Source organism: Dyella sp. (assembly GCF_035685805.1).
Classification (GTDB): Bacteria; Pseudomonadota; Gammaproteobacteria; order Xanthomonadales; family Rhodanobacteraceae; genus Dyella_A.
This window is the reverse complement of record NZ_DASSAB010000004.1, coordinates 1-43,468: the sequence shown is the minus strand read 5'-3', so window position 1 is coordinate 43,468 and position 43,468 is coordinate 1. Positions and strand designations below refer to the sequence as shown.

Annotated in this window: 41 protein-coding genes; 19 read left to right on the top strand and 22 right to left on the bottom strand. The window is 69.3% G+C overall.

Annotated features, from left to right (window positions below; genetic code table 11):
- On the bottom strand, nucleotides 1–2,431 hold a 2,431-nt coding region (locus tag VFG40_RS00685), incomplete at its 3' end, for a glycosyltransferase (protein ID WP_324893834.1).
- A gap of 281 nt (nucleotides 2,432–2,712) precedes the next feature.
- Nucleotides 2,713–3,180, bottom strand: a complete 468-nt coding sequence (locus VFG40_RS00680; RefSeq protein WP_324893832.1) for a Dps family protein — start codon at nucleotides 3,178–3,180, stop codon at nucleotides 2,713–2,715.
- 129 nt (nucleotides 3,181–3,309) lie between these two features.
- Here VFG40_RS00680 and hrpA point away from each other — a divergent pair, with 129 nt between their 5' ends.
- Complete coding sequence (hrpA, locus tag VFG40_RS00675; RefSeq protein WP_324893830.1) at nucleotides 3,310–7,425, top strand: ATP-dependent RNA helicase HrpA; 4,116 nt, start codon at nucleotides 3,310–3,312, stop codon at nucleotides 7,423–7,425.
- A 6-nt stretch (nucleotides 7,426–7,431) separates the two neighbouring features.
- On the opposite strand, the gene VFG40_RS00670 is transcribed toward hrpA, so the two are convergent.
- Entirely contained in the window at nucleotides 7,432–7,902 is a 471-nt protein-coding gene (locus tag VFG40_RS00670) for a hypothetical protein (protein ID WP_324893828.1), read from the bottom strand.
- Between the two features lie 121 nt (nucleotides 7,903–8,023).
- Between VFG40_RS00670 and VFG40_RS00665 the strand changes: the two genes are divergently transcribed.
- From VFG40_RS00665 to VFG40_RS00645, 5 genes are all read left to right on the top strand, one after another.
- A complete protein-coding gene (locus VFG40_RS00665) occupies nucleotides 8,024–10,156 on the top strand; it encodes a RelA/SpoT family protein (protein ID WP_324893826.1) in 2,133 nt (710 codons plus the stop codon).
- Nucleotides 10,157–10,248: 92 nt separating this feature from the next.
- Nucleotides 10,249–12,000 carry a tetratricopeptide repeat protein gene (locus VFG40_RS00660; RefSeq protein WP_324893824.1) on the top strand — a complete coding sequence of 584 codons (1,752 nt, stop codon included), beginning with the start codon at nucleotides 10,249–10,251 and terminating at the stop codon, nucleotides 11,998–12,000.
- Between the two features lie 4 nt (nucleotides 12,001–12,004).
- Entirely contained in the window at nucleotides 12,005–12,847 is an 843-nt protein-coding gene (locus tag VFG40_RS00655; protein ID WP_324893822.1) for an SDR family oxidoreductase, read from the top strand.
- A 164-nt stretch (nucleotides 12,848–13,011) separates the two neighbouring features.
- The gene (gene mrcB / locus VFG40_RS00650; protein ID WP_324893820.1) at nucleotides 13,012–15,333 is read left to right on the top strand and encodes a penicillin-binding protein 1B; all 2,322 of its coding nucleotides are present in this window, start codon (nucleotides 13,012–13,014) and stop codon (nucleotides 15,331–15,333) included.
- A 38-nt stretch (nucleotides 15,334–15,371) separates the two neighbouring features.
- Complete coding sequence (locus tag VFG40_RS00645) at nucleotides 15,372–15,902, top strand: tetratricopeptide repeat protein (RefSeq protein ID WP_324893818.1); 531 nt, start codon at nucleotides 15,372–15,374, stop codon at nucleotides 15,900–15,902.
- Here VFG40_RS00645 and VFG40_RS00640 read toward each other — a convergent pair.
- A complete protein-coding gene (locus VFG40_RS00640) occupies nucleotides 15,889–16,116 on the bottom strand; it encodes a DUF4166 domain-containing protein (RefSeq protein WP_324893816.1) in 228 nt (75 codons plus the stop codon). The genes VFG40_RS00645 and VFG40_RS00640 overlap by 14 nt on opposite strands.
- A gap of 121 nt (nucleotides 16,117–16,237) precedes the next feature.
- Entirely contained in the window at nucleotides 16,238–16,486 is a 249-nt protein-coding gene (locus tag VFG40_RS00635) for a hypothetical protein (protein WP_324893814.1), read from the bottom strand.
- A 282-nt stretch (nucleotides 16,487–16,768) separates the two neighbouring features.
- Between VFG40_RS00635 and yoaA the strand changes: the two genes are divergently transcribed.
- The 5 genes from yoaA (at nucleotide 16,769) to VFG40_RS00610 (ending at nucleotide 22,393) form a co-directional block, all read left to right on the top strand.
- Nucleotides 16,769–18,748: a DNA repair helicase YoaA gene (gene yoaA, locus VFG40_RS00630; RefSeq protein WP_324893812.1), complete on the top strand. Its 1,980-nt coding sequence runs from the start codon at nucleotides 16,769–16,771 to the stop codon at nucleotides 18,746–18,748.
- 12 nt (nucleotides 18,749–18,760) lie between these two features.
- Nucleotides 18,761–19,132 carry a VOC family protein gene (locus VFG40_RS00625; RefSeq protein ID WP_324893810.1) on the top strand — a complete coding sequence of 124 codons (372 nt, stop codon included), beginning with the start codon at nucleotides 18,761–18,763 and terminating at the stop codon, nucleotides 19,130–19,132.
- 121 nt (nucleotides 19,133–19,253) lie between these two features.
- Nucleotides 19,254–20,675 (top strand): sugar porter family MFS transporter, encoded by a 1,422-nt coding sequence (locus tag VFG40_RS00620; protein ID WP_324893808.1) that lies wholly within the window; start codon nucleotides 19,254–19,256, stop codon nucleotides 20,673–20,675.
- Between the two features lie 124 nt (nucleotides 20,676–20,799).
- Nucleotides 20,800–21,498, top strand: coding sequence for a tRNA (adenosine(37)-N6)-threonylcarbamoyltransferase complex dimerization subunit type 1 TsaB (gene tsaB, locus VFG40_RS00615; protein WP_324893806.1), 699 nt, complete (start codon nucleotides 20,800–20,802; stop codon nucleotides 21,496–21,498).
- Nucleotides 21,499–21,535: 37 nt separating this feature from the next.
- Nucleotides 21,536–22,393, top strand: coding sequence for a class I SAM-dependent RNA methyltransferase (locus VFG40_RS00610; protein ID WP_324893804.1), 858 nt, complete (start codon nucleotides 21,536–21,538; stop codon nucleotides 22,391–22,393).
- A gap of 11 nt (nucleotides 22,394–22,404) precedes the next feature.
- Here the strand turns inward: VFG40_RS00610 and VFG40_RS00605 are convergent, their stop codons facing one another.
- On the bottom strand, nucleotides 22,405–23,445 hold the full coding sequence (locus tag VFG40_RS00605) for a YeiH family protein (protein ID WP_324893802.1): 1,041 nt from the start codon (nucleotides 23,443–23,445) through the stop codon (nucleotides 22,405–22,407).
- 90 nt (nucleotides 23,446–23,535) lie between these two features.
- Here VFG40_RS00605 and VFG40_RS00600 point away from each other — a divergent pair, with 90 nt between their 5' ends.
- Complete coding sequence (locus VFG40_RS00600) at nucleotides 23,536–24,408, top strand: LysR substrate-binding domain-containing protein (RefSeq protein WP_324893800.1); 873 nt, start codon at nucleotides 23,536–23,538, stop codon at nucleotides 24,406–24,408.
- A 28-nt stretch (nucleotides 24,409–24,436) separates the two neighbouring features.
- On the opposite strand, the gene ptsP is transcribed toward VFG40_RS00600, so the two are convergent.
- The 12 genes from ptsP to VFG40_RS00540 form a co-directional block, all read right to left on the bottom strand.
- Nucleotides 24,437–26,179 (bottom strand): phosphoenolpyruvate--protein phosphotransferase, encoded by a 1,743-nt coding sequence (ptsP, locus tag VFG40_RS00595; RefSeq protein WP_324893798.1) that lies wholly within the window; start codon nucleotides 26,177–26,179, stop codon nucleotides 24,437–24,439.
- 21 nt (nucleotides 26,180–26,200) lie between these two features.
- Nucleotides 26,201–26,470, bottom strand: a complete 270-nt coding sequence (locus VFG40_RS00590; RefSeq protein WP_324893796.1) for an HPr family phosphocarrier protein — start codon at nucleotides 26,468–26,470, stop codon at nucleotides 26,201–26,203.
- Nucleotides 26,463–26,855, bottom strand: coding sequence for a PTS sugar transporter subunit IIA (locus VFG40_RS00585; RefSeq protein ID WP_324893794.1), 393 nt, complete (start codon nucleotides 26,853–26,855; stop codon nucleotides 26,463–26,465). Before VFG40_RS00585 ends, VFG40_RS00590 begins: the two co-directional genes overlap by 8 nt.
- Before the next feature lie 43 nt (nucleotides 26,856–26,898).
- Complete coding sequence (rapZ, locus tag VFG40_RS00580; RefSeq protein WP_324893792.1) at nucleotides 26,899–27,801, bottom strand: RNase adapter RapZ; 903 nt, start codon at nucleotides 27,799–27,801, stop codon at nucleotides 26,899–26,901.
- A gap of 3 nt (nucleotides 27,802–27,804) precedes the next feature.
- Entirely contained in the window at nucleotides 27,805–28,707 is a 903-nt protein-coding gene (gene hprK, locus VFG40_RS00575) for an HPr(Ser) kinase/phosphatase (protein ID WP_414649223.1), read from the bottom strand.
- Between the two features lie 203 nt (nucleotides 28,708–28,910).
- Nucleotides 28,911–29,240 (bottom strand): ribosome hibernation-promoting factor, HPF/YfiA family, encoded by a 330-nt coding sequence (gene hpf / locus VFG40_RS00570; RefSeq protein ID WP_324893788.1) that lies wholly within the window; start codon nucleotides 29,238–29,240, stop codon nucleotides 28,911–28,913.
- A gap of 146 nt (nucleotides 29,241–29,386) precedes the next feature.
- Nucleotides 29,387–30,853 (bottom strand): RNA polymerase factor sigma-54, encoded by a 1,467-nt coding sequence (locus VFG40_RS00565; RefSeq protein ID WP_324893786.1) that lies wholly within the window; start codon nucleotides 30,851–30,853, stop codon nucleotides 29,387–29,389.
- A gap of 105 nt (nucleotides 30,854–30,958) precedes the next feature.
- The gene (gene lptB / locus VFG40_RS00560) at nucleotides 30,959–31,678 is read right to left on the bottom strand and encodes an LPS export ABC transporter ATP-binding protein (protein WP_324893784.1); all 720 of its coding nucleotides are present in this window, start codon (nucleotides 31,676–31,678) and stop codon (nucleotides 30,959–30,961) included.
- 3 nt (nucleotides 31,679–31,681) lie between these two features.
- Nucleotides 31,682–32,275, bottom strand: a complete 594-nt coding sequence (lptA, locus tag VFG40_RS00555) for a lipopolysaccharide transport periplasmic protein LptA (protein WP_324893781.1) — start codon at nucleotides 32,273–32,275, stop codon at nucleotides 31,682–31,684.
- Nucleotides 32,238–32,834 carry an LPS export ABC transporter periplasmic protein LptC gene (lptC, locus tag VFG40_RS00550; RefSeq protein ID WP_324893779.1) on the bottom strand — a complete coding sequence of 199 codons (597 nt, stop codon included), beginning with the start codon at nucleotides 32,832–32,834 and terminating at the stop codon, nucleotides 32,238–32,240. The genes lptA and lptC overlap by 38 nt, the downstream gene beginning before the upstream one ends.
- Nucleotides 32,831–33,409, bottom strand: a complete 579-nt coding sequence (locus VFG40_RS00545) for a KdsC family phosphatase (protein ID WP_414649222.1) — start codon at nucleotides 33,407–33,409, stop codon at nucleotides 32,831–32,833. Before VFG40_RS00545 ends, lptC begins: the two co-directional genes overlap by 4 nt.
- A gap of 46 nt (nucleotides 33,410–33,455) precedes the next feature.
- Nucleotides 33,456–34,466, bottom strand: coding sequence for a KpsF/GutQ family sugar-phosphate isomerase (locus VFG40_RS00540; RefSeq protein WP_324893775.1), 1,011 nt, complete (start codon nucleotides 34,464–34,466; stop codon nucleotides 33,456–33,458).
- Nucleotides 34,467–34,679: 213 nt separating this feature from the next.
- Between VFG40_RS00540 and VFG40_RS00535 the strand changes: the two genes are divergently transcribed.
- Together VFG40_RS00535 and murA are read left to right on the top strand one after the other, a co-directional pair.
- A complete protein-coding gene (locus tag VFG40_RS00535; RefSeq protein ID WP_324893773.1) occupies nucleotides 34,680–34,919 on the top strand; it encodes a BolA family protein in 240 nt (79 codons plus the stop codon).
- Between the two features lie 47 nt (nucleotides 34,920–34,966).
- A complete protein-coding gene (murA, locus tag VFG40_RS00530) occupies nucleotides 34,967–36,226 on the top strand; it encodes a UDP-N-acetylglucosamine 1-carboxyvinyltransferase (protein WP_324893771.1) in 1,260 nt (419 codons plus the stop codon).
- A gap of 72 nt (nucleotides 36,227–36,298) precedes the next feature.
- Here murA and VFG40_RS00525 read toward each other — a convergent pair whose 3' ends face one another.
- From VFG40_RS00525 to purM, 3 genes are all read right to left on the bottom strand, one after another.
- Nucleotides 36,299–37,030 carry a DUF3108 domain-containing protein gene (locus VFG40_RS00525; RefSeq protein WP_324893769.1) on the bottom strand — a complete coding sequence of 244 codons (732 nt, stop codon included), beginning with the start codon at nucleotides 37,028–37,030 and terminating at the stop codon, nucleotides 36,299–36,301.
- 64 nt (nucleotides 37,031–37,094) lie between these two features.
- Nucleotides 37,095–37,757, bottom strand: coding sequence for a phosphoribosylglycinamide formyltransferase (purN, locus tag VFG40_RS00520; RefSeq protein WP_324893768.1), 663 nt, complete (start codon nucleotides 37,755–37,757; stop codon nucleotides 37,095–37,097).
- Between the two features lie 76 nt (nucleotides 37,758–37,833).
- On the bottom strand, nucleotides 37,834–38,883 hold the full coding sequence (gene purM, locus VFG40_RS00515; RefSeq protein ID WP_324893766.1) for a phosphoribosylformylglycinamidine cyclo-ligase: 1,050 nt from the start codon (nucleotides 38,881–38,883) through the stop codon (nucleotides 37,834–37,836).
- Between the two features lie 95 nt (nucleotides 38,884–38,978).
- Here purM and VFG40_RS00510 point away from each other — a divergent pair, with 95 nt between their 5' ends.
- From VFG40_RS00510 to VFG40_RS00490, 5 genes are all read left to right on the top strand, one after another.
- Entirely contained in the window at nucleotides 38,979–39,962 is a 984-nt protein-coding gene (locus VFG40_RS00510; protein WP_324893764.1) for a DUF8605 domain-containing protein, read from the top strand.
- Nucleotides 39,963–40,023: 61 nt separating this feature from the next.
- Nucleotides 40,024–41,220: an AI-2E family transporter gene (locus VFG40_RS00505; RefSeq protein WP_324893762.1), complete on the top strand. Its 1,197-nt coding sequence runs from the start codon at nucleotides 40,024–40,026 to the stop codon at nucleotides 41,218–41,220.
- Between the two features lie 10 nt (nucleotides 41,221–41,230).
- Nucleotides 41,231–41,938, top strand: coding sequence for a DnaA regulatory inactivator Hda (gene hda / locus VFG40_RS00500; protein ID WP_324893760.1), 708 nt, complete (start codon nucleotides 41,231–41,233; stop codon nucleotides 41,936–41,938).
- Between the two features lie 123 nt (nucleotides 41,939–42,061).
- Nucleotides 42,062–42,445: a YbjQ family protein gene (locus VFG40_RS00495; protein WP_324893758.1), complete on the top strand. Its 384-nt coding sequence runs from the start codon at nucleotides 42,062–42,064 to the stop codon at nucleotides 42,443–42,445.
- 112 nt (nucleotides 42,446–42,557) lie between these two features.
- Entirely contained in the window at nucleotides 42,558–43,250 is a 693-nt protein-coding gene (locus VFG40_RS00490; protein WP_324893756.1) for a DUF4328 domain-containing protein, read from the top strand.
- 25 nt (nucleotides 43,251–43,275) lie between these two features.
- Here the strand turns inward: VFG40_RS00490 and VFG40_RS00485 are convergent.
- Nucleotides 43,276–43,468: inositol monophosphatase family protein (locus tag VFG40_RS00485; protein ID WP_324893754.1), on the bottom strand; the 193-nt coding region annotated here is incomplete at its 5' end.

The following is a 43,468-nucleotide window of genomic DNA, read 5'->3' as shown; positions in this document are numbered from 1 at the left end:
AGTTCGCGAGGCCGAAGTTCAGCGCCATACCGAGCGCGCCGAGCACCAGGGCCACCAGCAACATCAGCTCCTCGCGGATCGCGCCGAACGCGTTCGGGCGCCGGCGCATGCGGCGGCTCTTGGCGGTGCGCGTGAACGGATGTTCCTTGGTCACGAGGCCCTTGAGGATCCCGCGCGCGATCGCGTGCGAGAGCGACATGCTGGCGATCGCCGCGCTGATGGTGTCGCGCCAGCCGCAGGGCACGCGCACCCGGTACAGCACGATGCCGAACAGCGATTTGCACACGAAGAAGCCCAGCACCGGCACGACGAACAGGTTGAGCGGCAGCGTGAACGTGCCGGGCCTGGCGAGCATGGCGACGGTCCAGGCCAGCGAGGCGAGGGTGAACACGAGGTGCAGCGCGTCCGCGAACCAGGAGAACCAGCCTGTTAGGAAGTGGAACCGCTGGCCCCAGGTGAGACGGCCGGGCTTGAGCAGCCACCCCAGGCGCGTGCGCAGGATCTGCATGGCGCCGAACGCCCAGCGGAATCGCTGCGACTTGTAGGCCGTGAAGTCCGCGGGCGTGAGGCCGCGTCCGAGCGGCTCGTCCACGTAGACCGCGGCGTGGCCGGCGTTGAACAGCCGGAGCCCGAGCTCGGCGTCCTCGCAGATGCACCACTCCGACCACGACCCCGTTTCCACCAGCGGCCCGCGCCGGATCAGCGTCATGGTGCCGTGCTGGATGATGGCGTTGCGCTCGTTGCGGTGGTGCATGCCGATGCGGAAGAAACCGTCGTACTCCCACGCGGTCATGCGGCGGAAGGTGTTGTTCTCGAACTCGCGATGTGCCTGCGGGCACTGCACCACGGCGACCTTCGGATCGTGGAAGTGGCCGGTGAGGCTGGACAGCCAGTCGTGGCGGACCTCGTAGTCGGCGTCGATCACCGCCACCACGTCGGCGCGCGGGTCGGTTTCCTTCAGGCCGAAGTTCAGCGCACCGGCCTTGAAGCCGGGCCACGGCTCCAGGTGGAAGAAGCGGAAGCGCTTGCCGAGCTGCTCGCAGTACGCCTGCACCGGCTTCCACACGTCCGGGTTCTTGGTGTTGTTGTCGATCACCAGCACTTCGAAGTTGTCGTACTCGAGCGCGGCCAGCGAATCGAGCGTGACGATCACCATCTCCGGCGGCTCGTTGTAGCAGGCCAGATGGATCGACACGAACGGTTGCTTCTCCGGGATGTCCGGCCGCAGCATGCCGGCGTGGCGCACCCAGCTGCGGCGCCACAGCACCTCGGTGAACTCGAAACCGTTGATCAGCAAAATGGCGAGGATCGCGATCTGCGCGGGGAACAGCAGCACCAGCATCGTCCAGTCCACCCAGCTCAGGTAGAAATTGAACGGCAGCGTGGCCGACCACACGATCAGCCCGCACGCCAGCTGGATCAGTGCGGCAAAGAAGAACCGGCCCATCAGCTTGAAGCGGCTGAAGCGGCGGCCGAACCACACCATCGGGATCAGCGCCAGCAGGCTCGCGGCGAACGCCTTCCACGGCCAGCCGGTGTCTTCGGTGACCGGGCCGGTGAACGGGAACTTCATCTGCCGGTCGGCGTTGAACATGCCCCAGTAGGCGCCGGTGCGGCCTTCGCCGAGGTTTTCCTTCCACGGCTGGTCGAACGCTTCGAGCAGGTAGTAGTCGATGTTTCGCGCCTTGGCCGCATTGAGCCAGTGGCGGATGAAGATCGCCTCGTTGGACACCGACGGGCGCGCGTACTTCTGGCGATCACCATTGGACGGCCAGCCAATCTCGCCGACGACGATGTGCTTGGCCGGATACATGCGCTGGATGTTGTCGTAGGCGCCGAGGGCGGCGTTCAACGCATCGTCGCGGTCGGGGTCCACGTTGGTGCCGATGCCGTTCCAGAACGGGAACAGATGGATGGTGATGAAGTCCACATGCTCGGCCAGCTCCGGATACTTGATCCAGATGTAGTCCGGCTCGGCGATAGACACCGGCTGGCGCACGTGGGCGCGCACCCGGTCGAGGTAGCGGATCATCTGCTCCGGCGAGAGGTCGCCGCGGAACAGCACCTCGTTGCCCACGATCACCCGCTCAATCGTGTCCGGGTAGCGGTTGGCCAGCGCGATCAGCTGCTCGATCTCGCGCTCGTTGTTGCGCAGGCGGGTATCGATGTTGGCGCCGGCCATCACCTGCAGTCCGTCGTGCGCGGCGAGGCGGTAGATCTGCGGGTTTTCCAGCGTCGAGTAGGTGCGGATGCGCCCGGTGTACTTGCGCAGCAGCTTCAGATCCCGGTCGATCTCGGCGTCGGACGGAAAATCCTGCTTGAGCGGATTCTGGTAACGCTGGAAGACCGAGACCGAAAAGCCGTTGATGGGGCCGTGCCACGGGTCGGGGCCACGCGGAATGTTGCCCCACCACCACAACCCGATGTTCATGGCTGCCACCACCAGTGCCAGCAGGAGAGCGATGAGCAGCGGATGCCGGCTGTCGGATGTGGTCGGTGTGGCGCGCAAGGGGATCCCCGTGGATAGCCTCCAGAAACAAGGCCGGAAAGCCGTGGGAGCTTACCGAATGCGGCGCCATGGGCCAATGCGGGGCGTTGGGCGCGGTCAGCCCGAGGTCAGTCCGCGCCCGGGCGAGCGGGCCGGCTGGCCGCAGCAGGCAAAAAAAAGCGCGGCGAGGGCGCCGCGCTTTTCCCATCAACGCCCCGCGGCGCTTATCGCAGCAGCGAGCGCAGCATCCAGGCGGTCTTCTCGTGCTCCTTCAGGCGGCCGGTGACCATGTCGGCGGTGCCCTCGTCGCCCGCGTCGGAAGCGGCCTTGATGGTGCCACGGGCGGTGTGCGCCACGATTTCATGGCCCTCCACCAGCTGGGCGACCATGTCCTTCCATTCCGGCACGCCGGCCTCTTCCTTCACCGAGCTGAGCTTGCCGAACTGGCTGTAGGAGCCCGGCGCGAACACGTCCAGCGTGCGGATGCGCTCGGCGATCTCGTCGGCCGCCAGCCACAGCTCGTTGTACTGGGTCTCGAACATCACGTGCAGGCTGTTGAACTGGGGGCCAGTCACGTTCCAGTGGAAGCTGTGGGTCTTCAGGTACAGCGAGTAGGTGTCCGCCAGCAGCTTGGACAACTGCTTGGCAACGGTCTCGCGATCCTTTTTCGCAATGCCGATGTTCATGGCCATGATCTGCTCCTTGGGATGGGTGGAAGGGACGAAAGCAATCTCGGACCCCGAGGGTAGTGCGCCGGCGTGGCTACGGGAAATGAATCCTTCCGATGCCGCTCATAGCCTGCCGCTATCATGTGCGGTCCCATGACCGATCCCTCGCCTCCATCGACCGACGTTGCTCCCGCCACCCGCCTGCGCGATCTGCGCCAGGCGCTCGACGGCGTGTCCAGCCGCGACTTCGGCCGCCTGCTCGGGCGCTGGCGCGGGCTGCAGCGCCAGCCTGATCAGGCCCGACTCGACGCGCTCGCCGCGGCGATCGACGCGTCGGCGGCCAAGCGCCGGGCGCGCGTGGCGGCCAAGCCGGCGATCCGGCTGGACGAGTCGCTGCCGATCACCGCGCGCGCCGACGAGATCGTCGAACTGATCCGCAAGCATCAGGTGGTGGTGATCGCCGGCGAAACCGGCTCGGGCAAGACCACCCAGCTGCCCAAGCTGTGCCTGGCGGCCGGGCGCGGCGAGGCCGGCATGATCGGCTGCACCCAGCCGCGCCGGCTGGCCGCACGCTCGGTGGCCAACCGCGTGGCCGAGGAGCTGGGCACCGGCATCGGTGATCAGGTGGGTTTCCAGGTGCGCTTCACCGACAAGGTGTCCGAGCGCACGCTGGTGAAGTTCATGACCGACGGCATCCTGCTGGCCGAGACGCAGGGTGATCCGTGGCTGTCCAGCTACGACACCATCATCATCGACGAGGCGCACGAGCGCAGCCTCAACATCGATTTCCTGCTTGGCTACCTGAAGCGCCTGGCAGTGAAGCGGCCGGAGCTGAAGATCATCGTCACCTCGGCGACCATCGACACCGCGCGCTTCGCCGAGCACTTCAACGACGCGCCGGTGGTCTCGGTGGAAGGTCGCGCGTACCCGGTGGAAGTGCGCTGGCGTCCGGTCGACGGCGACGTCGCCGGAAAGGGGCGCGGCGACATGCAGCAGGGCAGCGCCGAGCACATCGCCCACGTGGTCGACGAGATCATCGCCGACCGCAGCCTCGGCGGCGGGCCTGGCGACGTGCTGGTGTTCCTGCCCGGCGAGCGCGAGATCCGCGACGCGCATCTGCTGCTGTCGCGCCGGCAATACCGCGAAACCGAGATCCTGCCGCTGTACGCGCGCCTGTCCGCGGGCGACCAGGACCGCGTGTTCAAGCCCGGCCCGAAGCGCCGCGTGGTGCTGGCGACCAACGTGGCGGAGACCTCGCTCACCGTGCCGCGCATCCGCTACGTGCTCGATACCGGCACCGCGCGGGTGAAGCGTTACAGCCAGCGCAGCCAGCTCGAGCGGCTGCACGTGGAGCCGGTCTCGCAGGCCGCGGCGAACCAGCGCAAGGGGCGCTGCGGACGCATCGGACCGGGCATCTGTTATCGCTTGTACGACGAGGCCGACTTCGTCAGCCGCGCCGAATACACCGATCCGGAGCTGCTGCGCTCGTCGCTGGCCAACGTGATCCTGCGCATGCTGGCGCTGAAGCTGGGCGACGTGGATCAGTTCCCGTTCCTGGAGGCGCCCGATCCGCGGGTGGTCGCGGACGGCTATCGCCGGCTGGCCGAGATTTCGGCCATCGACGAGCGCCGCGAGTTGACGCCGATCGGTCACCAGTTGGCGCGCCTGCCGATCGACGTGCAGCTGGCACGCATGCTGGTGGAGACACAGAAGCTCGGCTGCCTGCGCGAGCTGCTCACCGTGGTGTCGTTCCTCAGCATCCAGGATCCGCGCGAGCGGCCGGCGGATGCGCGCCAGCAAGCCGATGCGGCGCATGCGGTGTTTGCCGATCCGAAGTCCGATTTCGTCGGCGTGCTGAACCTGTGGCGCGGGTATCACGACGCCAGCGAAGAGCTGACGCAATCAAAATTGCGCGACTGGTGCTCGCGGCATTTCCTGTCGTTCCTGCGCATGCGCGAATGGCGCGAGTTGCATCGGCAGCTGTTGCTGGTGGTGGGGGAACTGGGGTGGTCGCTTGATAGTGCGGCAACCGACCGCTCTGCGCCCTCTCCCCCTCGGGGAGAGGGCCGGGGTGAGGGGGCAGGCTCGCGAATAAGGCGTAGCAGGGCGAAAGCGCATCAACCGGAAAAGCGGGATATCTCACTTCGTCGCGAACACCCGCCCCTCACCCCAACCCTCTCCCCGGCGGGGAGAGGGAGCGAACGCGAAAGGCCTGTTCTCGATCCGGACGCCGCGGCATCGCGTCTTTTCGAAGCCGTCCACCGCAGTCTGCTGGCCGGCCTGCCGACCCAGGTCGGACGCAAGGACGAGAAGGGCGTCTACCGCTCCACCCGCGAGCGCAAGTTCCAGGTGTTCCCCGGTTCGGCCTTGGCGAAAGTGCCGCCGAACTGGGTGTTCGCCGCGCAGATCCTCGATATCGGCGGCAAGGTGTGGGGCATGATGTGCGCCCGCATCGAGCCGCTTTGGATCGAGCAGCAGGCGGCGCATCTGCTGCGCTCCAGCTGCAGCGGCGAGCACTGGTCGAAGAAGCGCGGCTGCGTGGTCGCCTACGAGCAGGTCAGCCTGTTCGGGCTGGCGCTGGTGGAGCGGCGGCCGGTCACGTTCCAGCTGCAGGATCCGCCGCTGGCGCACCAGATCTTCCTGCGCGAGGCGCTGGCGCGGAACGACATCGAGGCCAAGGTGGATTTCCTGCGCGCCAATGCGCGTGTGCTTGAGGATGCGCGCGGCATCGAGGCGAAGCAGCGGCGCGAGGGCCTGATTCGCCACGAGGACGAGCTCGTTGCGTTCTTCGACGGCAAGCTGCCCGGGGACATCGCCAGCAGCCGCGCGCTGGAAGCGTGGTACCGCAAGGCGCGTCCGGCCGAGCAGGCGGCGCTGCGCTGGTCGCTCGATGACGTGATGGTGGGCGGCGCGGGGCTGGATCCGAAGGCGTTTCCGGCGGCCATGGAGCTCGGGCCGCAACGCTATCGGCTGGAATACCGCTTCGTCCCCGGCGACGACGCCGACGGCGTCACCCTGCACTTGCCGCTGGCCATGCTCAATGCACTGCCTGCCGCGCGCTGCCAGTGGCTGGTGCCCGGCCTGCTCGCCGAGAAGGTCGCAGAGCTGATCCGCGGCCTGCCCAAGGCGCAGCGACGCAACTTCGTGCCGGCACCGGATTTCGCCCGTGCGTTCGTGGAGGCCGAGGCGCCGCGCGACGAGCCGCTGGCCAGCGCGCTGGCCGGTTTTCTCAAGCGCACCACCGGGGTCGAGGTGACCGCGGCCGAATTCGCTGCCGTCGAACTCCCGCCGCATTTCTCCATGCGCTACCGCCTGCACGACGACGGCGGCCGCACGCTGGCTGCCGGTCGCGACCTCGCCGCGTTGCGGGCGCAGTGGGAGGGGCAGGCGCGCGAGGCGTTCTCGCGCAAGACCGACGTGGAGCTGACCCGCGAGGACGTGGCCACGTGGGATTTCGAGGAAATTCCCGCGCAGGTGCGATCCAGTGGTGGACTGCTCGCGTTCCCGGCGCTGGTGGACCTCGGCGAGACGGTGGCGCTGCGCGTGTTCGAGCGTCGCGACGAGGCCGGCGAAGCGCATCGGGCCGGCGTCATCCGGCTGCTGCGCAACGCGCTGGCCAGCGACATGAAACAGGCGCGCCGCCGCTTGCCGATCGCCAATGCCCTATCGCTCAAATTCGCTCCGCTGGGCAGCATCGACAGCCTGCGCGAAGACCTGGTCGAAGGCGGCTTCGCCGATCTGCTGGAGCGCCATGACCTGGACGTGCGCACGGCCGGGGCTTTCGAGGCGTTGCGCACGCAGGCCGCGCGCGAGGTGTTTGCCTGTGCGGTGGAGCGGCTGAAACTGGCCGAGCCGATCATCGAGGCGCAGGCGGAGATGAAACCCTGGCTCGAGCCGCCGCTGATGGGCTTTGCCAAGGCCAGCTACGACGACCTGCACGAGCAGCTCGATGCCTTGCTGACGCCCGGCTTCAGTCGCGAACTGCCGGTTCCCCGGCTGGCCCACCTGCCGCGGTATCTGAAGGCGATGCGGCTGCGCGCCGAACGCCTGCGCCAGGATCCTTCCAAGGACCAGCAGCGCATGCTGCAGGTGCTGCCGTACTGGCGCGCCTACCTCAACCATCGCGCCGAAGGCCATGACGGCCTGGATGAATTGCGCTGGCTGATCGAGGAGTGGCGCGTGTCGCTGTTCGCGCAGGAGCTCAAGACCGCCGAGCCGGTCTCGGCCAAGCGCCTGGCGCGTGCGCTGGAGGCGCTGGGGCAGGGCTGAGCGCGGCTACTTCACCCGTTCGACATGGACGCTGCCGTTGCAGCCTTTCACGTACATCAGCCAGCTGTCGAACAGGCTCGGCTTCACCTTCGCCAGCGCGTTGTCGCTGCTGTTGCAGGCAGGCTGGTCGGAGCCGCGCTGGCGCCATTGCTGGCCGTTGTCGAGGGTGATGAGGTTGCGGCCGGTCCAGCCGGCAAAATGGCCGTCCACGTGCGCTTCGAATGCCTGCCGCCGGGCGCTGGCGGCATAGAAGACCGGCTTGCCGGTGGCGCTCACCATGCGGGTTTCAGTCTGCGGATGTGCCGCCAGCCACGATTCCAGCCGCGCCAGTTCTTCAGGCGAGAGTTTGCCCAGCCCCGCCGCCTGGAACTGCGCCTGTCCCATGCGTTCGCGCAATGACGGCGCGTGCGTGGACTGCGCCAGTGCGATGACCGGCACGATAAACAGCAGGGCGATGATCAGGTGGGCAAGACGCATGGCGGGCTACCGTGGTGGCGTTGGGCGGCGCCAAGCGTAGCCGAGCGCGACACGCCGGAGCACCGCAGCCGCACCGAAGCCGGCCTCGCTTAGAATGGCGGCCCGTTCCCACGGCACCGCAATGATCCCGATCACACACGGCAGCGCCCCTTCGCTCGCGCCCTGGCAGGCGCGACGCGACGAGCTGCCCGAGGTGCTGCGCGAAGCCCTGGCCGCATGCGCCGACGCGCCGCTGGCGCAGTCCGAGAACGCCGACGTGCTGGATCTGCTGGCAATGCTCGGCTGCGACGCGCAGACCCAGGCCGCGGCGCTGTGGTTTGCGCTGGCACAGGCGGCGCCGTCGCTTTACGAGGCGCGCGCCGGAACGCTGGCGCCGGAATTGCGCCGGCTGGTGGAAGGCCAGCTGGCGGCCGAGAAGGTGTGGGCGCTGCACGCGCAGCGGGCTTCGGCCGGCAGCACCGAGGGGCTGCGGCGCCTGCTGCTGGCGATCATCCGCGACCTGCGCGTGGTGTTCGTGCTGCTGGCGCGGCAGCTGGCCCGCATGCGCGCCGCGGCGGAGCTGCCGGAGGACGATCGCCAGGAACTGGCCCGGCTCACCCGCGACATCCACGCGCCGCTGGCCAACCGGCTCGGCATCTGGCAATTGAAGTGGGAGCTGGAAGACCTGGCCTTCCGCTACCTGCAGCCGGACACCTACCGCCGCATCGCCGGCCTGCTGGACGAGCGGCGGACCGATCGCGAGGTGTTCATCCGCGAGTCGCTGGCCGAGCTCGACACCGCCCTCGGCGCCGCCGGCATCCGTGCGGAGCTGGCCGGCCGGCCCAAGCACATCTATTCGATCTGGAAAAAGATGCAGCGCAAGGCGCTGGCGTTCTCCGATCTCTACGACATCCGCGCCGTGCGCATCCTCGTCGACAGCGTGGCCGACTGCTACGCCGCGCTCGGCGTGGTGCACGCGCTGTGGCCGTACCTGCCCGGCGAATTCGACGATTACGTGGCGCGGCCCAAGCCCAACGGCTACCGCTCGCTGCACACCGCGGTGGTCGGCCCGCACGGCAAGACGCTGGAAGTGCAGATCCGCACCCACGCGATGCACCGCGCCAACGAGCTGGGCGTCGCCGCGCACTGGCGCTACAAGGAGGGCGGCGGCGCTGACGCCGAGTTCGAGAACAAGATCGCCTGGATGCGCAAGCTGCTCGAGCCGCGCGGCGAGGGCGAGGGCGAGCTGGCGGCGGAGCTGCAGACCGAGCTGGTGGAAGACCGGGTCTACCTGCTCACGCCCAAGGGCGAGGTGTTCGACCTGCCGCACGGTGCCACCGTGCTGGATTTCGCGTACCACGTGCACACCGAGGTCGGCCACCGCTGCCGCGGCGCCAAGGTCAACGGCCGAATCGTGCCACTGACCTGGCAGCCACACAGCGGCGACCGGGTGGAGATCCTCACCGCCAAGGTCGGCGAGCCGAGCCGCGACTGGCTATCGCCGCATCACGGCTACCTGCACACCTCGCGCGCGCGGGACAAGGTACGCGCGTGGTTCCGTCGCATCGCGCACGACGCCAACCTCGCTGCCGGGCGCGCCATGCTCGAGCGCGAGTTGCGCCGCCTGGCCATGCTCAACGCCGACCTCTCGGCGCTGCCGGCGCAGTTCCACCTGCAGACGCATGACGAATTGCTGATCGCGCTGGCCCTGGGCGAGGTGAACCCGGGCCAGATCGCCCGCGTGCTGCAGGAGGCCGCGCACCCGCCGGAGCCGGCACCTGCCGCGCCGCCGACGGTGGCACGTGCGCCGGCCATCGACCACAGCGCCCTGAGCATCGAGGGGGTGGGCAACCTGCTCACCTCGCTGGCGCGCTGCTGCCAGCCGCTGCCGGGTGATCCGGTGCGCGGCTTCGTCACCCGCGGCCGCGGCGTGTCGGTGCATCGGGCCGACTGCGCGTCGCTGGCGCGGCTGGCCCGGCGCGATCCGGACCGGGTGATCGACGTCAGCTGGGGCCGACTGGCCGCGCAGGCCTACGAGGTGGACGTCGAACTGCACGGGTACGACCGCAAGGGGCTGCAGAAGGACGTCACGGCGGTGATCAGCAACGCCAATATCCCGATCATCGCCTCCTCCAGCCGCATGTTCGCCCGCACCGGCGAGGTGGACATGCGGTTCACCCTGCGCGTGCGCGACTACGAGCAGCTGTCGAACCTGCTGGCGCGGCTGACCGCGTTGAGCAACGTCGTCGACGCGCGCCGGATCGGCGCACGCTGAGCCGGCTGGCAGTTGAACGCCACCGCGGTGCGCCCGCGGTGGCGCAGTGGCGCGATGCTAAGCTGCGGCGGTTTCATCCACAGCCGTGAATCATGAGCGGACGCAAAGACCAGCGCGGCCCGCACGGGCGCACCGAGCCCACTCTGGGCAACCTCGATGACCTGCATCGGCCGCCACCCCCGCCGGCGCCGGCGGACGACCTGCCGCGCGTGGCGATGGAGCCGCCGCGCCGTCGCGCCGCCGCACCCGCCGCACGTCCACCGGCAGACGCGCCGCCGGAGTCGAGCCGTCGCGGCTGGCTGATCCCGCTGGCGCTGCTGTTGCTGGTGGGCCTGATCACGGTGCTGTGGCTGAACCAGGACAGCCTGCGCGGGATGGTGCCGCGGACCGATTTCAACGACGTGCTCGCACGGGCCACCTCGGCGCTCGAGGCGGGCCACCTGGACGGCTCGGACGGCACCAGTGCGCGCGAGCTGTTCCAGGCGGCCCGGGCGCTCGAGCCGGACAACGATCGCGCCCTGGCCGGGCTGCGCAGCGTTGGCCAGGCCGAACTGGCCCAGGCGCAGGCCCAGCTCGGCGCGGGCCAGCTCGACGAGGCCGCGCGCTCGGCCTCGGCCGCGCGCGAACTGCTCGGCGGTGGCAGCGAGGTCGACCAGATCGATCACGCCATCGCCCAGGCGCGCGCGTCGCACGTGCATGCGGACGATCTGGTCGATCGGGCACGCCAGGCGCTGGCGGAAGGCCGGCTCGATGGTGGCGACGGGGCCGCCGCGCTGTTTGCGCGCGTGCTGACCGCCGACCCGGACAACGCCGTGGCTGCCCACGGGCTCGACCAGGTCGGTGGTGCCTATGCCGCGCAGGCGCGCCAGGCGCTCGACGCCGGCGATGCCACGGCCGCGGCGGCCAGCATCGACAAACTGGCCTCGCTGCTGCCCCGCTACGGTGACCTGCCGGCGCTGCGCGCGGCCCAGGCGCAGGCACAGCGCGCGCACGACGACGCAGTCAACCAGGCGGTGTCGCAAGGCATGGACGCGCTGCGCGCAGGGCGCATCAGCGGTGATGGCGACGACACCGCGCTGCGCCATTTCCAGGATGCGCTGAAGCTCGACCCCGACAGTACCGACGCCCGCGCCGGGCTGGGCAAGGTGGTGCAGGCGCTGATCGTGCGCGCAAACGCGATGCTCGACAGTGGCGATGCCGGCGAGGCTGCTGCCTTGCTCGACCAGGCGGCGGCGCTGGCGCCGAAGTCCGCCGACCTTGCCGCGGCGCGCGCGCGCCTGGGCGAGAACGCCGGCAGCACGAACGTACCGCCCCCGGCGGGCGCCGCGACTGGAGATACCGCACCCGCGCAGGACGCCGCTTCGGACGCCGACCAGGGCCTGCTGCCACCCTTGCTGTCGCCTGCGCAGCAGGCCGAAGTAGACACGCTGGTTGCCCAGGCCGATACAGCCGCGCAACGCGGCGACATCATGCTGCCGCCGGGGCAGAGCGCGTATGACCTCTATCGCCGCGCGCTCGCCATCGACGGCAACGACGCCAAGGCGCGCGAGGGGCTGCAGGCGTTGCCGGCCACGGTGGTGCGGCTGTTCAACCAGGCGCTGGGCGACGGCCGCCTGCCGGTCGCCGGCGAGATGCTGGCGAACCTGGCCGACCTCGCGCCGGGCGATCCCAGCCAGGCTCGCTTGCGCCAGCGGCTGGTGACAGCCTGGCTTGATCGCGCCGAGCAGCAGCTCGACGGCGGCGATCGTCCCGGCGCCTCGCAGGCGCTGGACCGCGCACGCAAGCTCGCCCCCCAGGACGCGCGCCTGCGCGAGCTGTCGGTTCGCCTCGCTGCGGGGGCCTGAGCGCGTGGCGGTGCTGGTGTTCGGTGGCAGCAGCCAGATCGGCCATTTCCTGCTGCCGCGTCTGCTCGCCGAAGGACATGACGTGCTCGCGGTGAGTCGCGCGCCGCGCGCGCTGCCCACCGGCGTGCAGTGGGTGGTCGGGCAGCTGCCGGCGCCGCTGCCATCGACGTGGCCGCCTTTTTCCGCAGTGATCAGCTACGGGCCGCTGCTGCCGTTCGCACGCTGGCTGGCGCAAGTGCCGCTGGAGGGTGCGCCGCACGTTGTGGCGACCAGTTCGATGAGCGCGCAGAGCAAGCAAGACTCGCAGGTGCCGGCCGAGCGCGCCGTCGCCCGGACGCTGCTCGAAGGAGAGCGCGCGCTCTCCGAAGCGTGCGTGCGGCGCGGCCTGCCGCTGACCATCCTGCGCCCGACGCTGGTGTATGGCGCCGGTCTCGATCGCAGCCTCACGCCGATGGCGCGCCGCGCGATGCGTCTGCGCGTGTTTCCGCTCCCCGCCGGCCGCGGACTGCGCCAGCCGGTACACGCGGACGACCTGGCACTGGCCACCATCGCTGCCCTGCGGCCGGGTCATGCGGGTGCACGGGTGCTGCAGATCGGCGGTGGCGAGCGGCTCACGGCGGCAGAGATGTTCGCGCGCGTGCGCGCCAGCCTGCCGGTGGCCACCGTGTCGGTGCCGCTGACCGGGTCGCTGCTGCGCATGGGCGCGCGATGGGTGCCGCACTTGCGTGGCCCGCTGAGTCGGCTGGAGCGCGACCTGGTGGCAGACAATGGCGAGCTGACCGGGCAGCTCGGTATCGTGCCGCGCCCGTTTCGCCCCGATGCGGGCTGCTGGACGAGCGTGCGCTGACGCCTGCCCCTACGTGAGGCGGTGGTCGGCGCCGCCGGCGGCGACGTGTCAGCGCAAGCGCCGGCAATCGGCCGCGCGGCGCCATGCCGGGAGGCGGAGCATTCATATTCGCGCCGGGTGGCAGGGCCTATCATCGGACCTCGCTTTTCCCCGGAACCCCACCGTTGGCCTTTCTGACCCGCCTTCAATCTTCTGCGCGCGCGGCGTGGCCGTGGATCCGCATTCCGTTCTGGATCTGCCTGGGGCTGTTCTTCGGCTTCCTGCTTCCCTACACGCTGATTCTCAACAAGCGCGTGCAGGATCGTTTCAACGACCTGGTGTTCGCCGTGCCCACCCGCGTCTATGCGCGACCGCTGGCGCTGGCGCATGGCGTGCCGATGACGCCGGCCTCGCTGGAGCTGGAACTGACCTTCGCCGGCTACAGCAACGACGGCAAGGGTGAGGTGGCCGGGCGCTGGGCCAGGCACGGTTCGCGCTACACCATCGCCACGCGGGGCTTCGCCGGGCCGGACGGCGGCGAGCTGCCCAAGCGCATCACCGTGACCCTGGGGCGCGGCGAAGTGGCTTCGGTGGTCGATGCGGCCAGCGGCAAGCCCGTTGCGCTGGCCCATCTCGATCCAGCGCGCATTGCCACGCTGTACGGCGTGCAGCAGGAAGAGCGGCGCATCGTGCGCCTGGACGACGTGCCGCCTTTGCTGGTCAGCGGCCTGCAGGCGGTGGAGGACCGCGACTTCAAGCACCACATCGGGCTGGATTTCGGTGCGATCGCGCGCGCGGCCTTTGCCAACCTGCGCGCCGGGCACACGGTGCAGGGCGGGTCCACGCTGACCCAGCAGCTGGTGCGCAACTTGTTCCTGGACCGCAACCAGAACCTCACCCGCAAGTTCAACGAGGCGATCCTCTCGCTGCTGATCGAGGCGCACTACTCGAAGGCGCGCATCCTGCAGGCGTACATCAACGAGGTGTTCCTGGGCCAGCAGGGAAGCCAGGCGGTGCACGGTTTCGCGGCGGCATCGGAGTTCTACTTCGGACGCCGGCTCGAGGATCTGCGCCCGCAGGAGATCGCCCTGCTGGTGGGCATGGTCAAGGGGCCGAGCTACTACGACCCGCGGCGCTATCCCAAGCACGCGGTGCAGCGGCGCAACCTGGTGTTGCAGCAGTTCCTCACCACCGGGCTGATCACCCCGGTGCAGGCCAATGCGGCGCAGGCCGCGCCGCTGGGCATTGCCGAGAACGCGCAATTGCCGCACAACCGGTTTCCGGCGTTCATGGACCTGGTGCGCAGCCAGATCACCGCCGACTTCGACGACGACACCCTGCGCGCCGGCAACCTGTCGATCTTCACCACGCTCGATCCGGCTGCCCAGCTGTATGCCGAGCAGGCCGTGAGCAACACGATCAAGGCGCTGGGCAAACGCGGCGAGCAGGTGCAGTCCGCCGGCGTGATCACCGACGCGCACAGCGGCAGCGTGCTGGCGATCATCGGCAGCAAGATCCCCGGTGACACCGGCTTCAACCGCGCGCTCGACGCGCAACGGCCGGTCGGCTCGACCATCAAGCCGTTCGTCTACCTGGTGGCGCTGACCGATCCGGCGCGCTGGAACCTCGCCACCTTGCTCGACGATGGCCCCGTGAGCATGCGTCAGCCCGACGGCAGCCTGTGGACGCCGCACAATGACGACAACCAGTCCCACGGGATGCTGCCGATGGTGGACGCGCTGGCGCATTCGTGGAATCTCGCCACCATCCATCTCGGGCTGGCGGTAGGGCTGCCGCGGATCAAGGCGTTCCTGGAGTCGTTCGGCTTCACCGACATCAACCCGAGCCCGTCGCTGTTGATCGGCGCGCAGGATATGGCGCCGCTGCAGCTGGCGCAGCTTTACCAGTACCTCGCTTCCGACGGCCACGCGCTGCCGCTGGTGGCGGTGCGTGGTGTGCTCGATGGCAGTGGCCGCACGATCAAGCGCTACGAGGTGGAGCCCGGCCGCGGCGAGTACCAGCAGGCGGTGCGCCTGACGACCTGGGCGATGCAGCAGGTCGCGCTGTTCGGCACCGCGCACTCGATCGGCGACTCCGGCCTGGCCTGGCTCAATGCCGCAGGCAAGACCGGTACCAGCAACGACATGCGCGACAGCTGGTTCGCCGGCTTCACCGGCCAGCACCTCGCGGTGTTCTGGATGGGCCGGGACGACAACAAGCCGACCGGGCTGTTCGGGGCCACCGGCGCGCTGCGCGAGTGGCGCGACCTGTTCGCACGGCTGCCCACGCGGCCGCTGTCGGCGGCGCCGGGCGAGGGTCTCGAGCTCGCCTGGATCAATCCGAGCGACGGCCGGCGCACCGAGCCGGAGTGCGAGGGCGCGCGGCAGCTGGCGGTGGTCGCCGGCAGCCTGCCGCCGGACACCGAAGGCTGCTTCTGGCAGCGCGTCGGCAATCTCTTCGGCGACGACGCCAGCCAGCCGCCGCCCGACCAGGTGCCCGCCCAGTGACCGTTCCTGTTTCGCTTTCCGCCTCGACTCCTGCTTCGATGAAACTTTCCCTCCGCTTCATGCGTCCGCTGCTCCCGTTGATCGCCCCCGCCTTGCTCGCGGGTTGTTTCCAGAGCGTGCAGCCGACGCCGCCGGTGGCCGCGGCGCGGCCGAACTACGATCTGGTTGCCGCGATCCGTGCGGCGGGTGAGCGCGAGAAGTCGATCATCGACGTCAGCCCCTTGCGTGAGCCGGCGGTCACGGCGTTGCAGGACGCCGCCGCGGCGGACGAGCGCGCCGGTCGGTATGCCGACGCTGCCGCCAAGCTCGACCAGGCGCTCAAGCTCAGCCCCGAGTCGCCGGACCTGCTGCAGGAGCGCGCTGAGCTGGCAGTGCGCCTGCGCGATTTCGCCGCCGCCGAGCGGCTCGCCCACCAGTCGTGGACGCTGGGTCCTCAGCTCGGTCCGCTGTGCGCGCGCAACTGGCAGACCATCGTCGAAATGCGCCTGCAGGCGGACGATGCGGCGGGTGCCGCCAGCGCCCGCAAGTGGGTGCAGACCTGCCACAAGGCCGGCATCAACCGTTACTGAGCACCGCGCCGGGCTGCAGCAGGCCACCGTAGCGGAGCACTTCGCCCAGCAGAGGCAGGCCGATACCCACCTCGAAACGGTAACGCCCTTCCTCGATGCGCTTGCCCGCCTGCGTGGAAGGAAGCAGCCAAAGCGGCACATGCAAGCACCCGAGACGAGCGCCGACGCAACGCCATTGCCAGCCGCCGTCATGGACGTCCACCTGCAGGCGCAACGTGACCGCCGGAGTCCTCGGGCCATGAGCCGCCCGGCCATCGACCGCTGGGACGAAAGGTGGAGGCAAACCGTCTGCCATCGTCGAAGCGACGATCCCAATGCAGGCTTCCGTCGCGGTGCTAGATGCTCACGTGCATGCGGTGCGCGCAGCCGTCAGTCGGGATGCCCAGCGCGCGCGCCAGCCGCCGCCCGGCGATACCGGCCACGCCACGACCGAAGCGAACCGCGACCGGTCCGTGCAGCTCGCCGCCGTGGCGGTGCAGCGACTGCAGCAGCGGATGGAGCTGCCCGAACGCCGGCCCGAACCAGCGCGTAACCGCGGTCTCGGCGTCTCCAGGGTCGCCGCTGGTGCGCGTCGACTCAGTCATCGCGATCACCCACGGCCATCACCCACGGGCATGGTTCCGCCGGGCCAGCAGCAGCCAGGGCCCATGTTGCCGACCCGGAGCAGCCGCGTGTCCTCGACCGGATGGCACGCAAGCCGCCGGCCGTATTCGAGCGCGAGTGCGTGGAGTGCGTCGATCACCAGCGAGCCCTGCGGTCCGTGCGTTCGCCGCACAGCCTATCGGCAATCCGTCTGGCAGGTGAGCGGTTCGCCCAGGCAGGTGCGCTGGCTCGCCGGGCATCGTGGCCTCCGCCATACTTGCCGGATGATCGATCCCGATGACGCCGCGTCCGACGATGTCGGCGCGCTGCTTGGTGCCGACGGTCCGTTTGCCGCCGAACTGCCGAACTTCGCCCCCCGCGCTGCGCAGCAGTCGATGGCGCGCGCCGTGGCGCATGCCATCGACGAGCGCGAGACGCTGATCGCCGAGGCCGGCACCGGCACCGGCAAGACCTTCGCCTACCTCGTGCCGGCCCTGTTGTCCGGCGCGCGGGTGATCGTCTCCACCGGCACCAAGGCGCTGCAGGACCAGCTGTTCTTCCGCGACCTGCCGCGCGTGCGCTCGGTGCTCGGGAGCCGCGTGAAGACTGCGCTGTTGAAAGGCCGCGCCAATTACCTGTGCCTGTACCGGCTCGACCAGACCGTACGCGAGGGCGCCACCTTCGAACGCACCCAGGCGGCGCAGCTGGCGGCGGTGCGGATGTGGTCGACGCGCACGCGCCACGGCGACCGGATGGAGCTGGCCGAGGTGCCGGAGGAGTCCTCGCTGTGGCCGCGCGTTACTTCCACGCCCGAGAACTGCCTGGGCGTGGAGTGCCCGTTCTACGACGACTGCCACGTGGTGAAGGCGCGGCGCGAGGCGCTGGAGGCGGACGTGGTGGTGGTCAACCATCACCTGCTGTTCGCCGATCTCGCGCTCAAGCAGGAAGGCTTCGGCGAGATCCTGCCGGGGGCGCAGGCGTTCATCCTGGACGAGGCACACCAGGTGCCGGAACTCGCGGGCCAGTTCTTTTCGCAGAGCGTCAGTGCGCGCCAGCTTGGCGATCTGGGGCGCGATGCGCTGGCCGAATGTACCGGCGTCACCGGCGCGATCGGATTGCTGCTGGAGCCGATCGAGGCGCTGCACGAGGCGTTGCGGCAGCTGCGCGCGGCGATGGACGCGCTGCCCGCACGCGGCGCGTTTCACGAACTGGAGCAGCGCGCCGCCGTGCGCGAGGGCCTGCACGAACTGGGCGAGCTGGTGGCTGCGCTGGCCGACCTGCTGGGGTCGCAGGCGGAGCGCTCGCGTGGCCTTTCCAATGTCTACGAGCGGGCGCTGGCGCTGAGCGAGCGGCTCGAGCGCATCGTCGAGGGCCAGGCCGGCGAAGCACGCGGCCACGATGTGCGCTGGTACGAACTGTTCCCGCGCGGCTTCGCCCTGCACGCCACGCCGCTGGACCTGGCCGCGCCGCTGCGGGCGATGCGCGAACGCACCCAGGCGGCGTGGATCCACACCTCGGCCACGCTCTCGGTGGGCGGCGACTTCACCCACTTTGCGCGGCAGCTGGGGCTGGACGATCCGCAGACGCTGACCCTGGACAGTCCGTTCGACTATGCGCGCCAGGCGCTGTGCTACCTGCCGCCCGGGTTGCCCGACCCGGGCGCGCGCGACTACACCGACCGCGTGCTGGATGCGGTGCTGCCGGTGCTGCAGGCCTCGCACGGACGCGCGTTCCTGCTGTTCACCTCGCATCGCGCGCTGCGCCGGGCGGCCGAGCTGCTGCGCTCGCGCGTGCCGTGGCCGCTGTTCGTGCAGGGAGATGCGCCCCGGCATCGCCTGCTGGAGGATTTCCGCGGCAGCGGCCACGGCGTGCTGCTGGGCGCGGCCAGCTTCTGGGAAGGCGTGGACGTGGCCGGCGAGGCGCTCAGCGTGGTGGTGATCGACAAGCTGCCGTTCGCTGCCCCCGACGATCCGGTGCTCACCGCGCGGCTGGATGCGCTGGAGCAGGCCGGCATCAATCCGTTCATGGGCTGGCAGGTGCCCAGCGCCGCGATCGCGCTCAAGCAGGGCGCGGGGCGGTTGATCCGCGATGTGCGCGATCGGGGCGTGCTGGTGCTGTGCGACCCGCGCCTCACCAGCAAGGGCTACGGCCGGCTGTTCCTGGCAAGCCTGCCGCCGATGCCCCGCACCCGCGACCTGGCGCAGGTGGAGGCGTTTCTTCATCCGGGGGTGCCGATGGGCGATGATGCGGCCACATCCACCTAGCGAGGGCAGGTCATGGCGAAGGTTATCGGTCTGGGCGGCATCTTCTTCCGTTCTCGAGATCCTGCCGCACTGGGCCAGTGGTACGCCACGCACCTGGGGCTGGAAGTGAATTCCGCCTTCGGCGGGGCGATCTTTGCCGAGGACGAGGCCCGGCCGGGCTACACGCTGTGGACGCCTTTCGCGGCCCATTCCGATTACCTGGGCGAGCCCGCGCAGGCGTGCATGATCAACTTCCGCGTCGACGATCTCGACGCACTGCTCGCCCGCCTCGCCGACGCCGGCGTGTGGGTCGATGAGCGTCGGGAAGAGGGCGAATTCGGCCGCTTCGGCTGGATCCGCGATCCCGACGGGCATCGCGTCGAGTTGTGGCAGCCGCCGGGGTAAGCTTGCCCGGGTGCCGCAACGGGAGCCGTGCTGCGGCGCAAGGTACATACGTATTCACGCCGGACGGCACAACGCGCTGGCGCAGAATCGGGCGGACTTCAACAAAGGGGTGGGGCACACGATGGCGATGACAGACACGCCGGCGGACGGCGGGCAGCACGCGACCTTGCGCGTGGTGGTGATTGCAGCGGCAGCCGCGCTCGGCGGCTTCCTGTTCGGGTTCGATACGGCAGTGATCAACGGCGCGGTCGACGCGATCCGCGGCTCGTTCGGACTGAACGCAGGGGAGATCGGCATCACCGTGTCGTGCGCACTGCTCGGCTCGGCTGCGGGCGCCTGGTACGCCGGCTCACTGGCCGACCGCTTCGGCCGCGTGCGCACGATGCAGGTGGCGGCGCTGCTGCTGGCGGTCAGTGCGCTCGGCTCGGGCCTCGCTTTCGGCGTGTGGGACCTGATCCTGTGGCGCGTGATCGGCGGCATCGGCGTGGGTGTGGCTTCGGTGATCGCGCCGACCTATATCGCTGAAATCTCGCCGGCGAGCGTGCGCGGGCGGCTCGGGTCGATGCAGCAGCTGGCGATCGTGCTGGGCATCTTCGTGGCGCTGCTCAGTGACGCGTGGCTGGCCGGCGCGGCGGGCGGCGCGGCCAATCCGCTCGCGTTCGGGCTCGCCGCCTGGCGCTGGATGTTCCTGATCGCGGTGATCCCGGCGCTTATTTATGGCGGCCTGGTGCTCGGCGTGCCCGAGTCGCCGCGCCACCTGGTGGCCAAGGGCAAGCTGGCCGACGCCAAGAACGTGCTGCGCCAGGTGCTGGGCATGAACAGCGACAGTGCGCTGGACAAGAAGGTCGCCGACATCGCGCACAGCCTGAAGATGGAATACCGCCCGCGCCTGCGCGACCTGCGCGGCCCGGCCGCCGGGCTGCTGCCGGTGGTGTGGGTGGGCATCCTGCTATCGGTGTTCCAGCAGTTCGTGGGCATCAACGTGATCTTCTACTACTCGTCCACCCTGTGGCATTCGGTGGGCTTCAGCGAGGCCGACTCGTTCACCATCACCGTGGCCACCTCGGTGGTGAACGTGCTGGTGACGCTGGTAGCCATTGCGCTGGTCGACCGGATCGGCCGCAAGCCGCTGCTGGTGATCGGCTCGGCCGGCATGGCGCTGACCCTGGGCGTGATGGCGTGGTGCTTCTCGCAGGCCACCGGCACCGGTGCCGATCTGGTGCTGCCGCATTCGGTGGGTCCGGTGGCTCTGGTCGCCGCGAACGCCTACGTGGTGTTCTTCGGCCTGAGCTGGGGCCCGATGGTGTGGGTGCTGCTGGGCGAGATGTTCCCCAACCGCATCCGCGCGATCGCGCTGGCGGTGGCAGCCTCGGCGCAGTGGCTGGCCAACTTCGTGATCAGCTCCACCTTCCCGGCGCTGGCGCAGATCGGCCTGAGCTTTGCCTACGGCCTGTACGCGGCGTTTGCGCTCATTTCGCTGTTCTTCGTGCTGTCGGCGGTGCGCGAGACCAAGGGCATCGAGCTGGAAGACATGCAGGGCTGACCGGGCCCGGGGGCCGGCGCGCCTGCGTCCGGCCCCATCGTGTCGTTGTCCGGGCGGCGTGCCGCCCGATCATCGTCATCGCGCCGCGCTGTCATGGCTTCCCCGCCGATGCGAGAATGCCGCGATGAAGCTCCTGGCGATCGAAACCTCCACCGAATCCTGCTCAGTCGCGCTCGTGCACGGCGACACCCTGATCGCGCGCAGCGAACTGGCGCCGCGTCGGCACGCCGAGCTGGTGCTGCCGATGGCCGACGCCCTGCTTGCCGAAGCCGGCCTGGCGCGGCAGGCACTGGACGCGATCGCCGTGGGCCGTGGCCCCGGCGCGTTCACCGGCGTGCGTCTGGGCGTCTCGCTGGCGCAGGGCATGGCGATGGCGCTCGATGTCCCGGTGGTGACGATCTCCTCGCTTGCCGCACTCGCCATGGAAGCGCCGCTGGATGCCGGCGACGCGGTGATCCTGGCGGTCATCGATGCCCGCATGGGCGAGCTTTACGTCGCCAGCTACCGGCGCGACGGCGCCGGCGGCCTGCTGCCCCTGGACGCCGAGCGCGTCTGCACCGCCGAAGCGCTGGTGCTGCCCACGGCAGCGGCCTGGCACGTGGTCGGCAGTGGCTGGGGCACCTATGCCGAGGTACTGCGCGGACGGTTTGGTGGCAGCAAGATCGTGTCGTCGGACGGCGTACGGTTTCCGCAGGCGAGCCACATCGCCCAGATGGCCGTGGGCGAGTTTCTCGCCGGCCGCGCGCAGGCGCCCGAACTGGCGCTGCCGGTGTACCTGCGCGACAAGGTGGCGCTCACGCTGGCCGAACAGGGGCGTCGATGAGGCTTTGCCGCAAGCGCCGGCTCGGTGCTGATCCGCGATGATCGCATTGTCCGTGCGGCTCGATGCGCTCGAACGTGACACGTCCCTGCGCGAGCCGGAGCGGCTGCACGAACGAAGCGACGCGCTGGACTGGCTCGACAGCTGCCTCGCGCATGGGCTTGCTACGGCGGCCGGCGACGACCTGCTGCGCCAGCGCGCCGAGGTGCTCGTGGCCGAACTGCAGGCGGTGGACGACGCGCTGTCCGCGCAGATCCGCCAGGCCATCCGTCGCGGCGAGGGCGAGCAGATCCTGCGGCACTGGCTGACCCCAGCGCGCTCCCGCCACGACGCGGACGACTGCAGCGACCGCTACGATCATCTCGACCACCTGCTCTGCGAGGTGCTGGCGATCCGCGAATCCGGCGAGCCGATCGTGCCGGTGGACGAGGGCATGGTGTTCTACCAGCCCACGCCGGCGCGGCACATCGTCGATGCACTGGACCGGCTGGCGCTGGACGCGCGCGACGTGCTGATCGACCTCGGCTCGGGATTGGGCCACGTGCCGTTGCTGGCGGCCATCTGGTCGCCGGCGCGCTGCATCGGAATCGAATGGCAGCAGGCCTACGTGGACGCGGCGCGCCAGTGCGCGCAGGAACTCGCCCTGACCCAAGCCGAGTTTGCGCAGGGCGACGTGCGCCACGCCGACCTGTCAGCCGGTACCGTGTTCTATCTCTACACGCCATTCAATGGCGACATGCTGCGCGAGATGCTCGCCCGCCTGCAGGCCGAGGCGCGCCGCAGGCCGATCCGCCTGTGCACGCTCGGGCCGTGCACGGCGCAGGTTGCCGGCGAATCCTGGCTGCTGTCCGATGGCGCGAGCAGGAAGGGGCGGCCGGCGATTTTTCACAGTCGCTGACGCAGGTTTGCTCAGAGCTGTCCCATCGCCAGCTGCACGACGAGGCTGCTCACCGCCACCGCCGCCCACACGCCAAGCCCGAGCAGGATCGGACGCACGCCGGTCGCGGCCATGCGGCGCAGGTTGGCCGACAGTCCCACCGCGGTCAGCGCCACCACGATCAGGAACTCCGCCGCCACGTGCAGTGGCGCCTGCAGCGGCACCGGCACGAGGCCGGCCGAGCGCACGGCGGAGGCGACCAGGAACCACAGGATGAACCACGGGAAGATCCGCGACAGCTTGAAGTCGCTGCCGCCGCGCCGCTTCTCGCGCACCGCCACGGCGACCGCCAGCGCAATGCACACCGGGATGATCAATGTGGCCCGGGTCAGCTTGACGATGGTGGCGAAGTCGCCCGCGGCGCGGCTGTAGCTGTAGCCGGCCGCCACCACCGACGAGGTGTCGTTGATCGCAGTACCCGCCCACAGGCCGAAGCCCAGGTCGGAAAGATGCAGCAGGTGGCCGAGCAGCGGGAACAGCAGCACCGCGACCAGGTTGAACAGGAAGATGGTGGAGATCGCGAACGCCGTGTCGTGTTCGTCCGGACGCAGGATCGGCGTCACCGCGGCGATCGCCGAGCCGCCGCAGATCGCCGTGCCCACGCCAATCAGGATCTTCAGGTCGTCGCGCACGCCCAGCCAGCGCCCCAGTGCCCAGGCGGCGACGAAGGCCACGCTCATCGTCACCAGCGTGACCGACAGCGACTGCAGGCCGGTCTTTGCCACCTGGTCCAGGCTCAACCCGAAGCCGAGCGCGATGATCGACCACTGCAGCACCTGCTTGGAGGCGAACTGGATGCCCGCGCGCAGTCGCGCCGGCAGGCTCATCGCGTTGGCGATGACAATGCCCAGCACGATGCCGATCACCGGACCGCCGACCAGGGTGAAGCGACGGCCCAGTGCGAAGGCGGCTGCGGCCAGCACCACCGTCAGCAGCAGGCCGGGCAGGCGGGCGGCCAGGCGATGGGCCGTGGATGCATTGGAAACGGCGGCAGGAGCGGACGGGTGGGTCATGGCGATGGCCGGCGAGAACACGCGTCATGATCGGCCGGTACGTGCATCAGTAAAACTTCAAATAACTTATTGCTTGTATAAGATTGCCTGATGATCAACATCAGCCCCCGGCAGCTCGAGGTATTTGTTTACGTCGCCACGCTCGGCAGCGTGCGGGCGGCAGCCCAGCAACTGCACCTGAGCCAGCCCGCTGCCAGCATGGCGCTGCGCGACATGGAGCATCAGCTCGATGCGCCGGTGTTCGATCGCGAGCGCGGGCGCCTTCATCTCAACCCGCGCGGGCGCGAGTTGCTGCCGCTGGCGCAGGAGCTGCTGGAACGCTATGCCGAGTTCGGCCGTCGCAGCACGGACGAGATGACGCTTGGCGGCGAGCTGCGCATCGGCACCAGCAACACGGTGGGCAATTACCGGGTGGGGGAACTGCTCGGCGGCTTCATCGAGGCGCATCCGCAGGTGAGCGTCCGACTGCGCGTGGCCAACACGGAAGCCATTGCAGGCGCCATGGTCGAGCACGGCCTGGACGTCGGCTGCGTGGAAGGGCCGGTCGCCCATCCGCAGCTGGAGGTGCATCCCTGGCGCCACGACGCGCTGGTGGTGTGCGCGCGGCCGGACCATCCGCTGGCGCAGCGGCGCCGGCTCGCGGCTGACCATTTCGCCAACGCCCGCTGGGTGCTGCGCGAGCCGGGCTCGGCGACGCGGTCGCTGAGCGAACGGGCCCTGGCCCGGCTGCCGCCGGGGCAGATCGTGCTGGAGCTGGATCAGACCGAGGCGATCAAGCAGGCGGTGGTCGCCGGTCTCGGTATCGCCTGCCTGCCCGCCGTGGCGGTGACCGACGCGGTAGCCGCCAGGCGGTTGAAGGTGCTGAAAACGCCGTTCCTGGACCTGCAGCGGCAGCTGTCGGTGCTGGTGCATCGCCGGCGCTACCGCAGCGCGGCGCTGGACGCATTCCTTCGAGCGCTCTGAGCGCGCGGCCGCGCGTTGGCAGCCAGGCTCAGTCGATCGATATGCAGCCGATTCCCTCGAGCAGCGTCGCCACCTGCTCGTGGGTGTGCGCGCGGATGAGCCGCGGTGCCAGACGACGCATGGCGCTGCGGTCGAGCTCCCCCAGGCGGTCGCGGACCTGCAGCATCTGGCTCGGATGCATGCTGAACTCGCACAACCCGAGCGCCAGCAGCAGCCCGGTGAAGTTGGTGTCGCCGCCGATCTCGCCGCACAGGCTGACCGGCTTGCCGACGCGCCGGCCCGCGCCGATCACGTGCGAGATCAACCGCAGCAGCGCCGGGTTGAGCGGGTTGTAGACGTTCTCCAGCGCATCGTTGCCGCGATCGGCAGCGAGCACGTACTGCGCCAGGTCGTTGGTGCCGATGGCGAGGAAATCGGCGTGATCGAGCAGGGCGCGCACGTTGATGGCGGCGGCCGGCACTTCGATCATTGCACCCAGCGGGAGTTTTTCCGGCAGGTCGATGCCTTCCTGCTTGAGCTCCTGCCGCGCCAGCTTGAACAGCGTGCGGACGGCAATCATCTCGTCGGGCTGCGTCACCATCGGCACCAGCACCCGTACCGGGCCGTAGCAGCCGGCACGCAGGATCGCCCGGATCTGGGTGGTGAACACCGAGGGGTGGCGCAGTGACAGCCGCACGCCACGCACGCCCAGCGCCGGGTTGTCCTCGCCGCGCAGCGCCAGGCCGGCGGCATCGGCCTTGTCCGCGCCCAGGTCCAGCGTGCGGATCGTCACCGGCAGGCCGCCCATGCCCATCACCAGGTCGCGATAGGCGATGAACTGCTCCTCCTCGCTGGGCAGCCCCTTGTGCCGCAGGAACAGGAACTCGGTGCGGTACAGGCCGACGCCGTCGGCGCCACGCGCGCGTGCCATCGCCACGTCGGCGGAGGACTCGGCATTGGCCAGCAGCCTGATTTCCGTGCCGTCGCGCGTGCGCGAGGGCGCGTTGGCGAGCTTGGCCAGGCGTCGGCCTTCCAGCGTCGCCTCGCGCTGCCATGCGCGATAGCGCGACAGATCCTGCGCGGTGGGGTGCACGATCGCCTCGCCTGATTCGGCGTCGAGCAGGATCAGGTCGTCGTCATGGATGCTCGAGAGCGCGTCGCGCGTGCCGACCAGCATCGGCAGATCCAGGCTGCGCGCGAGGATCGCACTGTGCGAATACGGGCTGCCGGAACTGGCCACCACGCCGAGCAGCCCGTGGCCAGCCAGGTGCGCCATGTCGCCCGGAGCAATGGTGTCCGCCACCAGGACCTCGCCCACCCGCGCGGCGAGCTTGCGCTCCTCCGCGCTGGTCTGGCGCTGCAGCGCGGAGATCACCCGGTTGATCACCTGGTCGACATCCTCGCGGCGACTACGCAGGTAGGGATCGTCCATGGCCTCGAACACCGCGGCGATGCGATCGCGCTGCTTCTTCAGCGCCGCACCGGCACGGTAGTGGCCGATGCGGATCATGTCGTCGAGCCCGCGCAGCATCTCGGGATCTTCCAGCAGCAGGCTGTGGGCGTCGATGAACTCGTTGACCTCGCGCGCGAGCGCCCCGTGCAGCCTGGTCCGCAACTCGCCCAGTTCCTGCCGCGCCTCTTCCAGCGCCAGGTGCAGGCGCTCGATCTCGCCGTCCACCTCGTCTTCGCCGAGCGGCCGGTTGTCCACCGCATAGCGGCTCGGCTGCACCAGCCGCGCGCGGCCCAGACACATGCCGCGCGCCGCGATGGTACCGGGCAGGTTCTGCCTCAAGCGCGAAGTCCTCCGTGCATCTCAGCCGCCCTCGTCGAATTTGCGCTCGAACAGGTCCACCACGGCGTCCAGCGCCTCGCGCTCGTCCGGCCCGTCCGTGCGCACGGTCAACTCGGTGCCGATGCCGGCGGCGAGCATCATCACGCCCATGATGCTCTGGGCGTTGACCTCGCGCCCCTTGCTGACCAGCCACACGGTCGACTTGAAGCCCTGCACCAGCTGCACCAGCTTGGCTGAAGCCCGTGCGTGCAGGCCGAGCCGGTTGGATACCACGATCGCTTGTTCAAGCATGGTCAATGAAGATTCCCCCGCGGCCACCGCTGGCGGCGATTTCCACCAGTTGGTCCAGCGGCTTGTCCGCGTAGTTGAGTACACGCAGCAGCATCGGCAGGTTCAGGCCCGACACGCAGCGAAGATGAATGCCGAGCTCGCTCAGCGAAAGGCCGATGTTGCAGGGCGTCGCGCCGTAGAGGTCGGCCAGCACCAGCACGCCGTCGCCCTGTTCCAGCTCCCGCGCATGGCGGGCGGTGAGCGAGCGCATCACTTCCGGATCGGCGTGTGGTGGCACCTCCACCGCGTCCACCGCCAGCGGCAGCCGCGGCATCACGTGCAGTGCGGCGGAGATCAGCGCCTTGCCGACCGCCTCGTGCGTCATCAGCAGCACGCCGACGCTCATGGCCGGGTACCGCGAAGGCAGGTCAGCGCGTGCGTCATGGTCGTCAATCCAGCTCGCGATGGAACGTGAGCACGCTGTCGCGACGCTGGCGGAAGTGTGCGGCGAGCTGTTCCACCAGGTAGACCGAGCGGTGACGGCCGCCGGTGCAGCCGACCGAAATGGTGATGTAGCTGCGATCGTCCGCCTCGAAACGCGGCAGCCACGCCTCGAGCCAGGTGCGGGTGTCGGCCAGGTATTCGCCTACCAGCGGCTCGGCCTGCAGGTAGTCGCGCACCGGTGCATCCTTGCCCGACAGCGGCCGCAGCTGCGGCTGCCAATGCGGGTTGGGCAGGCAGCGCGCGTCGAACACGAAGTCGGCGTCCAGCGGCAGGCCGCGCTTGAACGCGAACGACTCGAACATGATGGTCAGGCCTTCGGTGGCCCGCGCGTAGTCGGTGGCGACGATCCGGCGCAGCTGGTGCACGTTGAGCTGGCTGGAGTCGACCACTTTCTCGGCGATCCGCATCAGCGGGCGCAGCAGGCGCCGCTCGGCGGCGATGGCATCGGCCAGCGAGACGTTGCGCATGGCCAGCGGGTGCCGGCGGCGGGTTTCCGAGTAGCGCTTGATCAGCACCTCGTCGCTGCAATCGAGGAACATCAGGTGCACTTGCACGCCGGCGCCGGCGAGCTCGGACAACACCTGCGGCATCATCTCGATGTCGTGCTCGCGGTTGCGCGCATCCATGCCCACGGCAATGCGCATGCGCCGGCCGCCGCGGTCCTGCAGCACCGCGCCCACCAGCTGCGGCAGCAGGCTCGCGGGCAGGTTGTCCACGCAGTAGAAATCCAGGTCCTCCAGCGCGCGCAGGGCGACCGTCTTGCCGCCGCCGGACATGCCGGTGAGCACCACCAGGTGCACGGCGTTGAGCCCGGCCTGGGCGATCTTGCGGCGGTCTTTAGGGTCCACGGGTCACCACGGGGGAAGGCGGCGCATCTGGTGCGCCTGTCGATCGATGAAAGTCTGCGCCGGGTCGAAGCCCTTGCTCTTGAGCGCGTGATTGCGCACCGCCGCCTCGACCAGCACGCCGAGGTTGCGGCCCGGTGCCACGGGAATGGTGATCATCGGGATCGGCACCTCGAACACATCGCGGTGGCCGATGTCGCCGGTCAGCCGCGTCAGCGCGTCGGTGTCTTCGCCGTCGCGCAGCGGCTTGAGATGGATCACCAGGCGCAGGTATTTGGAGGGCTTGACCGCTGTCTGGCCAAACATCTCGCGCACGTTGAGTACGCCCAGGCCGCGCACTTCGAGCAGGTCCTGCAGCAGCTCCGGGCAAGTGCCGTCGATCACGTCCGGCGCGATCAGGGTGAATTCGGTGGCGTCGTCGGCGACCAGGCGATGCCCGCGGCTGATCAGCTCCAGCGCCAGCTCGCTCTTGCCCGAGCCGGACTCGCCGGTGATCAGCACGCCGATCGAGAACACCTCGAGGAACACGCCGTGCAGGGTGATCCGGGGCGCCAGCATGCGCGCCAGGTGGTACTGCATCCAGGTCAGCAGCTCGTGGCCGCGCTTGGCGCTGATCCACAGCGGGGTGTTGGTTTCCTCGGCCACTTCGCGCAGGTCCGAGGGCACCGCCTGATCCTTGGTGACAATCAGCGCGACCGGCTGGTAGGCAGCGATCTTGTTGATCGCTTCCCAGCGCTGGCGCGAATCGAGCTCGTCGAGGTACTTGAGCTCTTCGGTCCCGATGATCTGGATCTTGTTCGGATAGATGACGTTGAGGTAGCCGATCAGCGACGGTCGGCGCGTCTGCGTGATGCCTCGCTCCAGCACCCGCGCCTCACCACGCATGCCCGAGATCCAGCGCAGCGCCATGCGCTCGTGGACGCCATCGTAGAGTTGTCGGGCGGTGAGCCGGTCCACGTCGTCTGATCCTTGGGGCCTGGCGGGCAGGGCGCTGCCGTTGGCGGCTATTGTGCCAGCTTGGCTGATGCCGGCGCAGCGATCGACCGCAGTCGATCGCCTCAAAACAAAACGGCCCGCCGTCGGGCGGGCCGTCCACAGCATCGGGGTGGGGGTCAGCCGGCGAGGCGCTCGTCGCGGCGCACTTCGGCCTTGTGCTTGTCGCACACCTTCTCGCGGTGCTTGCGCAGCTGGGTCACCAGCTTGTCGAACATCATGTCGATGGAGACGTACATGTCCGGCTCGAAGGCCTCGGCGTGGAGCAGGGCGCCGGTGGAGGTATGCAGCGTGCCTTCGGCCTTCTGCTGGAGCTTGTCCAGCGTGAGCACGACGGCGAGGCTGGTCAATCGGTCATCGAGGCGGGTGAGGCGGTCAACCTGGCCGGTGACATGCTCGCGCATGGCTTCGGTGATCTCGACGTGCTGACCGCTGAGTTGGAATTGCATGTTGCGCCTCCTCTGGTGCTGCCGCGTTCGCGGCGTGATTCGATGCGCGGTGCGGAGATCCGCGCGCGCATCCACATTCATCGGGTCGCGTGTTCCGGCGCACGTGCGGCGAGTGATCGGGCAGCCGCGCAAGGGCGGCCGGCAGGTCAACTGGCGCGTTGGCGTTCGCTGGAGCTGGGAATTCGCATGGCCTCCCGGTATTTGGCGACGGTGCGGCGCGCAACCTGGATGCCCTTGCGGTGCAGTTCCTCGGCGAGCGCCTGGTCGGATAGGGGTTTGCGCGGGTCTTCCGCGTCCACGAGTTTGCGCAACATGGCCTGGATCGCGGTGGACGAGGCGCTGCCGCCGTCCTCGGTAGACACCCCGCTGGAGAAAAAGTGCTTCAGCTCGAACGTGCCGCGCGGCGTGTGGATGTACTTGCGCGTGGTTACCCGCGAAATGGTGGACTCGTGCATGCCCACTTCCTCCGCCACTTCGCGCAGCACCAGCGGGTGCATCGCCTCCGGGCCGTAGTCCAGGAACGCGCTCTGCCGGCGCACGATCGCTTCGGAGACCTTCATCAGCGTCTCCGCCCGCGACTCCAGGCTCTTGATCAACCACCGCGCCTCCTGCAGCTGTCCGCGCATCCAGCTCGCGTCATCGCCGCGGGCCTTGGCAATCAGGTTGCAGTAGTGCTGGTTAAGTCCCAGTCGTGGCTGGCAGTCGGCGTTCAGGCTCACCCGCCAGCGGCTGCCGTCCTTGTAGGCATAGACATCCGGCGCGACATATTCGACCGGGGTGGCGTCCAGCCCCGCACCGGGGCGGGGGTCGAGGCCGCGGATCAGCAGGGCGGCCGCGATCACATCGTTTTCGTCCGCGCGCAGCTTGCGCGCCAGCTTGCTCACGTCGTTGCGGGCCAGCAGTTCCAGCTCGCCCTCGACGATGCGCAGCGCCAGCTCGCGCTGCGGCGTGGCCGCATCGAACTGCTCCAGCTGCACGCGCAGGCAATCGCGCAGGTCCAGGCTGCCCACGCCGACCGGATCGAACGCCTGCAGCTGACGACGCACCGCGTCGATCTCCGCCACGCTCGCCTGCATGCCTGCCGGCAGCGCTGCCAGGATCGCCTCGACACCCTCGGTGAGGTAGCCGTCGGGGTTCAGCGCGTCGATCAGCACGGTGGCGATCGCGCGACTGCGTGGATCGAACCCCGACAGGTTCAGCTGCCACAGCAGGTGTTCCTGCAGGGTTTCAGTCTGCGCACTCTGCGGCTCGAAGTCGTCGTCCGGGCGGGAGCCGCTGCTGGCGCTACCCGAGGTGCTGCCGAGGGAGAAATCCATCGGTTGCTCGCCGGCGTCGTTGCCATCGGCCCATTCCGGCGCCTCGCCGCTGTCGTGCTCTTCGCTGGCGCTGGTGCTGCTGGTGGACGTGGCGGTCTCGCCGCGAAAGCCTTCGTCGGCTTCTTCCGCCTCGTCGGTTGACTCCTCGGCGAACTCCAGCAGCGGGTTGCCCTCGGCGATCTGGCGCAACTCCGCTTCGAGCTCCAGCTGGGAGAGCTGCAGCAACCGGATCGCCTGCTGCAACTGCGGCGTCAGGGTCAGCTGCTGGTGGAGGCGAAACTGTAGTCCGGGTTTCATGCCAGCCGGGTCGGGTGGAACTCCCGGTCATCCTAACCCCACCCGCGCATCGCGGAACAGCCTTGTGAAACGCCACGACCGCCCCGAAAGGTCGCAGCAGCGGGATCAGAGGCGGAACTCGCGACCCAGGTAGACGTCGCGTACTTTTTCATCGGCCAGGATGTGCGCCGGCGTGCCGCGGGACATCACTTCCCCGTCGTTGAGGATGTAGGCGCGGTCGCAGATGCCGAGCGTCTCGCGCACGTTGTGGTCGGTGATCAGCACGCCGATGCCGCGCTCCTTCAGGTGCCGCACGATGCGCTGGATCTCGCCGACCGAGATCGGGTCGACGCCGGCGAACGGTTCATCGAGCAGCATGTAGCGCGGCTGCGCCGCCAGCGCACGGGCGATCTCCACCCGACGCCGTTCGCCGCCGGAGAGGCTGATGCCCTTCTGGCCGGCGATATGGCCGATCTTCAGCTCGTCGAGCAGGTTCTCCTGTTCGGCCGCACGCTCGCGGGCGCTCAGCCCTTCACGCAGCTCGAGCACCGCCATGATGTTGTCGGCGACGCTGAGGCGCCGGAACACGGATGGCTCCTGTGGCAGGTAGCCGATGCCGAGCTTGGCGCGGGCGTGCATCGGCAGGCCGGTGATGTCCTGCCGGTCGAGCCGGATCGACCCGGCATCCGCCTCGATCAGCCCCACCACCATGTAGAAACAGGTGGTCTTGCCGGCGCCGTTGGGGCCCAGCAGGCCGACCACCTCGCCCTGGCGGATCGAAAACCCGAAATCCCGCACCACCTGGCGCGCGCGGAAACGCTTCTGCAGACCTTCGGCGGAGAGCATCGATCAGGGCTGCTGCGTGGTCGTGGCCGGGGCGGGCGTGGCGGGAGCGGCCGGCGACGGTGGTGCGGCAGGCGGCTTCTTCTTGGGCTGGAACACCATGTGCACGGTGCCGCTGCCGCCACTCTCGCCGGTCATCTGGCTGCTGGCGGTGTCGTAGGTGAGCTTGTCGCCACGCGCTTCGCCGCGGCCCTGCTGCTTCACCGAAGCGTTCCCGGTGAGCACGGCAATGCCCTTGATGTTGTCGTAGTCGATGGTGGCCGCGTCGCCCAGCACCCGGTTGCCGCTGTCGTCCAGCTGCTCGATGTGCGCCGGGCTGCCAGTCAGCACGATCCGGCTGATCTGGCTTTCGGCGTCGAAATACACCTTGGCCAGCGCGCCGGTTGCCTTCAGCGAACCCTGCTGGATCACCACGGCTCCCTTGAGCGTGCTTACCGTATTCGGGCTTCGGAAGCCGTCGAAGTACTTCGCATCGACCTGCATGGGCTGGTCGCGATCGCCCTGCTTGGCGATCGCAGGCGAAAGGGCGAGCAGGCCGCAAGCGGCCAGCAGCCACCGGGCGCTAATGCTTGCGCGGCGGGAACGTGGCGTGGACGTCATCGAGCAGCTCCAGGTGTTTGTCGGCGAGGTTGGCGCGCATGCCAACGCCGCTCATTGTAAAGGCGCCCTGCACCATGCGGGCCGCGGCGGCGGTTTCCATGCGATTTTCGCGCGGCCATATGCTCGCGTCGGCGGTGGTGAGGCGGGCCGCGGCGGAGTCGGCGAAGGCGGCGCGATGCATCGACACCGGCCCCAGCAGCTTGAGCAGCGCGCCATCCTTGCTGACCCAGCCGTACAGCGACTCGCCGCGCCAGTCGGGCACGCCCGGCTGGTTCGACGGAAGGTCGAACACGGGCGAGTTGATGTACAGCGACTCGTCGCCATCGCGTCGCTCCAGGTGCGGTGCCTTCACATTGAAGGCCGGCAGCCCGTTCTGGTCGTAGCTGGACAGCGCAAACTCGGTCAGCGTGTAGCCCGAGCGCGGTGGCCCGACGAAGTCGTTCCCCCCCGGCTCCGGCGCAGTCCACCAACGCACCAGCTGGGTCACCCCGGCCAGCAGGCCGATCACCACGATCGCGGCGGGCAGCCGCCGTTCGCGCAGCCAGGCGAGCACGTTCATCGCCAACGCGCTCGCTCGGCGTCCGCCTTGCCCTGCGCCAGCAGCAGCAGATCGCTGACCTCGCGCGCCGCCCCTTCGCCGCCGGCACGGGAGGTCTGCCAGTGCGCCCGCTCGACCACCCACGGGTGGGCATTGGCCGTGGCGATCGCCAGCCCTGCCAGCCCCATCGGAGGCAGGTCGGGCAGGTCGTCGCCGACGAATGCCGCCTGCTCCGGGGTCAGGTGCAGCGCATCGAGCAGCTCGCGCAGGCACGCGCGCTTGTCTGACTGGCCCTGGTAGACGTGGGTGATGTCCAGTTCTTCGGCGCGCAGCGCCACCGTGTGGCTGATCCGCGCCGTGATGAGGGCGACCTGGATGCCGTTGGCCTGCAGCCGTTTCAGGCCCAGCCCGTCGTGGACGTGGAAAACCTTGGTTTCGCGGCCGTCCTCGCCGTAGTGCAGGCGGCCATCGGTAAGGGTGCCGTCCACGTCGAACGCGGCCAGCCGGATGCGCGCTGCGCGAGCGAGCAGGTCGTCGGAAAGGTGGGCGAGGTAAGCGGAGGTCACGGCAGGGCGGCTCGGGTGCGGGCAGGGCATGTCGATGGCAGCGCGACGCGTCGATGCGCGTGGTGCCGGGCCACGATCACACCACGCGGGCGCGCAGCAGATCGTGGATGTTCAGCGCGCCGACCACGCGGTGGCGATCGTCGACCACCAGCAACGCGTGGATCTGATGTTTTTCCATCAGCTGCGCCGCTTCCACGGCAAGCTTGTCGGCGCCGATGGTCTTGGGGCCGCGGCTCATGAGGCTCGCGACGGTCGCGCCGCGGAGATCCACGCCGTCGTCGTCGAGCGCGCGACGCAGGTCGCCGTCGGTGAACACGCCCAGCAGGCGATCGTCGGCATCGACCACTGCGGTCATGCCCAGATGCTTGCGGGTCATTTCCACCAGCGCGTGGGTCAGGCTGGCATCCGGCCCTACGCGGGGAATTTCCTGGCCGGTGTGCATCACGTCGCTGATGTGCAGCAGCAGGCGCCGGCCCAGGCTGCCGGCCGGGTGCGAGCGGGCGAAATCGTCGGCGGTGAAGCCGCGTGCCTCCAGCAGTGCAATCGCCAGTGCGTCGCCGATCACCAGCGCCGCGGTAGTGCTGGCAGTCGGTGCCAGGCCCAGCGGGCAGGCCTCGCTGGACACGCTGGCGTCCAGGTGCACGTCGGCCTGACCGGCCAGCGAGGAGCGCGGGTTGCCGGTGATCGCGATCAGCGGAATGCCCTGGCGCTTGATCACCGGCAGGATGAACAGCAACTCGTCGGTCTCGCCGGAGTTGGACAGCGCCAGCACCACGTCCTGCGGCAGGATCATGCCGAGATCGCCGTGACTGGCCTCGCCCGGGTGCACGAAGAATGCCGGCGTGCCGGTGGAAGCGAGCGTGGCGGCGATCTTGCGCCCGATATGGCCGGACTTGCCCATGCCGCTGACCACCAGCCGTCCCTTGCAGCCCAGGATCAGTCGGCAGGCCTCGACGAAATCGGCGTTGACGCGGGGCTCCAGCGCCCGGATCGCAGCGGCCTCGGTGGCTATGACCGTGCGAGCGCTGCGGGCGATCGCGTCCGGATCGACGGAAATATCGGCGGCGGGGGCAATGCGTGCGTTCATGGGTCCTTCGGCGGCGGCGCCAGCGATGCAGGGTCGGGCAAAGTCCACGGCGTAGCTTCGCAGGTGCCGGCTGAATGACGTGCCGTCATTTCTGCGCCGCGAACTTTCCATTACCATGGCCGACTTGCAGTTTACCTTCATATGACAGCGCGTTGGACGCCGCCGACCCGGCGTGCCCGTAGACAACGCCACCTTTTCAGACGTGGATTCCCGATGGACGCAGAGCGCATCCAGGCTTTGATCGAGACCGGCTTGCCCGGCGCCCAGGCCGACGTGAGCGGCGCGGACGGCGTACATTTCGAGGCCACCGTGGTGGCTGCGCAGTTTGCCGGCAAGCTGCCGCTGGCGCGGCACCGACTGGTCTACGCCACCCTCGGCGACCTGATGGGCGGCGCGATCCACGCCCTGGCCCTGAAGACCCTGACCCCCGAGGAAGCCGCGGCGCGCCGTTGACGGCCGACGCCCGGTTTCCCCTCCGCACCTACCTTCCAAGGACCCTCATGGCCAAGATCCTCATCAGTGGCGGGCAGCCGCTCAATGGCGAGGTCGGCATCTCCGGCGCCAAGAACGCCGTGCTGCCGATCCTCGCCTCCTGCCTGCTGGCGGACGAGCCGGTGACCATTTCCAACGTGCCGCATCTGCATGACGTGACCACCACCATGGAGCTGCTCGGCCAGATGGGCGTGCAGCTGGTGCTGGACGACCGCATGAAGATCCACGTCGACCCGCGTCCGGCCGACCGCTATTTCGCGCCGTACGAGCTGGTCAAGACCATGCGCGCGTCGATCCTGGTGCTCGGTCCGCTGGTGGCGCGCTTCGGCCAGGCCGAGGTCTCGCTGCCGGGTGGCTGCCAGATCGGGTCGCGACCGGTCGACCAGCACATCCGTGGCCTGCAGGCGCTGGGCGCGGAAATCGTGGTGGAGAACGGCTACATCAAGGCGCGCGCCAAGCGGCTGAAGGGCGCGCGGATCTCGATGGACATGGTCACCGTCACCGGCACCGAGAACATCATGATGGCCGCGGCGCTGGCCCACGGCACCACCATCATCGAGAACGCGGCGCAGGAGCCGGAAGTGGTCGACCTGGCCATGTGCCTGAACGCCATGGGCGCGCAGATCGAGGGGGCCGGCACCGCCACCATGGTGATCCATGGCGTGGAACGACTGCACGGCGCGGAGTACGAGGTGCTGCCGGACCGCATCGAGACGGGCACCTTCCTGGTCGGCGCGGCGATGACCGGCGGCAAGGTGCGCGCCCGCGGCGCGCGTGCGCAGACGATGGAGGCGGTGCTGTCCAAGCTCGAGGAATGCGGCGCCCACATCTCCACCGGTAAGGACTGGATCGAACTGGACATGCGCGGGCGTCGGCCCAAGGCCGTCAACATCGTCACTGCGCCGTACCCCGCATTTCCCACCGACATGCAGGCGCAGTTCACGGCGCTCAACTGCGTGGCCGAGGGCGTGGGCGTGATCACCGAGACGGTGTTCGAGAATCGATTCATGCATGCACAGGAGCTGCAGCGGCTGGGCGCCGACATCCGGCTGGAAGGCAACGCCGCCATCATCCAGGGCGTGCCGAAGATGAGCGGCGCGCCGATCATGGCCACCGACCTGCGCGCCTCGGCCTGTCTGGTGCTCGCGGGCCTGGTCGCCGAAGGCGACACGACAGTGGACCGCGTGTATCACATCGATCGCGGCTACGAGAACATCGAGGAGAAGCTCGGCGTGCTTGGGGCGAAGATCCGCCGCCTGCCCAACTGATCGGGGTCGGGGACACAAAATCAAAAAGGCCCCCGCGGGGGCCTTTTTTCGTGTCGTCGGTGCGTGGCTGGGTCAGGGCGACTCGAAGCTGACCAGCAGCAACGTCAGATGGCCACCCTCGGCCTGGGCGAGCTTGACCGGCAGCGGGAACTTCGACGGCGCGTACCAGGCGTCGGAGGGTTTGTCGGCATCGGTGCGGGTCACGCGCTCGGCAGTGAAGGTGCCGGCAGGCACGGTCACCGATTCGGTGCCTTTCACCGCGTACTGCTGCTGTTCGACGCGCTGCTTCACGCCCACCGGAACCACCACCTGCTTCGCTCCGCCGCGCAGAGCCAGGCCCAGTGCCAAGGCGAGCGTGTTGCGGTCCACCATGCCGGGCACGCTGTCGTAGCGAATCGGCCCCTTGCCCTCATCCACCGTCACCTGCTGGTGGGCCCAGTCCACCGCCAGGTGACGATGCTTCTGCTTGATCGCCGCATCCATGGCGTAGTCGTAGGTGAGGGTTTCCGGCACACCGTCGCGCCAGCGCAGTCGCGTGGTTTCCTCGGAGCTGGCGCCGAGCAGCGCCGCCAGCCCGGAGGTACCGCGGGTCTGGTTGCTGTATTCGTACTCGCCGTTGCCAGACGCCTGGAACCGGATGGTGGCTTCGCCGAGGCTCTCGCCATTGCGCAGCACCTGGTATCTGGCGGTGAACGGCGCCGGCGCGGTGGCGCTCCAGGCCGCACTGGCCGCACCGGCGAGCAGCAGCGCAGCAAACGCGCGCAGCAGCGTGCGCGGAGAGAGGTGCAGAGTGATGGTTTTCATGCCGGCTGAGTCTACCGACCGCGGCTGAACCTGCCGTTGCGCGGCAGCGCCATGCGGCGCTGCTTCAGGGGTGCAGCGCGCCGTCGCGCCACTGCATCGGCGCGTCCAGCGGCACGTCGTCCCGGCGCATCTGGTGATCGACCAGCGCGATGCGCCCTTCGGCAATCTCGCGCACCACGGCGGGCAGCAACTGGTGTTCCAGCGCCAGCAGGCGCGTGGCCAGGCTTTCTTCGTCGTCCTGCGGGTGGATCGGCAGCCGCGCCTGGGCGATGACCGGACCGCCATCGAGTTCCGCAGTGACGAAATGCACGCTGGCACCGTGCTCGGCATCACCGGCAGCCAGTGCGCGGCGATGCGTGTGCAGCCCGCGGTACTTGGGCAGCAGCGACGGATGGATGTTGATCATCCGGCCCACCCACGGCGCCAGCGCGCCACCGTCGATGATGCGCATGAAGCCGGCCAGCACCAGCAGATCGGGCGTTGCCGTCGCCAGCTGCGCGAACAGGTCATGGTCGAACGCCGCCCGGTCGGGATAGTCGCGTGGATCCAGCACCAGTGTCGGGATGGCGGTCGCCTCGGCCAGCCGCAGCGCGCCGGCACCGGCCTTGTCGCTGGCCACCAGCACGCACTGCGCGGGCAGTGCGTCGCGCTCGCAGGCGTCCAGCAGGGCAGCCAGGTTGCTGCCCCGACCGGAAGCTAGAACGGCAATGCGCAGGGGTGCGGGCATGGGGGTCAACAGGCGGTGGGATGACGGACGCCGGCGCCGTGCCGACGGTACGTGTCGGAAAGCGTGTGCCGCGGGCTCAGGCGATGTGCACGCGGTCCTGGGCGCCAAGCGGTACCACTTCGCCGATCACCGAGCTGTCCAGCCCGTGGCGCTGCAGCAGGGCAGCGGCGGCGGCCACCGCGTGTCGCGGCAGGATCACCGTGAAGCCCACGCCACAGTTGAACGTGCGCCACATCTCCTCGCGCGCCACGTTGCCCTCGCGCATCAGCCACTCGAACACCGGCGGCAGCACGATCGCCTCGGCGTCCAGCTTCAGCCCCAGCTCGTCCGGCACCACGCGAATGATGTTTTCCTTCAGCCCGCCGCCGGTGATGTGCGCCATGCCGTGGATCTGCCCGGCCTGCTCGCGCAGCAGCTCCAGCATCGGCTTGACGTAGATCGTGGTGGGCGCCATCAGCGCATCGCCCAGCGACACGCCGCCGATGTCCTCCGCCAGGCCGCCGTTGTCCGCCGTGACGCCGGCCCGTTCCAGGATGCGGCGGATCAGCGAGTAGCCGTTCGAATGCGGGCCCGAGGAGGCCACGCCCAGCACCACGTCGCCGGCCACGATCGGCTGGCCGTCCATCAGGTCGGCTTTTTCGACCACGCCGACAGTGAAGCCGGCCAGGTCGTACTCGCCGGCCGGGTACATGTCCGGCATCTCCGCCGTTTCGCCACCGATCAGGGCGCAACCGGCCAGCTCGCAGCCGCGCGCGATCCCGCCGACCACCGCCGCGGCGGTATCCACGTCCAGCTTGCCGGTGGCGAAATAATCGAGGAAGAACAACGGCTCGGCACCCTGTACCAGCACGTCGTTGACGCACATGCCGACGAGGTCGATGCCGATCGTGTCGTGCCGGCCGAGCATCTGCGCGAGCTTGAGCTTGGTGCCCACGCCGTCCGTGCCGGAGACCAGCACCGGCTCCCGGTAGCGGGTGCCGAGGTTGAACAGGCCGCCGAAGCCGCCCAGCCCGCCCATCACCTCCGGGCGGAAGGTGCGCTTGACCAGTGGCTTGATCCGCTCCACCAGCGCATTGCCGGCGTCGATGTCCACGCCGGCGGCGCGGTAGGTAAGGGCGTCGGACATGGCTGCAACCCGCGTCGGTAAACGCCTAATGATAGACGCTGGTGGCCGGATTGGGCAGACTTCCCGGACGCTTTCACGGATGTCGACCCAAGCCCATGCGCCTGTCCCGCCTGCTGTTCGCCCTTGTTTTCTTCGGCCTGGCCGGGCTGGCGCCCGTCCGTGCACAGGACAGCGCCGGCTCGCCCTACACGGTGACCCTGCCGGTGAGTGACACCGGCGACGTGCAGCGCGACCAGACCTTCACCAATGCGCTCGGCCAGGTGCTGGCCCGCGTGGCCGGTGGGCAGGATCTGCGCAGCAAGCCCGGTTATGACGATGCGCTCAAGGGCGCGAGCGGCCTGGTCAAGCAGTATCAGTACCAGCGCGGCGCCAGCGGCATCGAGCTGCAGGTGACCTTCGACCGCGGCGCGGTCAACCACCTGATCGGCCAGCTGGGCGTGGCCGCGGCCGGCGTCAAGCCGCCGGTGCTGCTGCTGGTACAGGGCACGGACGGCCAGTTGCTGGGCGGCGACTCGCTCGATGCGCTGGCCAGGTCGGCGGCGGCCCAGGGCTACGGCGTGGTCTACCCCGACCCCACTGCGCCGCCGTCGCTCGACCGCGTGGCTGCGGTGGACCCCGCGGCCATGGCCGAGCTCACCGCCCGCTACCGCACGGGGCAGGTACTGGTCGGTCGGCTGCATCCGGGCGGTGCCGACTGGACGCTGGTCTCCTCCGGCGTGGCCCAGCGCTGGAGCGACAACGCAGCCACCGAGGACGCCTTGTTTGCGGCGGGCGGTGGCGTGATGGCCGCGCGCATCGCCCAGCAGCTCAACGTCATCGGCTCGGGCACCCGCGAGGGAACGCTGTGGGTCGAGGGCGTCGGCTCGGCGATGGACTACGCGCAGCTGCTCAGCGCCCTGCGTGCGGACCCGTCCGTGCGCAACGTGGGCACGCTCGGCGCCAAGGACGACGGCGTGCTGTTGCGGATCACCTCGGCGCTGCCGCTGGCGGCGCTGGCTTCCAACCTCGCCGCCGGCGGCCGCCTGCTGCAGGCGGCGGCGCACCCCGGTGCGGATGCGAGCCTGCGTTGGCTGCACTGAACCCGCGCGGCGCAGGACGGCGTTCCCGCCCGATTGAACCGCGCACCACCGGATCGCGCCCATGAGCACACCTGAGTCCCGCCGCTGGCAGCTGCTGGCGATCGCCGCGGTGATCGGCTACCTGTTCTACCTGCTGGCGCCGGTGCTGATGCCGTTCGCGGTCGCGGCGATGCTCGCCTACATGGGCGATCCGCTCGCCGACCGGCTGGAGCAGCTCGGGCTGGGCCGTACGCTCGCGGTGACTATCGTGTTCGTGGTGCTGCTGCTGGTCACTGTCGGCGCGCTGCTGCTGCTGATTCCGCTGATCTCGGCGCAGGTGGACGACCTGATCAGGAACCTCCCGCGCTACGTCGAGTGGGTGACCGGGACGGCGCTGCCGTGGGTACAGGCGAAGCTTTACCTGGATCCGAACGTGTTCGACACGGGGCGCATCATCCAGGTCGTGAAGGACCACATCGGCTCGATCGGCAGCGTGCTGGGCAGGCTGTCGCGCTCCGGCGTCGGCGTGATCATGTGGCTGACCAACCTGGTGCTGATTCCGGTGGTGGCGTTCTATCTGCTGCGCGACTGGGATCGCCTGGTGGCGTGGATCGACTCCATGCTGCCGCGTTCGATCGAGCCGACCGTGGCCCACCTCGCGCGCCAGGCCGACAGCGTGCTCGGGGCCTTCGTGCGCGGCCAGCTGCTGGTGATGCTCGGACTGGGCGTGTTCTACGGTAGCGGCCTGGCCCTGGTCGGACTCTCGGTGGGGCCGCTGATCGGCATGATCGCCGGGCTGCTCAGCTTCGTGCCGTACCTGGGTTTCATCATCGGCTTCGGCGCGGCGGTGATCGCGGTGCTGGTGCAGTACGGCGAGTGGACCCACCTGCTGCTGGTCTGCGGCGTGTTCGTGGTTGGCCAGTTGCTGGAAGGCTACGTGCTGGTGCCCAAGCTGGTCGGCGACAAGATCGGTTTGCACCCGGTAGCGGTCATCTTCGCGGTGCTGGCCGGTGGTTACCTGTTCGGTTTCCTCGGCGTGCTGCTGGCGTTGCCGGCGGCCTCGGTGATGGTGGTGGTGCTGCGCTACCTCAGCGAGCGCTATCGCCTGAGCGAGTTGTACACGCAGACCGGTGTCGACGACCCCGCGCTCGGGGCTACCGTCGTGGTGGTCGAGCCGGCGCCGGCACCCGTGTCATCGGTGCCTGTCGCGGCGGCACCCCCGGCGCCGCCCGTCCAGGGCGGTGACGGCGGGGCCGGGGGCACCACGCCGCCGGCATGATGGCCTCGTCATGACCGCCCAACTGCCGCTTGCCCTGCGCTGGCCGCGTCGCCAGCGGTTCGAGCATTTCCATGCCGGTGCCTACAACGCCGCCGCCCTCGCTGCCGTGCAGGCGCTGGTTCAGCCCGGCGCACCATGGGTGTATCTGCACGGCCCGGCGGGCAGCGGGCGTAGCCATTTGCTGCTGGCCGCTGCACAGGCCGCCAGCGCGGCCGGGCGCCGGGTGCAGTACCTGCCGCTGGCCACGCTGGCCGACCGCGCGGCGGCGTTGCGCGGCGTGGCCGGCAGCGAATGGCTGGCGCTGGACGACCTGGGTGCGCTGGCGGGGCAGCGCGAGGCGGAGCACGCGCTTTTCGACCTTTACAACCGGACGCGCGCCGAAGGCGGCACCGTGCTCTTTGCCGCTGCGACGATTCCAGCCGAGCTGGGCATCGCACTGCCGGATCTGCGTTCGCGACTGGGTGCCTGCGCGCAGTTCGCGCTGCGTCCGCTGGACGACGGCGAGCGACGTCAGGTGCTCAAGGCACAGGCCGCCGCCCGCGGCATCGAACTGGACGAGGCGGTGCTCGACTGGCTGTTCGCCCGCTATGCCCGCGATCTCGGCGCGCTGCTCGACCTGCTCGACCGACTCGACCAGGCCTCGCTTGCCGCGCAGCGGCGCATCACCGTGCCGTTCCTGCGCGGTTTCCTGCGCAACAGCGCGCAGCCCCCGGACTGACGTCAGCGACGGGCCGGCGCGCCCGGCCAGCCTCTATGCACGCGGCCGCGGATCACGGATGCTGCCTCGGCCGCCGCCGGCGTCCGCCGTGCGGCGCGCATCCCATCCCGCCATGGAAGCACCATGACCGACCCCTACAACAGCGCCCCCGCAGGCACTGCCGTTACCCTGACCGACGAGATGGTCACCACCGCCATGGAGCTGCCCGGCTATCGCATTACCCGCAGCCTGGGCCTGGTGCGCGGCATCACCGTGCGCTCGCGCTCCATCGTCGGCAGCTTCTTCGGCGGGCTGCAGACGATCTTCGGCGGCAACATCACCATCTACACCTCGCTGTGCGAGCAGGCGCGGCTGGAGACCTACCGCGACATGGTGATGCACGCACGGCAGAAGCGCGCCAACGCCATCATCGGCGCCCGCTACGACGCCACCGAGGTGATGCCGGGGCTGACCGAAGTGCTCTGCTACGGCACCGCGGTGGTGGTGGAGCCCGATCAGTCGCATTGATGCCATCCGACCGGACCGGCCGGTTTGCCTTGCAAGGCGCCTGTACGATGATGCTCGGGCAGGGACCCGGGGGTAGGAAATGATCGAGTCGTTCAGGGGCGCGCAGCCGCGAATGCTTTGGCTGCGCCGCATGCTTTATGTGTCGGCAGCGAGCGATTTGATTGCCCTGGCGTCGGACGCCTACGAACGCCTCGTGCTGCGGCGGATCATTGAGCACAGTTTCGACAGCGCAGAGGCGATCCAGGCTGCGGCCGAGCTGAGCGACTATCTGCAACGGGTGATTGCCTTGGCGCGATTGCCGCTGTTGCTGATCACGTTTGTGCTCGGTGGTCGCTGGATCCTGCGCGTGGCGCGGAACGCGCGTGCACTGGGCGCAAAGGGCATGGAAGTGTCTGCCGGCTGGGCCGTCGGCTGGTATTTCATCCCCTTCGCCAACCTCGTCAAGCCGTTCCGGGCGATGGATGAGATCTGGCGCGCCAGCGCATCGGCAGCGCAGTGGCAGCAGCTCACCACGCCAGCGCTGCTGCGGTTCTGGTGGGGGTGCTGGCTGGCCGTCGCATTCGTCGGCAACGCCTCGATGCGGCTTTCGCTGCGCGCGAAAGAACTCGACGAATTGCTGCTGGCCAACACCGTGGGCATCGTCTTCGAACTGTCCGATTTCGCCTTGTGTGTTGCTTTCGCCGCGGTCGTCACCCGCATCACCATGCTGCAGGACCGGCAGTGGCTGGCCGGCGGCATTCCCCCACCATTGGCCGGCATGGCCCGGGTGGAAAGCGCGCTGGCGGAGCCGCCGCTGGCGTCGTGAACGCCGCGCCAGCGGATGTCGATCGTCAGGCCTTGAGCAACGCAGGCGTGGCCTGCTGGCCGATCGCGTCGGTGAGAGCCTTGGCCACGTTGAGGTTGCCGGCGATCAGGTTGCCGCTCTCGGGGATGCCGTCGCGGCCGGCGAAATCGCAGCAGCGACCGCCCGCCTCGCGCACCAGCAGCACGCCGGCGGCCATGTCCCACGGCTTCAGGCCGATC

Excerpts from the sequence above, each read along its gene's own strand:
- VFG40_RS00495 (WP_324893758.1), top strand. The coding sequence starts at position 42,062 with ATGACCGACCCCTACAACAGCGCCCCCGCAGGCACTGCCGTTACCCTG.
- hrpA (WP_324893830.1), top strand. The coding sequence starts at position 3,310 with ATGACCGATCCCTCGCCTCCATCGACCGACGTTGCTCCCGCCACCCGC.
- murA (WP_324893771.1), top strand. The coding sequence starts at position 34,967 with ATGGCCAAGATCCTCATCAGTGGCGGGCAGCCGCTCAATGGCGAGGTC.
- VFG40_RS00645 (WP_324893818.1), top strand. The coding sequence starts at position 15,372 with ATGAAACTTTCCCTCCGCTTCATGCGTCCGCTGCTCCCGTTGATCGCC.
- yoaA (WP_324893812.1), top strand. The coding sequence starts at position 16,769 with ATGATCGATCCCGATGACGCCGCGTCCGACGATGTCGGCGCGCTGCTT.
- lptB (WP_324893784.1), bottom strand. The coding sequence starts at position 31,678 with ATGCTCTCCGCCGAAGGTCTGCAGAAGCGTTTCCGCGCGCGCCAGGTG.
- lptA (WP_324893781.1), bottom strand. The coding sequence starts at position 32,275 with ATGACGTCCACGCCACGTTCCCGCCGCGCAAGCATTAGCGCCCGGTGG.
- VFG40_RS00625 (WP_324893810.1), top strand. The coding sequence starts at position 18,761 with ATGGCGAAGGTTATCGGTCTGGGCGGCATCTTCTTCCGTTCTCGAGAT.
- hpf (WP_324893788.1), bottom strand. The coding sequence starts at position 29,240 with ATGCAATTCCAACTCAGCGGTCAGCACGTCGAGATCACCGAAGCCATG.
- VFG40_RS00635 (WP_324893814.1), bottom strand. The coding sequence starts at position 16,486 with ATGACTGAGTCGACGCGCACCAGCGGCGACCCTGGAGACGCCGAGACC.
- VFG40_RS00565 (WP_324893786.1), bottom strand. The coding sequence starts at position 30,853 with ATGAAACCCGGACTACAGTTTCGCCTCCACCAGCAGCTGACCCTGACG.
- VFG40_RS00620 (WP_324893808.1), top strand. The coding sequence starts at position 19,254 with ATGGCGATGACAGACACGCCGGCGGACGGCGGGCAGCACGCGACCTTG.
- VFG40_RS00525 (WP_324893769.1), bottom strand. The coding sequence starts at position 37,030 with ATGAAAACCATCACTCTGCACCTCTCTCCGCGCACGCTGCTGCGCGCG.
- VFG40_RS00535 (WP_324893773.1), top strand. The coding sequence starts at position 34,680 with ATGGACGCAGAGCGCATCCAGGCTTTGATCGAGACCGGCTTGCCCGGC.
- VFG40_RS00585 (WP_324893794.1), bottom strand. The coding sequence starts at position 26,855 with ATGAGCGTCGGCGTGCTGCTGATGACGCACGAGGCGGTCGGCAAGGCG.
- VFG40_RS00540 (WP_324893775.1), bottom strand. The coding sequence starts at position 34,466 with ATGAACGCACGCATTGCCCCCGCCGCCGATATTTCCGTCGATCCGGAC.
- VFG40_RS00510 (WP_324893764.1), top strand. The coding sequence starts at position 38,979 with ATGCGCCTGTCCCGCCTGCTGTTCGCCCTTGTTTTCTTCGGCCTGGCC.
- VFG40_RS00660 (WP_324893824.1), top strand. The coding sequence starts at position 10,249 with ATGAGCGGACGCAAAGACCAGCGCGGCCCGCACGGGCGCACCGAGCCC.
- hda (WP_324893760.1), top strand. The coding sequence starts at position 41,231 with ATGACCGCCCAACTGCCGCTTGCCCTGCGCTGGCCGCGTCGCCAGCGG.
- VFG40_RS00670 (WP_324893828.1), bottom strand. The coding sequence starts at position 7,902 with ATGCGTCTTGCCCACCTGATCATCGCCCTGCTGTTTATCGTGCCGGTC.
- VFG40_RS00590 (WP_324893796.1), bottom strand. The coding sequence starts at position 26,470 with ATGCTTGAACAAGCGATCGTGGTATCCAACCGGCTCGGCCTGCACGCA.
- VFG40_RS00665 (WP_324893826.1), top strand. The coding sequence starts at position 8,024 with ATGATCCCGATCACACACGGCAGCGCCCCTTCGCTCGCGCCCTGGCAG.
- tsaB (WP_324893806.1), top strand. The coding sequence starts at position 20,800 with ATGAAGCTCCTGGCGATCGAAACCTCCACCGAATCCTGCTCAGTCGCG.
- VFG40_RS00505 (WP_324893762.1), top strand. The coding sequence starts at position 40,024 with ATGAGCACACCTGAGTCCCGCCGCTGGCAGCTGCTGGCGATCGCCGCG.
- purM (WP_324893766.1), bottom strand. The coding sequence starts at position 38,883 with ATGTCCGACGCCCTTACCTACCGCGCCGCCGGCGTGGACATCGACGCC.
- VFG40_RS00680 (WP_324893832.1), bottom strand. The coding sequence starts at position 3,180 with ATGGCCATGAACATCGGCATTGCGAAAAAGGATCGCGAGACCGTTGCC.
- VFG40_RS00605 (WP_324893802.1), bottom strand. The coding sequence starts at position 23,445 with ATGACCCACCCGTCCGCTCCTGCCGCCGTTTCCAATGCATCCACGGCC.
- VFG40_RS00610 (WP_324893804.1), top strand. The coding sequence starts at position 21,536 with ATGATCGCATTGTCCGTGCGGCTCGATGCGCTCGAACGTGACACGTCC.
- VFG40_RS00600 (WP_324893800.1), top strand. The coding sequence starts at position 23,536 with ATGATCAACATCAGCCCCCGGCAGCTCGAGGTATTTGTTTACGTCGCC.
- VFG40_RS00545 (WP_414649222.1), bottom strand. The coding sequence starts at position 33,409 with ATGCCCTGCCCGCACCCGAGCCGCCCTGCCGTGACCTCCGCTTACCTC.
- purN (WP_324893768.1), bottom strand. The coding sequence starts at position 37,757 with ATGCCCGCACCCCTGCGCATTGCCGTTCTAGCTTCCGGTCGGGGCAGC.
- hprK (WP_414649223.1), bottom strand. The coding sequence starts at position 28,707 with ATGGCGCTGCGCTGGATCTCGGGCATGCGTGGTGAGGCGCGGGTGCTG.
- VFG40_RS00490 (WP_324893756.1), top strand. The coding sequence starts at position 42,558 with ATGCTTTGGCTGCGCCGCATGCTTTATGTGTCGGCAGCGAGCGATTTG.
- lptC (WP_324893779.1), bottom strand. The coding sequence starts at position 32,834 with ATGAACGTGCTCGCCTGGCTGCGCGAACGGCGGCTGCCCGCCGCGATC.